47 protein-coding genes and 2 tRNA genes (2 of these 49 cut by a window edge) are annotated in these 57,671 nt (G+C 65.4%); 36 read left to right on the top strand and 13 right to left on the bottom strand.

Features of this window, described 5'->3' with window-relative positions:
- Both B5X90_RS12655 and B5X90_RS12650 read right to left on the bottom strand, forming a co-directional pair.
- On the bottom strand, positions 1-408 hold the start of the coding sequence (locus B5X90_RS12655; protein ID WP_079553575.1) for a PQQ-dependent sugar dehydrogenase. Its footprint begins 720 nt before the window's first position; the window shows 408 of its 1,128 coding nt (coding positions 1-408); it begins with the start codon at positions 406-408; its stop codon lies off the left edge, out of view.
- Positions 409-454: 46 nt separating this feature from the next.
- Positions 455-1,561, bottom strand: a complete 1,107-nt coding sequence (locus B5X90_RS12650; protein WP_079553529.1) for a sunset domain-containing protein — start codon at positions 1,559-1,561, stop codon at positions 455-457.
- A 183-nt stretch (positions 1,562-1,744) separates the two neighbouring features.
- Here B5X90_RS12650 and B5X90_RS12645 point away from each other — a divergent pair, with 183 nt between their 5' ends.
- From B5X90_RS12645 to B5X90_RS12570, 16 genes are all read left to right on the top strand, one after another.
- Positions 1,745-2,683 carry a LysR family transcriptional regulator gene (locus B5X90_RS12645; RefSeq protein ID WP_079553527.1) on the top strand — a complete coding sequence of 313 codons (939 nt, stop codon included), beginning with the start codon at positions 1,745-1,747 and terminating at the stop codon, positions 2,681-2,683.
- Positions 2,684-2,812: 129 nt separating this feature from the next.
- Positions 2,813-4,534 carry a dihydroxy-acid dehydratase gene (gene ilvD / locus B5X90_RS12640; RefSeq protein WP_079553525.1) on the top strand — a complete coding sequence of 574 codons (1,722 nt, stop codon included), beginning with the start codon at positions 2,813-2,815 and terminating at the stop codon, positions 4,532-4,534.
- A gap of 472 nt (positions 4,535-5,006) precedes the next feature.
- Positions 5,007-6,905, top strand: coding sequence for an acetolactate synthase large subunit (locus tag B5X90_RS12635; protein ID WP_079553523.1), 1,899 nt, complete (start codon positions 5,007-5,009; stop codon positions 6,903-6,905).
- Between the two features lie 2 nt (positions 6,906-6,907).
- Positions 6,908-7,420 carry an acetolactate synthase small subunit gene (ilvN, locus tag B5X90_RS12630; protein WP_018773531.1) on the top strand — a complete coding sequence of 171 codons (513 nt, stop codon included), beginning with the start codon at positions 6,908-6,910 and terminating at the stop codon, positions 7,418-7,420.
- Between the two features lie 107 nt (positions 7,421-7,527).
- Positions 7,528-8,553, top strand: coding sequence for a ketol-acid reductoisomerase (gene ilvC, locus B5X90_RS12625; RefSeq protein ID WP_026538933.1), 1,026 nt, complete (start codon positions 7,528-7,530; stop codon positions 8,551-8,553).
- A gap of 127 nt (positions 8,554-8,680) precedes the next feature.
- Positions 8,681-10,276, top strand: coding sequence for a phosphoglycerate dehydrogenase (gene serA, locus B5X90_RS12620; RefSeq protein ID WP_079553521.1), 1,596 nt, complete (start codon positions 8,681-8,683; stop codon positions 10,274-10,276).
- A gap of 205 nt (positions 10,277-10,481) precedes the next feature.
- On the top strand, positions 10,482-13,268 hold the full coding sequence (locus B5X90_RS12615) for an ABC transporter permease (protein WP_079553519.1): 2,787 nt from the start codon (positions 10,482-10,484) through the stop codon (positions 13,266-13,268).
- The gene (locus B5X90_RS12610) at positions 13,265-14,032 is read left to right on the top strand and encodes an ABC transporter ATP-binding protein (RefSeq protein ID WP_018773527.1); all 768 of its coding nucleotides are present in this window, start codon (positions 13,265-13,267) and stop codon (positions 14,030-14,032) included. Before B5X90_RS12615 ends, B5X90_RS12610 begins: the two co-directional genes overlap by 4 nt.
- A 9-nt stretch (positions 14,033-14,041) precedes the next feature.
- Positions 14,042-15,601, top strand: coding sequence for a methionine--tRNA ligase (gene metG / locus B5X90_RS12605; protein ID WP_079553516.1), 1,560 nt, complete (start codon positions 14,042-14,044; stop codon positions 15,599-15,601).
- A gap of 250 nt (positions 15,602-15,851) precedes the next feature.
- Positions 15,852-16,904, top strand: a complete 1,053-nt coding sequence (locus tag B5X90_RS12600) for a 3-isopropylmalate dehydrogenase (protein WP_079553513.1) — start codon at positions 15,852-15,854, stop codon at positions 16,902-16,904.
- A 150-nt stretch (positions 16,905-17,054) separates the two neighbouring features.
- The gene (locus tag B5X90_RS12595; RefSeq protein WP_018773524.1) at positions 17,055-18,167 is read left to right on the top strand and encodes a branched-chain amino acid aminotransferase; all 1,113 of its coding nucleotides are present in this window, start codon (positions 17,055-17,057) and stop codon (positions 18,165-18,167) included.
- A 139-nt stretch (positions 18,168-18,306) separates the two neighbouring features.
- Positions 18,307-18,678, top strand: coding sequence for a DUF1304 family protein (locus B5X90_RS12590; RefSeq protein WP_179129135.1), 372 nt, complete (start codon positions 18,307-18,309; stop codon positions 18,676-18,678).
- Between the two features lie 126 nt (positions 18,679-18,804).
- Positions 18,805-19,614 (top strand): MBL fold metallo-hydrolase, encoded by an 810-nt coding sequence (locus B5X90_RS12585; protein WP_079553509.1) that lies wholly within the window; start codon positions 18,805-18,807, stop codon positions 19,612-19,614.
- A 5-nt stretch (positions 19,615-19,619) separates the two neighbouring features.
- Positions 19,620-20,396: a fumarylacetoacetate hydrolase family protein gene (locus tag B5X90_RS12580; RefSeq protein ID WP_079553507.1), complete on the top strand. Its 777-nt coding sequence runs from the start codon at positions 19,620-19,622 to the stop codon at positions 20,394-20,396.
- Positions 20,397-20,513: 117 nt separating this feature from the next.
- Positions 20,514-22,031, top strand: coding sequence for a glutamate--tRNA ligase (gltX, locus tag B5X90_RS12575; RefSeq protein ID WP_079553505.1), 1,518 nt, complete (start codon positions 20,514-20,516; stop codon positions 22,029-22,031).
- A 1-nt stretch (position 22,032) separates the two neighbouring features.
- Entirely contained in the window at positions 22,033-22,758 is a 726-nt protein-coding gene (locus B5X90_RS12570; protein ID WP_079553503.1) for an HAD family hydrolase, read from the top strand.
- Positions 22,759-22,782: 24 nt separating this feature from the next.
- Here B5X90_RS12570 and B5X90_RS12565 read toward each other — a convergent pair whose 3' ends face one another.
- Positions 22,783-24,096 (bottom strand): hypothetical protein, encoded by a 1,314-nt coding sequence (locus B5X90_RS12565; protein WP_256860211.1) that lies wholly within the window; start codon positions 24,094-24,096, stop codon positions 22,783-22,785.
- A gap of 416 nt (positions 24,097-24,512) precedes the next feature.
- On the opposite strand from B5X90_RS12565, the gene B5X90_RS12560 reads away from it, so the two are divergent.
- The 4 genes from B5X90_RS12560 (at position 24,513) to B5X90_RS12545 (ending at position 28,406) form a co-directional block, all read left to right on the top strand.
- Positions 24,513-24,584: transfer RNA gene (locus B5X90_RS12560), tRNA-Gln, on the top strand.
- A gap of 129 nt (positions 24,585-24,713) precedes the next feature.
- A tRNA-Glu gene (locus B5X90_RS12555) sits at positions 24,714-24,786 on the top strand.
- 168 nt (positions 24,787-24,954) lie between these two features.
- Positions 24,955-26,727: a dynamin family protein gene (locus B5X90_RS12550; RefSeq protein ID WP_079553573.1), complete on the top strand. Its 1,773-nt coding sequence runs from the start codon at positions 24,955-24,957 to the stop codon at positions 26,725-26,727.
- The gene (locus tag B5X90_RS12545) at positions 26,724-28,406 is read left to right on the top strand and encodes a GTPase (RefSeq protein WP_079553500.1); all 1,683 of its coding nucleotides are present in this window, start codon (positions 26,724-26,726) and stop codon (positions 28,404-28,406) included. Before B5X90_RS12550 ends, B5X90_RS12545 begins: the two co-directional genes overlap by 4 nt.
- A gap of 45 nt (positions 28,407-28,451) precedes the next feature.
- Here the strand turns inward: B5X90_RS12545 and B5X90_RS12540 are convergent, their stop codons facing one another.
- Positions 28,452-28,988: a DUF1697 domain-containing protein gene (locus tag B5X90_RS12540; protein WP_079553571.1), complete on the bottom strand. Its 537-nt coding sequence runs from the start codon at positions 28,986-28,988 to the stop codon at positions 28,452-28,454.
- Between the two features lie 13 nt (positions 28,989-29,001).
- Positions 29,002-29,721, bottom strand: a complete 720-nt coding sequence (locus tag B5X90_RS12535; protein ID WP_026266447.1) for an IclR family transcriptional regulator — start codon at positions 29,719-29,721, stop codon at positions 29,002-29,004.
- 130 nt (positions 29,722-29,851) lie between these two features.
- Between B5X90_RS12535 and leuC the strand changes: the two genes are divergently transcribed.
- Together leuC and leuD are read left to right on the top strand one after the other, a co-directional pair.
- Positions 29,852-31,306, top strand: a complete 1,455-nt coding sequence (gene leuC, locus B5X90_RS12530) for a 3-isopropylmalate dehydratase large subunit (RefSeq protein WP_079553498.1) — start codon at positions 29,852-29,854, stop codon at positions 31,304-31,306.
- Between the two features lie 73 nt (positions 31,307-31,379).
- Positions 31,380-31,982 (top strand): 3-isopropylmalate dehydratase small subunit, encoded by a 603-nt coding sequence (gene leuD / locus B5X90_RS12525; RefSeq protein WP_026538920.1) that lies wholly within the window; start codon positions 31,380-31,382, stop codon positions 31,980-31,982.
- A 153-nt stretch (positions 31,983-32,135) separates the two neighbouring features.
- Here the strand turns inward: leuD and B5X90_RS21265 are convergent, their stop codons facing one another.
- Complete coding sequence (locus B5X90_RS21265; RefSeq protein ID WP_179129134.1) at positions 32,136-32,372, bottom strand: hypothetical protein; 237 nt, start codon at positions 32,370-32,372, stop codon at positions 32,136-32,138.
- Between the two features lie 248 nt (positions 32,373-32,620).
- Between B5X90_RS21265 and murA the strand changes: the two genes are divergently transcribed.
- The 4 genes from murA to B5X90_RS12500 are packed head-to-tail and all read left to right on the top strand — an operon-like array spanning position 32,621 to position 36,957.
- Positions 32,621-33,946, top strand: coding sequence for a UDP-N-acetylglucosamine 1-carboxyvinyltransferase (gene murA / locus B5X90_RS12515; protein ID WP_028278332.1), 1,326 nt, complete (start codon positions 32,621-32,623; stop codon positions 33,944-33,946).
- A gap of 10 nt (positions 33,947-33,956) precedes the next feature.
- Positions 33,957-34,763, top strand: coding sequence for a lysophospholipid acyltransferase family protein (locus tag B5X90_RS12510; RefSeq protein ID WP_079553496.1), 807 nt, complete (start codon positions 33,957-33,959; stop codon positions 34,761-34,763).
- The gene (locus tag B5X90_RS12505) at positions 34,760-35,812 is read left to right on the top strand and encodes an NAD(P)H-dependent glycerol-3-phosphate dehydrogenase (RefSeq protein ID WP_079553494.1); all 1,053 of its coding nucleotides are present in this window, start codon (positions 34,760-34,762) and stop codon (positions 35,810-35,812) included. Before B5X90_RS12510 ends, B5X90_RS12505 begins: the two co-directional genes overlap by 4 nt.
- Before the next feature lie 14 nt (positions 35,813-35,826).
- Entirely contained in the window at positions 35,827-36,957 is a 1,131-nt protein-coding gene (locus tag B5X90_RS12500) for a D-alanine--D-alanine ligase family protein (RefSeq protein ID WP_079553492.1), read from the top strand.
- Positions 36,958-37,004: 47 nt separating this feature from the next.
- On the opposite strand, the gene B5X90_RS12495 is transcribed toward B5X90_RS12500, so the two are convergent.
- A complete protein-coding gene (locus B5X90_RS12495; protein WP_079553489.1) occupies positions 37,005-37,505 on the bottom strand; it encodes a DUF3515 family protein in 501 nt (166 codons plus the stop codon).
- Positions 37,506-38,081: 576 nt separating this feature from the next.
- Here B5X90_RS12495 and B5X90_RS21010 point away from each other — a divergent pair.
- The 9 genes from B5X90_RS21010 to B5X90_RS12450 all read left to right on the top strand — a co-directional run bounded on the left by B5X90_RS21010 (position 38,082) and on the right by B5X90_RS12450 (position 49,817).
- A complete protein-coding gene (locus tag B5X90_RS21010) occupies positions 38,082-38,420 on the top strand; it encodes a hypothetical protein (RefSeq protein WP_143264739.1) in 339 nt (112 codons plus the stop codon).
- A gap of 2 nt (positions 38,421-38,422) precedes the next feature.
- Entirely contained in the window at positions 38,423-39,676 is a 1,254-nt protein-coding gene (locus tag B5X90_RS12485) for a glycosyltransferase family 4 protein (protein ID WP_079553484.1), read from the top strand.
- A complete protein-coding gene (locus tag B5X90_RS12480; protein ID WP_079553481.1) occupies positions 39,673-41,421 on the top strand; it encodes a glycosyltransferase family 4 protein in 1,749 nt (582 codons plus the stop codon). Before B5X90_RS12485 ends, B5X90_RS12480 begins: the two co-directional genes overlap by 4 nt.
- 32 nt (positions 41,422-41,453) lie before the next feature.
- Positions 41,454-42,308 (top strand): ABC transporter permease, encoded by an 855-nt coding sequence (locus tag B5X90_RS12475; protein WP_079553479.1) that lies wholly within the window; start codon positions 41,454-41,456, stop codon positions 42,306-42,308.
- On the top strand, positions 42,295-43,182 hold the full coding sequence (locus B5X90_RS12470; RefSeq protein ID WP_079553477.1) for an ABC transporter ATP-binding protein: 888 nt from the start codon (positions 42,295-42,297) through the stop codon (positions 43,180-43,182). Before B5X90_RS12475 ends, B5X90_RS12470 begins: the two co-directional genes overlap by 14 nt.
- Positions 43,182-45,089: a glycosyltransferase family protein gene (locus B5X90_RS12465; RefSeq protein ID WP_079553474.1), complete on the top strand. Its 1,908-nt coding sequence runs from the start codon at positions 43,182-43,184 to the stop codon at positions 45,087-45,089. Before B5X90_RS12470 ends, B5X90_RS12465 begins: the two co-directional genes overlap by 1 nt.
- Positions 45,070-46,350, top strand: coding sequence for a UDP-N-acetyl-D-mannosamine dehydrogenase (gene wecC / locus B5X90_RS12460; RefSeq protein WP_306292830.1), 1,281 nt, complete (start codon positions 45,070-45,072; stop codon positions 46,348-46,350). Before B5X90_RS12465 ends, wecC begins: the two co-directional genes overlap by 20 nt.
- Before the next feature lie 70 nt (positions 46,351-46,420).
- Positions 46,421-48,289 (top strand): glycosyltransferase, encoded by a 1,869-nt coding sequence (locus B5X90_RS12455; RefSeq protein WP_143264738.1) that lies wholly within the window; start codon positions 46,421-46,423, stop codon positions 48,287-48,289.
- A gap of 130 nt (positions 48,290-48,419) precedes the next feature.
- Positions 48,420-49,817, top strand: a complete 1,398-nt coding sequence (locus B5X90_RS12450) for a glycosyltransferase (RefSeq protein WP_179129133.1) — start codon at positions 48,420-48,422, stop codon at positions 49,815-49,817.
- A gap of 113 nt (positions 49,818-49,930) precedes the next feature.
- Here B5X90_RS12450 and B5X90_RS12445 read toward each other — a convergent pair whose 3' ends face one another.
- The 3 genes from B5X90_RS12445 to B5X90_RS21800 all read right to left on the bottom strand — a co-directional run bounded on the left by B5X90_RS12445 (position 49,931) and on the right by B5X90_RS21800 (position 53,547).
- On the bottom strand, positions 49,931-51,223 hold the full coding sequence (locus tag B5X90_RS12445) for an endonuclease/exonuclease/phosphatase family protein (RefSeq protein ID WP_179129132.1): 1,293 nt from the start codon (positions 51,221-51,223) through the stop codon (positions 49,931-49,933).
- 827 nt (positions 51,224-52,050) lie between these two features.
- Positions 52,051-52,332, bottom strand: a complete 282-nt coding sequence (locus tag B5X90_RS12440) for a hypothetical protein (RefSeq protein ID WP_143264737.1) — start codon at positions 52,330-52,332, stop codon at positions 52,051-52,053.
- A 279-nt stretch (positions 52,333-52,611) separates the two neighbouring features.
- Entirely contained in the window at positions 52,612-53,547 is a 936-nt protein-coding gene (locus B5X90_RS21800) for a CatB-related O-acetyltransferase (RefSeq protein ID WP_306292829.1), read from the bottom strand.
- A 311-nt stretch (positions 53,548-53,858) separates the two neighbouring features.
- On the opposite strand from B5X90_RS21800, the gene B5X90_RS12430 reads away from it, so the two are divergent.
- Positions 53,859-55,613: a glycosyltransferase family 61 protein gene (locus tag B5X90_RS12430; protein ID WP_179129131.1), complete on the top strand. Its 1,755-nt coding sequence runs from the start codon at positions 53,859-53,861 to the stop codon at positions 55,611-55,613.
- Positions 55,614-55,905: 292 nt separating this feature from the next.
- Here B5X90_RS12430 and B5X90_RS21260 read toward each other — a convergent pair whose 3' ends face one another.
- The 3 genes from B5X90_RS21260 to B5X90_RS12420 form a co-directional block, all read right to left on the bottom strand.
- Positions 55,906-56,187, bottom strand: coding sequence for a hypothetical protein (locus B5X90_RS21260; protein ID WP_179129125.1), 282 nt, complete (start codon positions 56,185-56,187; stop codon positions 55,906-55,908).
- Positions 56,132-56,665, bottom strand: a complete 534-nt coding sequence (locus B5X90_RS21855; protein ID WP_079553460.1) for a transposase — start codon at positions 56,663-56,665, stop codon at positions 56,132-56,134. The genes B5X90_RS21260 and B5X90_RS21855 overlap by 56 nt, the downstream gene beginning before the upstream one ends.
- A gap of 734 nt (positions 56,666-57,399) precedes the next feature.
- Positions 57,400-57,671 carry the end of a CDP-glycerol glycerophosphotransferase family protein gene (locus B5X90_RS12420; protein ID WP_079553458.1) on the bottom strand. It continues 3,517 nt past the right edge of the window, so only the last 272 of its 3,789 coding nucleotides appear in the window; its start codon lies beyond the right edge, outside the window; it ends in the stop codon at positions 57,400-57,402.

The following is a 57,671-nucleotide window of genomic DNA, read 5'->3' as shown; positions in this document are numbered from 1 at the left end:
GTAGGCGTAGAGGTAACCGTCCGACGCGAAGTTAGGGGAAAGGGCAAGGCCCAGGAGGCCGCCTTCGCCGCCGGGCACGACGCCGGGCACTTTGCCCACCGTACCGAGCTGCCCGTCTTTGATGGTCCTGAGCAGCGCCGTGTCGCGCTCGGAGATGACCGCGGTGCCGTCGGCCAAAAAGACCGCGGACCACGGCAGTTGCAGCCCATTGACCCGGCCCGCGACCGTAGGCTCGCCCGCTGCCCCGGCCGTACCCGCTGCGCCGGTGGCAGTGCGGTCTCCCGGCTGAACCACGGGGGAGGTTGAGCCGCCGGTACAGGCGCTCAGGAAAAACAGGGCAACGGCAAGTGCGACGCCCCGGGCCGCTGCCCTGCCAACGAAGCGCCTGCCGGTAAGACGGGGGAGTATCAAGGGACGTGGTGAGAAGGAATGGGTTGGCAGCCCGGACCGCCGGCTACTGCCGTGTCCGGCGCGGCGGCCGAAACCCGGCTGCTTCAGCGTGGGCAGGGGAGGCAAACCACACCTCAGCCCGGGTTTCTTCATACGCCGGGCTGGTCTCGTCGTGGTAGATCATCGAAGAGGCATTGCCCTTGACAGTGAAACCCGCAGGGCCGCTTCCGTCGGCCGCCGGAGCCGCTGACCCCTCGCCGTAGGGCTGCTCTGTGGCCAAATGGCCGGTGGGCTCGGCCGTTTGGCTGGCGGAGGCGTCGGCTCCCGCCGGCGACGCTGCCATCTGCGTCGCCTCTGTGTGAGCGGAACCCGCGGGCTGTGTCCCGGCGTCGGAGACTCCGGGCATCGCCGTGCCGGTACCGGCGCCAGTGCTGGTTGTAGTGGCCGTGCCGGTAACGGTGTCCTCGTCGTCGACCGGCTCCGCGGCTGCTGATTCCGCCCCGGGCAGAGTCGGTGCGTGGTGCTCAGTGTATTCGGGGTGGTGGACCGGCAGGCCCGCCGCGCCAGTCTCCGCAGCCGCGCCAAGCTCGGCGGCCGTCACAGCGTGCGCACCACGGGCCGGCTCGACGTGGGCTCCGGCGGTGTGCGTCTCAGCCGGCGGGGCGGTCTCGGACCACTGGGTCTCCCACTCGGCATTGCCGGGGGCGCCCGTTGCTTCCGGGGCGGCCTCGGCGCCCGGCTGGACGGTCGGGGCCGCGGTGGCCGCTGCGGCCCCGGTCGTCTGGGGGGCAGCCGTGGCCTCCCGGACAGGTGCGTCCGGCTCCGCCGCTGGCGCTGCATCGGGAGCGGCCATCGCTGCGGCGCCGGCGGCCCCCGCCACCCCTGTCGGTTCCGCGGGCCCGGTCCCTGCCGGGCCAGCCGGAGTGGCCGCCGCCGTCGAACTGTCCGCCGAACCGCTCGCCGCCGTCGGACTGGCCGCCGCCGCACCAGATACCGGCGTCGAACCGGCAGTTGTGTCAGAAGAAATGCCGGCAGTGCCGGTGCCGGTGCCGGTGCTGGTGCCTGCGACGGATGAGGAATCTGCGCCCGGGCGGCTCTTGTTGCGGTTCAGCAGCCGCCAGACCACAGCGACCACCACGATGATGACGACGAGCCAGACGATCCAGTCCATAGCAGAGCCTTTCAGTCCGTATTCAGCCCACGAGGCATGGTTGCCGATGCTTGACGTTACGTCCGGGCAAAGCCGGCTGTCCACCCTCCCGGCGGCCAAATGCCGGGCATTCCTGGAGCGGACCCCGGCCCGGTGAGCAACCCGAACCGGAACCAAACCCGGCCCGGCGTGTAGCCTCGCCTCATGGATTTCAAGCGACTGCAGATTCTGCGTGAACTCGCCGGCCGCGGGACCGTAGGCGCCACGGCCGAGGCCATGAAGGTCACGCCATCGGCAGTGTCGCAGCAGCTGAAGACCCTGCAGGAGGAACTGGGCGTCGTCCTGGTGGAGAAGTCCGGCCGGGGAGTGCGCCTTACCGAGGCGGGGCTGGCCATGGCCGGCGCCGCCGCCGACGTGTCGACGGCCATGGCCCGGGCGGAAGCAACCATCGACACGTACCGGCGCGGCTGGCAGACGCGGGTGGTGGCAGCCTTCTTTCCCAGCGCGGCGGAGATGTTCCTGCCGGGCATGCTGCACCGGGTCAAGGCCGTCGAGGGGCTGCGGTTCGAGGCGCATTTCGAGGACCCGGGCGTTGCCGGGTTCGCCGGGCTGACCGCGGACTACGACATCGTCCTGGCGCACAGTGTCGATGGTCCGGAAGTCTTCGGCGGCCAGGGCCTGACGGTGGTGCCGCTGCTGGACGAACCCCTGGACGTGGCCTTGCCGGCCGGGCACGCTTTGGCCGGCAAAGCCACACTGTGCGCCGAGGACGTCGTCGGCTTTCCGTGGATGGGAGTCCCGGAAGGTTTTCCCTTCGACACGGTGCTGCGCCAGATCGAGGTGCGGGCCGACTCGACGGCGGTCCGGGCCCAGCAGTTCCCGGACCTGCGCGTCTTGGAAGCACTGGTCAGCGCCGGGCATGGGCTGAGCCTGTTGCCGCGGTACACGGCGGTCAGCAACCAGGGCCGGGGGTTCGTCCTGCGCCCGCTCGAGGGCGTGAAGGCCAGCCGGAGCATCGTGGCGCTGGCCCGTCCGGACGTCGCGGCCCGGACCACCATCCAGCAGGTCCTGGCGATGCTCAAGGCCGAGGCCCAAGGTGTGGCCGAGGCCCCGGAACTGCGTGACGCGGCTCACCGGTCCTAGGTCAAATGGGGCCCCGGGTTCATGATGTGAGACGAGAGTCCACTATTTGATCGAAATATTCCCGGTTTTCCGCTTAACGCTCCGTTCTTGGGTCGTTGGCGCCTGTAGCAGAGCCCTAGACTTTGAGCCATGAGTCAGGACACCCACACAGCAGCAGACACCAAGCCGGACATCAAGCCCCGCAGCCGGGTCGTTACCGATGGAATCCACGCCGCCCCCGCGCGCGGCATGTTCCGCGCGGTCGGCATGGGCGACGACGACTTCGCCAAGCCGCAAATCGGCGTGGCGAGCTCGTGGAACGAGATCACCCCCTGCAACCTTTCGTTGAACCGGCTCGCCCAGGGCGCCAAGGAAGGCGTCCACGCCGGCGGCGGGTTCCCCATGCAGTTCGGCACCATCTCCGTCTCGGACGGCATCTCCATGGGCCACGAGGGCATGCACTTCTCCCTGGTGTCGCGCGAAGTCATCGCCGACTCCGTCGAGACGGTCATGCAGGCCGAGCGGATTGACGGCTCTGTGCTCCTGGCCGGCTGCGACAAGTCGCTGCCCGGCATGCTGATGGCTGCGGCCCGCCTGGACCTGGCAGCCGTGTTCCTCTACGCCGGCTCCATCATGCCCGGCTGGGTCAAGCTCGAGGACGGCTCCGAAAAGGAAGTCACCCTCATCGACGCGTTCGAGGCCGTCGGCGCGTGCGCCGCCGGCAAGATGAGCCGCGAGGACCTGGACCGCATCGAAAAGGCCATCTGCCCGGGTGAGGGCGCCTGCGGAGGCATGTACACCGCCAACACCATGGCCTGCATCGGCGAGGCCCTGGGCATGTCCCTGCCCGGCTCCGCCGCTCCGCCCTCCGCGGACCGCCGCCGCGACGCCTTTGCGCACAAGTCGGGCGAAGCCGTGGTCAACCTCCTGCGCCTGGGCATCACCGCCCGCGACATCATGACGCGCAAGGCGTTTGAGAACGCGATCGCCGTCACCATGGCCTTCGGCGGTTCCACCAACGCCGTGCTGCACCTGCTCGCGATCGCCCGCGAAGCCGAGGTGGAGCTGACGCTGGAAGACTTCAACCGGATTGGCGACAAGATCCCGCACCTGGGCGACCTCAAGCCCTTCGGCCGCTATGTGATGACCGACGTCGACAAGATCGGCGGCGTGCCGGTGATCATGAAGGCACTCCTCGACGCCGGCCTGCTGCACGGTGACTGCCTCACCGTCACCGGCAAGACCGTGGCCGAGAACCTCGCCGCCATCAACCCGCCGGACCTGGACGGCAAGATCCTGCGCGCACTGGACAACCCGATCCACAAGACCGGCGGCATCACCATCCTGCACGGCTCGATGGCCCCGGAAGGCGCCGTCGTCAAGAGCGCCGGCTTCGACGCCGACGTCTTCGAGGGCACGGCCCGCGTGTTCGAACGCGAACAGGGCGCGCTCGATGCCCTGGATAAGGGTGAGATCCACAAGGGCGACGTCGTCGTGATCCGCTACGAAGGCCCCAAGGGCGGCCCCGGCATGCGCGAGATGCTCGCCATCACCGGCGCCATTAAGGGCGCGGGCCTGGGCAAGGACGTCCTGCTGCTGACCGACGGACGGTTCTCCGGCGGAACCACCGGCCTGTGCATCGGCCACGTCGCGCCGGAAGCCGTCGACGGCGGCCCCATCGCGTTCGTCAAGGACGGTGACCGGATCCGCGTGGACATCGCGGCCCGCACCTTCGACCTCCTGGTCGACGGCGCCGAGCTCGAGGCCCGCAAGGTCGGCTGGGAGCCGCTCCCGACCAAGTTCACGAAGGGTGTGCTCGCCAAGTACGCCAAGCTCGTCCACAGCGCCTCCACGGGCGCGTACTGCGGCTGACCCTCCGGGCCTGGGTGACCAGGCTTAATAAGGGAAGCTCCGAGGGGCCCCGAACGCACGGCGTCCGCGCCGGGCGTTCGGGGTAGGAGATTCCCGCCTGCCGCCAAAGTGGGCGGCTCGCCGTTCGGCGTCGGTGGCAAGGGGAGGCCAAGAGGACCAGCTAGTGGACACCGTTGTCCAAATAGTGAGACACGGGCCGGGCTCGTTGACACCCGTCTCACTCAGAGGGAAAACTGAACGCATGATCGAGATCGTTACGGCCGGAGTCGCTGCAGTCGAGAGCACTGCGGGTGTTTCCGTCGTACTTACCAAGCGCGTGGCTCATTAGCCTTCACTGGTAACGAACCGTCACGCGCAACCCCTCGAAGAGCCCGCCGGCTGAGGGGTTTTTTTATTTCCCGCACCACCAGCCGCACCACCAGAACAACCCAGTAGTTCCACGATCACCGAAGATCCACAAAGGAAGAGTCCGATGAGCAAAGGATCGCCGATCAGCCCCTCGCTGATGGCCACCAAGTCCACTGGAGCCCACAAGGCTCCGGAACGCGTCGAACGTCCGGCTGACGCCGGCGTCGACTCTGCTGCCGTCTCTCCTGTCCTCGGACCGAACAACGTCGTACCCCCGACGGTCATGACCGGTTCGGAAGCAATTGTCCGCTCGCTCGAAGAACTCGGCGTCCAGGACATTTTCGGTTTGCCCGGTGGCGCGATCCTGCCCACCTACGACCCCTTGATGGCCTCCAAAATGAACCACGTTTTGGTCCGTCACGAACAGGGAGCCGGCCACGCCGCGCAAGGCTACGCCATGGTTACCGGACGGGTTGGCGTCTGCATCGCCACCTCGGGACCGGGTGCCACCAACCTCGTTACCGCCATCATGGACGCCCACATGGACTCCGTGCCGATAGTGGCCATTACCGGCCAGGTCTCCAGCGGGGTGATCGGCACCGACGCCTTCCAGGAAGCGGACATCGTCGGGATCACCATGCCGATCACGAAGCACTCCTTCCTGGTCACGGACCCCAACGACATCCCGCACGTGATGGCCGAGGCGTTCCACCTGGCGTCCACCGGACGCCCGGGCCCGGTCCTCGTGGACGTCGCCAAGGACGCCCAGCAGGGCCAGATGACGTTCTCCTGGCCGCCGAAGATCGATCTCCCGGGATACCGGCCGGTGGTGCGCGGCCACAGCAAGCAGGTCCGCGAGGCTGCCAGGCTCATTTCCGGTGCCAGCAAGCCCGTGCTCTACGTCGGCGGCGGAGTGGTCAAGGCCCACGCCTCGGCCGAGCTGCGTGAACTGGCCGAGCTGACCGGCGCCCCCGTGGTCACCACCCTGATGGCCCGGGGCGTGTTCCCGGACTCGCACCCGCAGCACGTGGGCATGCCGGGCATGCACGGCACGGTTTCCGCCGTGACAGCCCTGCAGCAGTCGGACCTGCTGATCACCCTGGGCGCCCGGTTCGATGACCGTGTGACCGGCATCCTGAAGTCCTTTGCCCCGAACGCCAAGGTCATCCACGCCGACATCGATCCGGCGGAAATCTCCAAGAACCGCACGGCCGACGTCCCGATCGTTGGCTCGGTCAAGGAGATCATCCCGGAACTGACCGAGGCCCTGCGCACGCAGTTCGAAGCCTTCGGTACCCCGGACCTGACCGCCTGGTGGGCGTTCCTTAACAACCTCAAGGAAACCTATCCGCTCGGCTGGACCGAACCCGAGGACGGCCTCAGCGCCCCGCAGCGCGTCATCGAACGCATCGGCGCCCTGACCGGACCCGAAGGCGTTTACGTCGCCGGCGTCGGACAGCACCAGATGTGGGCCTCGCAGTTCATCAAGTACGAACGCCCGCACGCCTGGCTCAACTCCGGCGGCGCCGGCACCATGGGCTACGCCGTACCGGCGGCCATGGGCGCCAAAGTGGGCGAACCGGACCGTGTGGTCTGGGCGATCGACGGCGACGGCTGCTTCCAGATGACCAACCAGGAACTGGCCACCTGCGCGATCAACAAGATCCCCATCAAGGTCGCCATCATCAATAACTCCTCCCTCGGCATGGTCCGGCAGTGGCAGACCCTCTTCTACGAGGGCCGCTACTCCAACACCGACCTGAACACGGGACACGACACGGTCCGCATCCCGGACTTCGTCAAGCTGGCGGACGCCTACGGCTGCGCTGCCTTCCGGTGCGAACGCGACGAGGACATCGACGCCACCATCCAGAAGGCACTGGAGATCAATGACCGCCCGGTGGTCATCGACTTCGTCGTGAGCCCCAACTCGATGGTGTGGCCGATGGTCCCCGCGGGGGTCAGCAACGACCAGATCCAGGTTGCCCGCAACATGACCCCGGAATGGGAAGAGGAGGACTGAACATGACCCGCCACACATTGTCCGTTCTGGTCGAAGACAAGCCCGGTGTGCTGACCCGCGTCGCCAGCCTCTTCGCCCGCCGGGCCTTCAACATCAATTCCCTGGCCGTTGGCCCCACCGAGGTCCCGGGCATGTCCCGGATGACCGTGGTGGTCGACGCCGATGGCGAGCTGATCGAACAGGTCACGAAGCAGCTGAACAAGCTGGTCAACGTGATCAAGATCGTCGAGCTCACCTCCGAATCTTCCGTACAGCGTGACCACATCCTGGTCAAGGTACGTGCGGATGCCGCAACACGCCTGCAGGTCACCCAGGCTGCAGACCTGTTCCGCGCTTCAGTGGTCGACGTCTCCACAGAGTCGGTGGTCATTGAGGCAACGGGCCACCCCGAGAAACTCACGGCACTCTTGTCAGTGCTGGAGCCATTCGGCATCCGCGAAATCGTGCAGTCCGGCACCTTGGCCGTTGGGCGGGGATCCCGCTCCATGAGTGACAGGGCCCTCCGCAGCGCCTAAGACCGGGTTAAAAACCGCGTAGGACAGCGCATATGCGGGGCCGCCCCGTTGTACCGCAGCACCACAGACAATATCTACGAAGAATCCACTCAAAAGGAGACACCCCAGTGACTGAAATGTTTTACGACGACGACGCCGACCTGTCGATCATCCAGGGCCGCACCGTCGCCGTCATCGGTTACGGCTCCCAGGGCCACGCCCACGCCCTTAGCCTGCGCGATTCCGGCGTTGACGTCCGCGTCGGCCTGAAGGAGGGCTCGAAGTCCCGCGCCAAGGCCGAGGCCGAGGGCCTTCGGGTCCTGAACGTCGCCGACGCCGTCGCCGAGGCCGACCTCATCATGGTCCTGACCCCGGACCAGGTCCAGCGCCACGTCTACGCCGAGGACATCGCCCCGAACCTGCAGCCGGGCGACGCCCTGTTCTTCGGCCACGGCTTCAACATCCGCTACGGCTACATCCAGCCCCCGGCCGACGTCGACGTCGCCCTCGTCGCCCCCAAGGGCCCGGGCCACATCGTGCGCCGCGAGTTCGAAGCCGGCCGCGGCGTGCCGGACCTGATCGCCGTCGAGCAGAACCCGTCCGGCAAGGCCAAGGAACTGGCCCTGTCCTATGCCAAGGCGATCGGCGGCACCCGTGCGGGCGTCATCGAGACCACCTTCACCGAAGAGACCGAAACCGACCTCTTCGGCGAGCAGGCTGTCCTCTGCGGCGGCGCCTCGCAGCTGATCCAGTACGGCTTCGAAACCCTCACCGAGGCCGGCTACAAGCCGGAGGTCGCCTACTTCGAGGTGCTGCACGAGCTCAAGCTGATCGTCGACCTCATGGTCGAGGGCGGGATCGCCAAGCAGCGCTGGAGCGTCTCGGACACCGCGGAATACGGCGACTACGTCTCCGGCCCCCGCGTCATTACCCCGCAGGTGAAGGAAAACATGAAGGCTGTCCTCGCGGATATCCAGGACGGCACCTTCGCCAAGCGCTTCATCGACGACCAGGACGCCGGCGCACCGGAGTTCAAGGCGCTGCGCAAGAAGGGTGAGGACCACCCGATCGAGGCCACCGGCCGCGAACTGCGCAAGCTGTTCTCCTGGATCAAGAACGAAGACGACTACACCGAAGGGTCAGTGGCCCGCTAGGCATTGCCCGGCAGGGGAGCCGGACACCACATCCTGGGGTCCGGCTTCCCTGCTGTCCAGCACCACCCGCACCACCCGATTCACCAAAATCCCCACCAGATACACAAGAGAGCTAAAGAGGTCACCGGTGACAAGCACCAAACCTGTCGTACTCCTCGCTGAGGAACTTTCGCCCGCCACAGTCGAGGCCCTCGGCCCGGACTTTGAAATCCGCCAGACTGACGGCTCCGACCGTTCCCAGCTGCTCTCCGCGATCGCCGATGTCGACGCGATCCTGGTCCGCTCCGCCACCCAGCTTGACGCCGAGGCCATCGCCGCCGCCAAGAACCTCAAGGTCATCGCCCGCGCCGGCGTCGGCCTGGACAACGTGGACATCAAGGCGGCCACCCAGGCCGGCGTCATGGTGGTCAACGCGCCGACCTCCAACATCGTCTCCGCCGCCGAACTGACCGTCGGACACATCCTGAGCCTCGCCCGCCACATCCCGCAGGCCAGTTCCGCCCTCAAGGACGGGGAGTGGAAGCGGTCCAAGTACACCGGCATCGAGCTCTTCGAGAAGAAGATCGGCATCATCGGCCTGGGCCGGATCGGCGCCCTTGTCGCGGCCCGCCTGAAGGGCTTCGATACCAAGATCCTCGCGTACGACCCCTACATCACCTCCGCCCGGGCCGCCCAGCTCGGCGTGCAGCTGGTGACGCTCGACGAGCTCCTGGCCCAGTCGGACTTCATCACCATCCACATGCCCAAGACCCCGGAAACCGTCGGCATGCTCGGCGCCGAGGCGTTCAAGAAGATGAAGAGCACGGCGTACGTCGTCAACGTCGCCCGCGGCGGCCTGGTGGACGAGGAAGCCCTCTACACCGCGCTGCAGGCCGGTGACATCGCCGGCGCCGGCGTCGACGTCTTCTCCAAGGAACCCAGCACCGACCTGCCGTTCTTCAAACTCGACAACGTCGTGGTGACCCCGCACCTGGGCGCCTCCACCGACGAGGCCCAGGAGAAGGCCGGCGTCTCCGTCGCCAAGTCCGTTCGCCTGGCCCTGGCCGGCGAACTGGTCCCCGACGCCGTCAATGTCGCCGGCGGTGTCATCGCCCCGGACGTCCGCCCCGGCATCCCGCTGATGGAGAAGCTGGGCCGCATCTTCACCGCGCTGACCCACGCCTCCCTCACCCAGTTCGACGTCGAGGTGGCTGGCGAGATCTCCTCGCTCGATGTCAAGGTCCTGGAACTCGCGGCGCTCAAGGGCATCTTCGCCGACGTCGTGACCGAGCAGGTCTCCTACGTCAACGCCCCCGTCATCGCCGAGCAGCGCGGCATCAACGTCCGCCTCATCACGACGCCGGACACCGAGTCGTACCGCAACGTCCTGACCCTGCGCGGCGCCCTCAGCGACGGCAGCCAGATCTCCGTCGCCGGAACCCTGACGGGCCCGAAGCAGATCCAGAAACTGGTCGGCGTCAACGGCTACGAGGTGGAAATCCCGATCAGCGAACACCTCGTGGTGGTTGCCTACTCGGACCGCCCCGGCGTGATCGGCACGATCGGCCACATCCTGGGCATGAACAACATCAACATCGCCGGCATGCAGGTGGCACGCCAGGCGGAAGGCGGCCAGGTGCTGGCCCTGCTGACCATCGACAGCTCCGTTCCCCAGCAGGTCCTTGACGCGATCAAGGCCGGGATCGGCGCTGACATGGTCCGCGAGGTTGACCTCGAGGACTGAATTCCTCCCCGCGTGGTCCCGGCGGCGGCATGACCGCCGCCGGCGGCCACGAGAGGCCGGCCGGTCTGCGTACAATGGCTAGGACCGAATTTCGGGTCTTGGCCGGCAGACCGGCCTTTACTTTTGCACGCCCGGCACGGGACGCCTTCACTTCCTCAGGAAATGAACTGCGGCGTGCGCACGCAATCCAGCTTTCAGGAGCCCAATGAACGCCGTCCAGAGGTTCATCAGAAGCAGAGTGCTTTTGCTGACCGCGTCCATTTTGATCGTGGCCATGTGCCTGTCCGTGCTCGTCCAGGGTCAGTCCCAGGCGGCGCTGAGCAGGACCGTGGATCAAAACTCCCGGGGGCTTTATGACGTCCTGGTGCAGGCCAAGGCGAAGGATAACGGCGGCCTGATGCAGCCGGACATCGCCACCGGCCAGGGCGGCATCAGCTTCGAGCAGCTGGATTCGATCCGCAAGCTCTCCGGCACCTCTGTGGCCGCTCCCATCAGCCTGGTCTCGCGCGTAACGCAGAACCTGGAGTCGCCGCGGCTGGACGCCACCGACTACCTGGGCTTCAACGCGGGCCTCGCGGGCACCTCCGGCGACCCGACCGCCACGGATCCGAGCAAGTGGCCGGCCGCGGAATCGGTCCTGAGCGACACGCCAAAGAAGTACCGCCTCACGGCCAGCGCCGTCAGCTCCGACGGCCACTCCGACCAGACCCTGTTCAAGACCACGGCCGAGGGCTCCCTCGGCAAGGCGAAGCTGGTCGAGGAACAGGTTGAGGGCGGTAAGAACGTCCGCATCCAGGGCCCGGCGGGCGAGACCGGCATCAAGTTCCCCACCCCGGCCGGCGGCTCCGAGCACAACCTCTTCAACCTTTCCGTTTCCCTGCCGATGGCTCCGCAGGTGACCGAGTCCGTCGTCGCCGTCGACCCCGTCTCCGAACGCGCGCTGCTTGGCACGGCCGGTGACTTCCTGTCCCCGCTGGAGAAGGCCCCGCCCGCGGACGCCCGCAACGCCGGCGCGATCGGCCGGCACTTCGAGAGCCTCTTCACCAACGGCATCAGCATGGACGAGCTCAAGGAAGGCCCGGACTTCCTCGGCGTCAAGCTCAAGTACTGGGCACCGCTGATGACCCAGTACCAGCAGGCCAAGCGCGACGGCCAGCTCACCGACGATTCGCAGGCCATCCCGCTGATCGTGCGCTCGGGCACCGCCCTGGACCTGAAGTACTCGGTCAAAATCGAGGAAATCGACGACTCCGGCAATGTCACCAAGGACGTCGGCACCGTAACCCGCTCCCTGGACAAGGACTACCTGCCGTTCGTTTCCAAGTCCCCGTTCGCCCTCGCCTGGCCCGGGTCCAAGGACCTCTCCCAGCTCATGGGCGATACCGGATCCTTCAGCCAGGGCCTCTACAACCCGGCCACCTGGACCACCAACTTCGCCGCCGCCCCGACCTACAAGGACGGCGAAACCGCCGCCAACGGCGCCGTTGACAAGAGCGCCACACCCGGTGACTGGGTCACCGTGAACCGGCTGCCGGACAAGGCCGCCAACGGCGAAGCCGTCGACCAGACCCAGCGCGAACCGGTGGACGAGCGCTCCTACCGCCAGAACCTCGAAACCGGCAAGAAGCTGGCCACGCCGCTGGCTATGGTCTACGGAACCTTCGACGCCGCGAACGTCAAGGAAGCTGCCGGCGACGTCAACAGGCTGCCCCTGGGCGGCTACGACCCCGCGCCGTTCACCCTGACCAAAGACGCGTCCGGCAAGGACGCCAACACCGAACTCAAGCCTTCACTGAGCGCCACGGGCCTGGTCAGCCAGTCCGCCGGCGCCATCACCGACTACTACGGCCTCGCCGCCGCCCGCGGCTACGATGCGAACGCCAACGTGATCGACGCCGTCCGGGTCCGCGCCAAGGTCCCGGGCAGCTGGAAGCAGGCGCAGCCCGAGGTGGAGAAGCTCGCCAACGAGATCCGCGACATGGGCCTGCAGGCCACCGTCGTGGCCGGTTCGGCCCGCGAAGACGCCAGCATCGCCGTTCCCGGCTACTCCAAGGACGACGCCGGCAAGGAATCGCCGCTGGGCACCGTGCAGCAGTCGTGGGTCCGCCAGGACGCCGCGGATGCCGTGTCCGGCTCGCTGACCGCCACGAACCTGACCCTGCTGTTCCTGACCCTCTGCGGTGCCGCCCTCCTGACCGGCGCCTCCACCGTCAGCTACATCCGCAAACGGCGCAGCGAGGCCGGTACCCTTCGCGCCATGGGCTGGACCCAGCGCAAGATCCGTTCCTGGGTGCTGGCCGAATTCGGCGTCGGCGCCGCGCTGCTGGCCGTCGTCGGTATCGTCCTGAGCCTGATCAGCTGGAGCACCGCCACCGCGGTGGTCTCGGCCTCGGTCCTGGTGCTGTACGCCGGTGCCGCGTTCGTCGCGGCGCAGCAGCTGCGCCACCGCGACGTCGTGGACCAGGAACCGCAACACGATGAACGGCTCATCGCAGTCGATTCCCCGCTGACCTTCGCCAACCGGCAGCTGAGCACCAACAAGTTCAACACCATCTCGCTGGCCGTTGCCGTCGGTGTCTTCGCCGCGGCCGTCGGCGGGCTCGTCGCCCTGCTGATCGACATTCCACGGGCCGCCGGCGCCAGCGCCCTCAGCGGGCTGGCCGCGGCCAGCATCGCCCTGCCCAGCATCATCCTGGGCGTGTCCGGCGTCGCCGTCGGGCTGCTGCTGACCATGGTCACCGGCCGCTTCGAGCTGCAGGCCAAGCGCCAGTACCTCGGCACGCTGCGGGCCATGGGCTGGAACCCGGACATGCTGGGTCAGGTCCGCTTCTTTGAAAACGCCATGGTGGGAACCGTCGCGCTGCCGCTGGGTGTTGTGGGCGCCCTCGGTATCGGCCTCCTCCTGGCCCCCTATGCCGCGCTGTGGGCCGCAATTGCCGGTCTTGTAGCTGTACTTTGCTGGATTCCGATTGCAACGAAAGTGGTCCAATGACTAACGAGCTGAACCTTGACCGGGAGGCACACGACCGGATGACCGCCAGCACCCGTCGCGGTGCGCACAAGACCCGCGCCAACACGATCGTGAAGGCCACGGACCACGCCACCCCGCTGGAACTGAGCAACATCACCATCCACTACGGCGGCGGCAAGGGCGGTGCCGAGGCCGTCAACGTCGTGGACGACTTCAACATGACCCTGCACGCCGGCGAGATGCACTGCGTCGCGGGCCGCTCCGGCTCGGGCAAGACCAGCATCCTGACCGTCGGCGCGGGGCTGACCCTGCCGACGTCGGGCCGGGTGTTCTGGGAAGGCGACTCGCTCGAGACCATGGGCGACGACGAGATCGCCGACCGCCGCCGGGCCCTGATCGGCTACGTCGACCAGGGCGGTGCGCTGATCGATGGGATGAGCGCGCTCGAGAACGTCCTGCTGCCGGCCGTGCCGGACGGCGAGGTCGAGAAGCGCCGCGACATGGCCAAGGACCTCCTGGACCTCGTGGGCCTGGGCCGGCGCATGCGCCACCGCCCGGCGCAGCTTTCCGGCGGTGAACGCCAGCGCGTCGCGATCGCCCGGGCGCTCATCCTCGGCACCCGCGTCCTGGTGGTCGACGAGCCCACGGCCAGCCTGGACCGTGCCGCGGCCAACCGCATCATCAGCATCCTCAAGGACACCACTTCGGACGGCATTGCCGTGCTGGTGGCTTCACATGACCACGAACTGGTCCGCCAGAGCGATACCCTCACAGAACTGATCTAGATTTAGACCGTGACTTCAACTGACAAGACCCCGTTCTACATCACCACGGCCATCACGTACCCCAACGGGGTACCGCACATCGGTCATGCGTACGAGTACATCGCCACCGATGCGATGGCCCGGTTCAAGCGCCTGGACGGGTACGACGTCTTCTTCCTGACCGGCACTGACGAGCACGGCATGAAGATCGCCCAGACCGCCGAGAAGGAAGGGCTGGCGCCCAAGGAACTGGTGGACCGGAACGCCGAGATCTACAAGGCGGCGCACGCGGCCCTGGGGGTCTCCTACGACCGTTTCATCCGCACCACGGACGCTGACCACTACGCGGCGTCGCAGGCCATCTGGAAGAAGATGGAAGCCAACGGGGACATCTACCTGTCCAAGTACGAAGGCTGGTACTCGGTCCGCGACGAGGCGTTCTACGTCGAGGACGAGACCGTGGTCAAGGACGACGGGATCCGCTACTCGCGCGAATCCGACACCGAGGTCACCTGGACGGCCGAGGAGAGCTACTTCTTCCGGCTCTCCGCCTATCAGGACAAACTGCTGGCGCTCTACGAGGCCCACCCGGAATTCGGCGCCCCGCAGTCCCGGTTCAACGAGGTCATCAGCTTCGTCCGGCGCGGCCTGGAGGACCTGTCCATCAGCCGCACCACGTTTGACTGGGGCGTTCCCGTGCCCGGCAACGACAAGCACGTCATGTACGTGTGGGTCGATGCGCTGACCAACTACCTCACCGGGGTCGGCTACCCGGACGTCGACTCGGACTCCTTCAGGAAGTTCTGGCCGGCCGACGTCCACGTCATCGGCAAGGACATTTCCCGCTTCCACGCCATCTACTGGCCGGCGTTCCTCATGAGCGCCGGACTGGAGCTGCCGAAGCGGATCATGATCCACGGCTTCCTGCAGAACAACGGCGTCAAGATGTCCAAGTCGCTGGGCAACGTGGTGGCCCCCGCGGACTTCGTGGCCCAGTACGGCCTGGACCAGGTCCGCTACTTCTTCCTGCGCGAGGTCCCCTTCGGCGCGGACGGCAACTACAACCACGAGGCAATCGTCGGCCGGATGAACTCCGACCTCGCCAACAACTTCGGCAACCTGGCCCAGCGGTCGCTGTCGATGGTGGCCAAGAACTGCGAGGGCCGCGTGCCCATGCCCGGCGCATTTTCCGCCGAGGACACCGCGATTCTGGCCCAGGCCAACGGACTGCTGGACGCAGCCCGGGCCGCCTTCGAGAAGCAGGAGTTCAGCCGCGCGCTGGAGGCCATCTGGGCTGTCCTGGGGGACACCAACGCCTACTTCGCCGAGCAGGCCCCTTGGGTGCTGCGCAAGACCGACGTCGAACGCATGAACACGGTGCTGTACGTGACGCTCGAGGTGCTGCGGATCGTCGCGATCCTGGCCCAGCCGGTCATGCCGGTGGCGACGGCGGCGATCCTGCACACGCTCGGCCAGCCCGAGGGCGGGGCGCGCCAGTTCTCGGCCCTGGGCACACCGATCGCGGCCGGCACGGAACTGCCGGCCCCGGCCCCGGTGTTCCCGAAGTACGAGGAACCCGCCGAGGCCTGAGCCTGCACACCTCCGGACGCTCCCGCAGATCCTGCGGCGTTTCGGGTGACGCTCCCGCAGATCCTGCGGTGTTTCGGGTGACGCTCCCGCACCTCCGCCCTGGAGGAGCGGGAGCGTTTCGCTTTTTCCTGCCGAACGTGAGAGAACGTTGCGTCTTTTCCTGCCGGACGTGAGGGAGCGTTGCGACGGGGGGTGGCCGAATAGTGAGACGACTTGACCAGAATGTGGATCACTTGGCTACCCTGAAAATATGAGCGCATCCACGATTGATCTGGCAGTCATCCCGGGCGACGGCATCGGCCCGGAGGTCACCGCCGAAGCACTGAAGGTCCTTGAAAAGGCCGCGGCCGCGGAAGGGATCGTGCTCCAGCAGACCCACTACAAGCTGGGTGCGGAGCACTGGCTCGCGACGGGGGAGACCCTGCCCGCAGCCACCCTCGCCGACCTCCGAACCCGCGACGCCATCTTGTTCGGCGCCGTCGGCGCGGCCCCCGGCGACACCCGGATTCCCTCCGGCATCATCGAGCGCGAGCTCCTGCTGAAGCTGCGCTTCAGCCTGGACCACTTCGTCAACCTGCGGCCGTCCCGCCTGTACGCCGGCGTCGGCAGCCCCCTCGCGAACCCCGGCGAGATCGACTTCATCGTGGTCCGCGAAGGCACCGAGGGCCCTTACGTGGGCAACGGCGGCACGCTGCGCGCCGGCACCCCCTACGAGGTGGCCACCGAGGTGTCCCTGAATACCGCCCACGGCGTGGAGCGTGTGGTCCGCGACGCGTTCCGCCGGGCCAACGACCGCCCCCGCAAGAAGCTCACCCTGGTGCACAAGCACAACGTCCTGGTCTTCGCCGGCCAGCTCTGGAAGCGCACGGTCGAGGCCGTGGCCCAGGAGTTCCCCGACGTCACGCACGACTACCTCCACGTCGACGCCGCTACGATTTTCATGGTCACCGATCCGGCCCGCTTCGACGTGATTGTCACCGACAACCTGTTCGGCGACATCATCACCGACCTCGCTGCGGCCGTGACCGGCGGGATCGGCCTCGCCGCCTCCGGCAACCTCAACATGGACCGCACCGCGCCGTCCATGTTCGAACCGGTCCACGGGTCCGCCCCGGACATCGCCGGCCAGCAGAAGGCCGACCCCACCGCGGCCATCCTCTCCGCGGCGCTCCTGCTGGACCACCTCGGCTTCGCCGGCGCCGCCCGGAAGATCGAGGCCGCCGTCACGGCCGACGTCGAAGCCCGCGACGGCGCCGTCCGCACCACCAGCGCGATCGGCGACGCCATCGCGGCCGCGTTGTAGGCCCGGGCTGCATTTCCTGCACTGCAGGCGCCGCAATCACCGCAAAACCGTGCTGCCAACGGGCGTAAGCTTGTTTCGAATCACCAATATGCTGCCGTGGTCCGAGGGTGAACCACGTTCCCACACCAGGCAGCCGATCGTGGAGGAACCATGACTCAGACTGCCCATGGCGTCGAATTCACCCAGCACCTGTCGGAGACCCCGAAGTCTGCTGAAGAGCGTGCCGCCATCCTGGCAAACCCGGGATTCGGCGACTATTTCACCGACCACACCGCGATTGTGGACTACAGCGTCGACGCCGCCGGCAACGGCGGCTGGCACGACGCGCGGGTTGAGCCCTACGGCCCGATTTCCCTGGACCCGTCCGCCGCCGTGCTGCACTACGGCCAGGAGATCTTCGAGGGCCTCAAGGCCTACCGCCACGCCGACGGCTCGGTCTGGACGTTCCGGCCCGAGGCCAACGCCGCCCGGCTGAACAAGTCCGCCCGGCGCCTGGCCCTGCCCGAACTCCCGGAAGAATACTTCCTCGGCGCCATCCGCGAGCTCGTCGCGGCAGACAAGGACTGGGTCCCTGCCGGCGACGGCGAAGCCCTGTACCTGCGGCCCTTCATGATCGCCACCGAGGCGTTCCTGGGCGTGCGGGCAGCGCGCGAGGTCTCCTTCCGCGTGATCGCCTCCCCGGCCGGGAACTACTTCGGCGGCGAACTCAAGCCCGTCTCCATCTGGATCTCGCGCGAATACGCCCGCGCCGGCCGCGGCGGAACAGGCGCCGCCAAGTGTGGCGGCAACTACGCTGCCTCGCTGATCGCCCAGCAGGAGGCTGAGGCCAACGGCTGCAAGCAGGTCCTCTTCCTGGACCAGTTCAACGACAACGCCGTCGAGGAACTCGGCGGCATGAACGTCTTCTTCGTCATGAAGGACGGCTCGCTCGTCACCCCCGCGCTTTCCGGCACCATCCTCGAGGGGATCACCCGGATGTCCGTGATCCAGGTGGCCCGGGACATGGGCCGGGAAGTCACCGAACGCAAGATCACCCTGGATGAGTGGCGCGACGGTGTTGCCTCCGGAGACATTGCCGAGGTCTTCGCCTGCGGCACCGCCGCGGTCATCACCCCGATCGGCGTGCTCAAGGACGCCACCGAGTTCATCGGCTCCGAGGACGCCAAGGCGGGGGAGACCACCCTGGCGATCCGCGCCCAGCTGCTCGGGATCCAGACCGGCACGGTGGAGGACACCCACGGCTGGCTGACCCGGCTGGCGTAGTAACAAAATGTAACGCACGGCAGTAACGCACGACGGCGGCCCCCACCTTCCGGTGGCGGGCCGCCGTCGTGTGTTGGCCGACCCCTACCAGGGCTTCGGGGAGCTTTTCACGTGTTCGCGGCGGATGGAGAATGGGCCTATGACGGGCCTGATCCAAGTTCTGGGTGTGGTCTTTGGCGTCTTATTGACCACTGTCGGCATCGTGGAGTCCTTTCTCATGCGCTCCCAGCGCCGGGAACGCCTGTTCCTGATCGATTCGGAGGCGGAGAGAGCCCGGCTGTGGACCTTCAACCTCGGCTTCTACAACGTCATCTGGGGGATCGGAGCCGTCGCGGGCGCCCTCATGCTTGCAGGACCCGACGCCATGGCCGGTCAAGCGGTTCTGCTGATCACCTGCGTGGGCCACATGGGCCTGAGCCTCGTCATGTTTTTTTCCGAACGGCGCCTCTGGAGACTCGCCGTCGCAGAGGGCTTCCTGCCGCTCACCATCACCATCCTGCTGCTGACTTGAGCTTGCTGGGCTTGCTGGCAGGGCAGCCCGGCGGACCGCCGGTGAGAGCCGCCGTCGGCGTCTGTGGTCGGCATCTGTGGTCCGGGCTGGAGCCAACGGCGCCCGATTCAATGCAAGGATGGGTCCGTGATCTCCGAGACATCCCGCGGCATTGTCCGCAGCAGTGAGCTGACCCGGTTCCGCCTTGCCCCGAATCCGGGCCCCATGAGCCTGGACGGAACCAACTCCTATCTCATTGCCGCCCCGGGGGCGGCGGCCACGGTCGCCGTCGACCCCGGGCCCCTCGACGAGCCGCACCTGCAGGCGCTGGCCGGCGAGGGACCGGTCGAACTCATCCTGATCACGCACCGGCACGCGGACCACACCGCGGCCGCCGAAAGGTTTTCGGCCTTGACGGGCGCACCGGTCCGGGCCGCGGACCCCGCCCACTGCCATGGCGCACCCCCGCTGCGGGACGGCGAAACCATCCGGGCAGCCGGAACTGACATCCGGGTCCTGGCGACGCCGGGCCACACCTCGGATTCGGTGTGCTTCCACCTGCCGCAGGACGGTCAGCAGGGCTCCGTCCTGACCGGGGACACGATTCTGGGCACCGGAACCACGGTGCTGGACTACCCCGACGGCACCCTCCGGGACTACCTCGACTCGCTGGACCGGCTCGAACGCCTCGGGCCCGCCACGGTGCTGCCGGCCCACGGCCCGGTGCTGCCGGCCCTGGACGCCGTCGCCCGCGCCTATCGGGACCACCGGCGGGGCCGGCTCGAACAAGTCCGGGCAGCCCTCGCGGCACTGGGCGCGTACGCCGGCGCCGGCGCCGATGTCCGGGCCGTCACGGACGCCGTGTACGCCGACGTCGCCCCCTCCGTCCGCCGCGCCGCGGAGCTCTCCGTCGCCGCGCAGCTGGACTACCTGCGCACTGAGAGGACGGTAGGGTAGGAACCATGCGTATCGCCCGGTTTGTAGTCGATTCTGATCCCCTCTACGGCATCGTGGAAGGTGAGCCCGGCAGTGAGGAAGTCACTGTCATCAAGGGCGACCCCTTCTTCCACGGCGTGGAACGAACCCCCCTGAAGCACAAGCTGGAGGACGTCCGGCTGCTGGCGCCGATCATTCCGCGCAGCAAGGTGATCGGGGTTGGCCGCAACTTCGCGGAGCACGCCCGGGAACTCGGCAACGAGGTCCCGGCGCAGCCCCTGCTGTTCCTCAAGCCCAACACCTCCGTGATCGGGCCCAACGATCCCATTGTCCTGCCGGAGTTCTCCGAGGACGTCTCCTTCGAGGCCGAGCTGTGCGTCGTCATTGGCCGGATCTGCAAGGACGTGCCCGAGGACCGGGTGGATGACGTGATCTTCGGCTACACCTGCGGCAACGACCTCACTGCCCGCGACGTCCAGAAGACGGACCTGCAGTGGGCCCGGGCCAAGGGCTTCGACACCTCGGCCCCGCTCGGGCCGTGGATCGAGACCGAGCTCGACACCGAGGATCTGCAGATCCAGGGCCGGCTCAATGGCGAACTGCGCCAGGACGGCAGCACGAACCAGATGATCCGCGGCGTCCGGGAGCTCGTCTCCATCGTCTCGCAGGCCTTCACCCTGCTGCCCGGCGACGTCATCATGACCGGCACCCCGGCCGGCGTCGGCGCCGTGCAGGCAGGCGACCGCTATGAGGTCGAGATCGAGGGCATCGGACGGCTCTCCAACCCGGTGGTCCGCCGCTAAGCGTTTTCGCCCCTTTTTCGGACGGCCGCACCGTGGATCCACGGTGCGGCCGTCCGAAATCGCACGCGGAAATCCGGGCGGGCGGCGGTTGTAGAGGTTGGTAATGTTGGTACCACTATGACTACTGCTCCCAGCTCCGCCCTTGCTGCCTCCACCGGTGAAGTCACCGCTGACACCCCGGTCCGTGTCCGGTTCTGCCCGTCACCCACGGGCACCCCGCACGTCGGCCTGATCCGCACCGCCCTGTTCAACTGGGCCCACGCCCGGCACACGAAGGGCACCTTTGTGTTCCGGATCGAGGACACGGATGCGGCCCGCGACTCGGAGGAGAGCTACCAGCAGCTGCTCGAGGCCCTGAAATGGCTCGGCATCACCTGGGAAGAGGGCGTGGAAGTTGGCGGCCCGCACGAGCCATACCGCCAGTCGCAGCGCCTGGACCTCTACAAGGACGTCGTGGCCAAGCTGATCGACGCCGGCTACGCCTACGAGTGCTACTCCTCGCCGGAAGAAGTTGAAGCCCGCCACCGCGCCGCCGGCCGCGACCCCAAGCTCGGCTACGACAACTTCGACCGCGAACTCTCCGACGAACAGCTCGCCGCGTTCAAGGCCGAGGGCCGCCACCCAGTGCTGCGCGTCCGGATGCCCGACGAGGACGTCACGTTCACGGACATGGTCCGCGGCGAGATCACCTTCAAGGCCGGCAGCATCCCGGACTACGTCATTGTCCGGGCCGACGGCTCCCCGCTGTACACCCTGGTCAACCCCGTGGACGACGCCCTCATGGGCATCACCCACGTGCTCCGCGGCGAGGACCTGCTCTCCTCCACGCCCCGCCAGGTGGTGCTGATCCGCGCCCTCATGGACATCGGCGTCGCCAGCTACATGCCGGTCTTTGGCCACCTGCCGTACGTCATGGGCGAGGGCAACAAGAAGCTCTCCAAGCGCGACCCCCAGTCCAACCTGTTCCTGCTCCGGGACCGCGGCTTCATCCCCGAGGGCCTGCTGAACTACCTGTCCCTGCTCGGCTGGAGCCTCTCCGCCGACGAGGACATCTTCACCGTGGACCAGCTGATCGAGAACTTCGACGTCAACGACGTGCTGGCCAACCCGGCCCGCTTCGACATCAAGAAGGCCGAAGCCATCAACGGCACCCACATCCGCATGCTCGGCGCCGAGGACTTCCGCGGCCGCCTGGTGCCCTACCTGCAGGCCGCCGGCTTCGTCGGGGAGAGCCTCACGGACCGCGAGGAGGAGATCCTGGCCGAGGCCGCGCCGCTGATCCAGGAGCGCATCTCGCTGCTGGGCGAGGCCCCCGAAATGATCGCGTTCCTGTTCAAGGCCGACGACGCCATCGACGTCGCCGACGACGCCCGCAAGGGCCTGCCGGAGAACCTCACCGAGGTGCTCGACGCCGCCCTGGCCGCCCTGGAGCCCGTTGCCGACTGGACGGCCGAGAACATCCAGGCCGCCCTGAAGGAAGCCCTCGTGGAAGGCCTCGGCGTCAAGCCGCGCCTGGCGTTCGGCCCGGTCCGCACTGCTGTCTCGGGCCGGCGGATCTCCCCGCCGCTGTTCGAGTCCATGGTCATCCTGGGCAAGGATTCCTCCCTGGCCCGCCTGCGCGCCTTCCGCGGCTGACATGCTGGCGGCAGGCCTTGGCGGCGGCGCTGTCCAGGGGGTTCTGTTCGACATTGACGACACCCTGGTGGACCTTGAATTCGCCATGACGGCAGCCCTCCGCGACGTCAGCGAGCATCTCCTGCCCGGCCTGGACGAGGCCGGGTGGGAGAGGTTCGGGCGGATCTTCACCCGCGAGACCACTCATTTCTATGACCGCTACCTGGCCGGCGAGATCACGTTCAATGAACAGCGCTTGCTCCGCGGCCGGGCGGCGCTGGGGTACTTCGGCGTCGAACTTGCCGACGGCGAACAGGCCCACCACTGGGTGAGTTCCTACGCGAGCCGCCAGCACGGCTACATCCGGGCGTTCGACGACGTCGGGCCCCTGCTGGACGCCCTGGACGCCGCCGGCATTCCCTACGGCGCCGTGAGCAACAATGTCCACGACTACCAGCGCGTGAAGCTGGACGCGGCCGGGCTCGAACGGATTACCGTTCTGGTCGGCACCGACACCGTCGGCGCCGCAAAGCCGGACCCGGCGATCTACCTCGAAGGTGTCCGCCGGATCGGCACCGGCCCCGGCCAAACGCTGTACGTCGGTGACAACCGGCTGCTCGACGCTGAAGGTTCGACGGCGGCCGGCCTCCTCGGCGTCTGGCTGAACCGCAGCGGGGAACCGGCCCCGGGCTTCCTGGGCCGCGAGGTCGGCTCCCTGCTGGACCTGCTGGCGCAGCCTCCGCTGTAACCGGCGCTGCAACCGGCACGGACGTTACCGTGGACCGGCCTGCCTCTTCCGCAGCGCCGGGAAGGCGCCAACGGCGCCAAGGGCCAGCACTGCGACGAGCCCTAGCGCCGTGGCCGCGTCGGACTGCCGGAGCAAGCTGGTGGGCGACACCGCGGCTGCTCCGGAATACAGCGTGCCGGTGCCATCGGCAATCCGGGCGTTGCCGTCCGCGAGCTTGTCCGCTCCCGTGGCCAGCTGCGAGGAGCCGGACGCCAGCTTAGTGCTGCCGGCCGAGAGTTCCGAGGCCCCGGAAGCCAGGGCCTGGGAGCCGCCCAGCAGGCCGGGGTTGGCGGGATCGGCCGGATTGCCCTTGATCCCGGCGTTCAGGGCCACGGTTCCGTCGGCCAGGCGCGAGCTGCCCTCGGTCATCCGGGCGGCGGCCTTGAGCAGGCCCGGGTGCTCGGGATCGCCGGGGACGCCGTCCATCCCGATCCGGATCCTGGACGTGCCGTCGGCCAGAAGCGGGGTGCCCAGCACCACGCCCGGGCTGCCGGGGTCCTGGCTGTTAAGCTTCCCGGCCAGCGTCGCGAATCCGGCCTTGAGCTTGCCCGTTCCTGCGTTCAGCTGGCCCGCGCCGTCCTGCAGCCGCTGGGCGCCTGCCTGCAGCTGGCTGGCGCCGGCGTCGAGTTTGTGCGCGCCCGCGGTGATCCTGGCGATCTTGTCCTTCACCACCGAAAGCGGAACGAGCCCCCTGACCGGGTCATTCGCCGCCGCCTCCAGCAGTTCCAGCGCCTGGGCCAGGGCCGCGGTCCCGGTTCCGGCCTCCGGATTGCCGTTGGCGCCGCGGTAGCCCTTGAGCTGGTCCGTGCCGCCTGCCAGCGCGGCGGTGCCGCCAGCCAGCCGGGCAGCGCCGCCGTCGAGACGGGCGGCCCCGTCGGCGAGGTTGTTCTCTGCGTTGCCCGCCGGCGTCGGCGTCAGCGCGGCCGAAAGCTGCACGGCCCCCGCCGCGAGCTTCTGTGCACCGTCGTCGACTTTGTAGACGCCGGGGGCCAGCTTGCTGGTGACATCGGCTTCGATCTTGACGGCACCTTCGGCCAACTTGCCGGCACCGGCCTGGAGCTGGTCCGCCCCGGGGGCCAGCTTGGTGCTGATGCCCGAGGATATCTTTTGCGCCCCCGCGGAAAGCTTTCCGGCCCCGGCATCGGCCAGGCTGGCGCCGTTGGCGAGTTTCCCGGCGCCGTCGTCCAGCTGACCGGCTCCGGCGGACGCCTGGGCGGCCCCGTCCTTGAGCCTGGCCGAACCGTCCGTGATGCGGCCCGTGACGAGGGTATAGAACCCCAGCAGGGCAATGAGCAGCAACGCCAGGGTGGCGATGGAGATTGCTGCGCACGGGTCCGGGTCTTGCTGATAGCGGCACGACTCTGTGGCACATGATTCCTCTCGACGTTCGCGCCGGCAGCGGCTCTGCTGACGGCCACCCCAGCAGCTGTGACGCAGCTAACACCGGAAAATGAGCGCAAAGCTGCCCTCAGCGGAGTGGGGGAGGGGTGGTTACTCGTTGGTAACTTATCGAGCGTAAACGTGTTTCCGCCGCATTGGCAAGCGCTGGCGCGGGTATGGCCTCCAGAGACGCCGCGCGCGGCCCGCCCTGGCGCCCCGATCCCGCCGCCGTCCGCCCGATTTGTGGAAGTGAAAACTCTCGGGTAAAGTAATTACTCGTGCTGAGGCGCCGGGAGCGAGGGTTTAGGCCCAAACATCCGGAGCGAAAGTGCCCTTGGGATATGGTGTAATTGGCAACACTACGGTTTCTGGTACCGTCATTCTAGGTTCGAGTCCTGGTATCCCAGCTCTGAAGTTCCGCGGGTTTCCGCTGAAATTCGGAAGTTTTGAATCGGCTGGCCCGATTTGAAACGGCGGCCAAATGTATGAAACAATCATTTGGCTTGAATGGCAGAAATGCTGTTCAGGAAGTACGCGGCCCCATCGTATAGCGGCCTAGTACGCTGCCCTCTCACGGCGGTAACGCGGGTTCGAATCCCGCTGGGGTCACAATGAAACGGTCCCGGGCATCAGCCCGGGGCCGTTTTTCGTTCCCGGGAACGGCTGGGCTTCCAGGCGGCCTCATCCGCCGGCGTAGTGCCGGGCGCGCCGACTCCCGCGATGCGTTGCACATGGCGCTTTGGTTCCGCGCAGGAGTGCCCCCGCAAGAACCACGTTCTGAACTGGCATGATGATGCAGTGAGCTCCCATGAAACCGGCCCCGGGGCCGCAACCGGCGTGGCCCTCCTGGAGGCAGTGCGGCAGGACCTCGGGGCCCTCCGGCTGCCGCTCGCCCTGCCCGGGACCGACCAAACGCGCCTGGACCTTCGAAGGGCCGTGGCTCAACTCGATGACTACGTCCTGCCCCGGTTCCGCAGCCTCGATGCGCCCCTGCTGGCCGTGGTGGGCGGTTCCACCGGGGCCGGAAAATCCACCCTGGTCAACGCGCTGGTGGGCCACCCCGTCACGCGGGCCGGTGCGATCCGCCCCACCACCCGCCAGCCCATCCTGCTGCACCATCCCGCCGACGCCGCCTGGTTTGAGGGGCAGCGGGTGCTGCCGGCCCTGGGCCGCATCCGGGGTGCCGTCGTGGATGGCCGGGCGCCGGCCCCGGCTGATGCGGCGTTGGATTCCGGCCCGGTGACCTCCCTGGTCCTGATCTCCGACTCCGCGGTCCCGCCCGGAATCGCCCTGCTCGACGCGCCCGACGTCGACTCCATTTCCGAGAACAACCGGCAGCTGGCCGGGCAATTGCTTGCCGCCGCAGACCTCTGGGTGTTTGTCACCACAGCCAACCGGTATGCCGACGCAGTGCCCTGGCGGCTGCTCCTGGATGCTGCCTCCCGCGACATCATGGTGGCAGTGGTCCTGGACCGGGTGCCGCCAGCGGCGGAATCGGAAGTTAGCGAGGACCTGCAGGCCATGCTCAGCCGGGAAGGGCTGGGGGCCGCCCAACTGTTCGTGGTGCCGGAGCTGCCGCTGGATGCCGCAGGGATGCTTCCGGCAGAGGCCGCCGGGCCGCTGCGCCTTTGGCTCGGAAAGCTGGCGGGGGACGCCGCAGGACGGGCCCGAATCGCCCGGCGCACCCTCAACGGCACCCTCCTCGCCCTCGCCCACCGCGTGGACGCGGCGGAGCAGGCGCTGTCCGAACAGCAGCACGCAGCCGAGGTTCTCGCAGCCGACGCCCGCAGCGCCTATGACGACGCCGTGGCCAGGATCCTTGAGGCCACCCGCGACGGCGCACTCCTCCGCGGCGAAGTGCTGGCGCGCTGGCAGGACTTCGTCGGGACCGGGGAGTTCTTCCGCGCCATGGAACAGAACATCGGACGCTTCCGTGACCGTGCGGGTGCTTTCTTCCGGGGCGAACCGGCGCCTGCGGTCAGGGTGGAAACCGCGATCGAAACGGGACTGCAGGCGGTCATTCTCGATCAAGCCGCCAAAGCCGCCGAGCAGACCGACCAGCGGTGGCGTTCAGACCCGGCCGGCCGGCAGGTGTTGGGCACCGACGATCTTTCCGGCGCCTCCGAGGGTTTCGCGGACGCTGTGGCGGCCGAAATCCGCGCTTGGCAGGGGAGCCTGATGGAACTCATCCGCACCGAAGGCCAGGGCAAGCGCACCCAGGCCCGCTGGTTGTCCTTCGGCATCAACGGCCTCGGCGCTGCCCTGATGATTGTGGTGTTCTCCATGACCGCGGGCCTGACCGGGCTTGAGATCGGAGTTGCCGGCGGCACCGCCGTCGTGGGTCAGCGCCTGCTGGAGGCAGTATTCGGGGAGGACGCCGTCCGCCGCCTCGCCCGGACCGCGCGCGAAGACCTGCACCTGCGGTGCCAGGGCCTGCTGGCGGCGGAGTGCCAGCGGTTCCTGACCCGGCTGGAGGTCGACGGCGGCGTGCCGCCCTCAGCCATTGCCGGCCATGCGGCGGCACTGCGCCGGCTGGCGGCCACGTCATGAGCCGTCATGCCGCCACCCGCGAGACGTCCCAGCTCGATCGCCGGCTGGAAGCGCTCAACAGCGCCACGGAGCTCGCAGCCGGAGTCCTCCCGGAGGAGACCCTGGCCAGTGTCCTGCAGGTGCTCGACCGTGCGAGTTCGCGGCGGTTGCTGTCCGGAGACCACACGGTGGTCGGGTTTTTTGGAGCCACGGGCAGCGGCAAGTCATCGCTCTTCAATGCCGTAAACGGCGAGGAGATCGCGACGGCGGCCGTGCGCCGGCCGACCACCACCGAGCCGCTGGCGGGCATTTGGGGCGTCCAAGGAAGCGATGCGCTGCTGGACTGGCTGGAGGTCCGAAAACGCCACGCTGCCGCGCCGATCAAAGGGTTCGCCGACGACGACACCGGGCTGATCCTTCTGGACCTGCCGGACTTCGACTCGACCAGGGCCGCCAACCGGGAGATTGTGCAGCGGATGGTGGGCCTGGTGGACGTCCTCGTCTGGGTCCTCGATCCGCAGAAATACGCCGACGCCGCCGTGCACAACGATTTCCTGGCCCCGCTGTCATCGCACGGGGCCGTCACGATCGTGGTGCTCAACCAGGTCGACAGGCTCCCGGAGCACGAGGTCCGGCCGGTCCTGGAATCCCTCACAGCTATCCTGGCGCGGGACGGGCTGGGAAAAGTTCAGGTCCTCGGGGCTTCCGCCGTGCTGGGGACGGGGGTGGACAAGGTGCGGGCCGCGATCCGGCAGGTGGCCATGCAGCGGAGGGCAATGTCACAGCGACTTGCCGCAGATGTCTCGCAGGCCGCTACCCGGCTGGCCGAGGCGTCCGGCCTGCCCTCGGGTGGCGCGGCCGCCGGTGGCGGGGCGGCCGAGGGTGCGACGGCCGCGGGTGGCGGGGCGGCCGCGGGTGCGACGGCCGCGGCCAAGGCCCGGCTGGCGGGGGAGTTGGCTGTGGCCGCCAACGTGCCGCTGGTGGTCGACGCCGTCGCCCGGTCCTACCGCCTGGAGGCAACCAGGCGCACGGGCTGGCCGGTGACCCGCTGGCTGGCCAGGTTCCGGCCGGATCCGCTGCGGCGTCTGAACTTGCGACGCGAGGGCGCCAAGCCTGCGCTGAACCGGACCTCGCTGCCTCCTGCGGGGGCGCCGGAACAGGCGCGGACCGATGCCGCCGTCCGGGAATTCGCCGATGCGGCGTCCGCCGGTGCCCCTGGCCCGTGGCGGGCGGCCATCCGCGGCGCCGCCCGGGAAGGAAGCGACCGGCTGCCGGATGCCCTGGACCAGGCAATTGCCTCCACAGAGTTGTCCGCTGGCAAGAAGTCCTGGTGGTGGGGCGGGTTCAATGTGGTTCAGTCGCTCGCCTTGGTGACGGCCCTGGCCGGGTTCGCGTGGCTGGGATTCCTGGCTGCGCTCGGCTACCTGCAACTTCCAGTTCCAGAGGTCCCGCGGGTCCAGGGCTGGCCGGTGCCTACGGTGATGATCGCCGGGGGAGTGCTGCTGGGCATCGTCCTGGCGATCGGGGCGCGGTTCATCTCCGGAGCCGCGGCAGCGTCACGCAGCGCCGTGGCCCGGAAGCGGCTGACAGCCGCCGTGGCGGCCGTCGCGGGGGAACTCGTCGTGGCGCCCGTGGAACGTGAGGTCGGCCGGCTGGCGAAGTTCACCGCCTCGCTGAAGGCCGCCGCGGGTCGGCAGTGAGCCGTCCGTGCGGGACCGCAGCCTTTTGGAAAGCTTGCGGCCTGCCTAAATCCCGGCCACGGCGTCGCGGACCTTGATCATGGTGCGGAGGTTGCGTGTGGTGGTGGCAGCCTTGTACTTCGCCTTCGAAGAGAGCTTGCTGAAAGGGCTGTCCAGCGTGCCACCGGCGGGGGCGAGCCAGGCCAGGGCTTCGGGGCCCAGCCGGGTAAGCTCGGCCCCGTCCAAGGCCCTGCCTGCCTCGAGCAGCTCCGAGAGCACCTCTTCATCAGAGGCGAGCGTCAGGTAGGTATGGGTGGACGCGTCGTCGGCCGGGTAGGGGCACGCGTCGACCAGCGCTGCCACACGGCCCGCGGTCAGCACCACCACCCAGGCATCGTAGCCGAAGGTTTCCCGCAGGCACGCCTCGAATTCCTTTTTGACGCCGGCCGGATCCAGCTCGCTGGCCAGCACGACGTTGCCGCTGGCCAACAGGGTCACGACACCCGAAAACGGCCGGGACTTCAGGGCGTTCTTGAGATCGGCCATCTTGATATTGATGCCGCCCACGTTGATGCCCCGCAGGAACACCGCATAGCTGTTCATGGGCACAGCATACTTAGTCGTTGGTCTTGCGCAGGGCTTCCGTCAGGACACGGCCGGCGTTGCAGACAACTTCGGCGTGCAGCCGCCCCGGCTGGCGGGTCAGGCGCTCGATCGGGCCGGAGATGGACACTGCGGCGATCACGCGGCCGGACGGCCCGCGGACGGGGGCCGAAACGGAGGCGACACCGGGCTCGCGTTCGCCGAGGCTCTGGCCCCAGCCCCGGCGTCGTACTCCCGCCAGGACGGTGGGGGTGAAGCGGGCGGACTGGAGGCCTTCCAGGAGGCGGTCGTGGTCCTCCCACGCCAGCAGCACCTGGGCGGCGGAACCGGCCTTCATGGACAGCTGGGTGCCGACGGGGATGGTATCGCGCAGCCCGATCGGGCGTTCGGCGGAGGCCACGCAGACGCGCCAGTCACCCTGGCGGCGGAAGATCTGGGCGCTTTCGCCGGTGGCGTCGCGCAGCTGCATGAGCACGGGGCCGGCGGAGGCAATGAGGCGGTCCTCGCCGGCGGCGGAGGCCAGTTCCACCAGACGGCTCCCGAGCACGAAGCGGCCCTGGATATCGCGGCTCACGAGCCTGTGGTGCACCAGCGCGAGAGCCAGCCGGTGCACGGTGGGCCGGGCCAGTCCCGTGGCCGCCACCAGCTGCGCCAGGGTGGTGGGGCCGGCCTCAAGTGCGTCAAGCACATGGGCCGCTTTATCGATGACACCGACTCCACTAGAATTGTCCATGTAATGATATTGACGTCTCATTATCTGAGATGCAAGTCAACGCGCTGGCGTATTACTTGGCTGTGCTGGTTCAGTGGAAGAGATAGTCCATCGGAACGCACAATACTTACCGCAGTGAAGGGAGCAGGCCGTGGCAAAGACACTGGCCGAGAAAGTCTGGGACGCGCACGTTGTGCGCAAGGGGGACGGCGAAGGAGCCAACGCCCAGCCGGATCTCCTCTTTATTGACCTCCACCTGGTGCACGAGGTGACGTCGCCGCAGGCCTTTGAAGGTCTGCGGCTCGCCGGCCGCAAGCTGCGCCGGCCGGACCTCACCATCGCCACCGAGGACCACAACACTCCCACGCTGGATATCGACAAGCCCATTGCCGATCTCACCAGCCGGACCCAGATCCAGACCCTGCGCAACAACTGCCAGGAGTTCGGCGTCCGCCTGCACTCCCTCGGCGACGCCGAGCAGGGAATCGTGCACGTGGTGGGCCCCCAGCTGGGCCTCACGCAGCCCGGCATGACAGTGGTCTGCGGCGACTCCCACACCTCAACCCACGGCGCCTTCGGAGCGCTCGCCATGGGCATCGGCACCTCCGAGGTGGAGCACGTCATGGCCACCCAGACGCTGTCCCTGAAGCCGTTCAAGACCATGGCGATCAACGTTGAGGGCACGCTGCGCCCCGGCGTGAGCGCCAAGGACATCATCCTGGCCGTCATCGCCAAGATCGGCACCGGCGGCGGGCAGGGCTACGTGCTGGAATACCGCGGCTCCGCCATCCGGGCGCTGTCCATGGAAGCCCGGATGACCATCTGCAACATGTCCATCGAGGCCGGCGCCCGTGCCGGGCTGGTGGCTCCTGACCAGACCACGTATGACTACATGAACGGCCGCCCGCATGCGCCCGAGGGCGCCGACTGGGATGCCGCCGTCGAGTACTGGAACACGCTGCACACCGACGACGACGCAGCGTTCGACGTCGAGGTGGACCTCGACGCCGACACCCTGGAACCGTTCGTGACGTGGGGAACCAACCCGGGCCAGGGCGTGTCGCTGTCCGCAAAGGTGCCCTCGCCCGAGGACTTCGGCGATGAGAACGCCAAGGCCGCCGCCGAACGCGCCCTGCAGTACATGGGGCTCCAGGCGGGCACCCCGATGAAGGACATCCGGGTGGACACGGTGTTCCTGGGCTCCTGCACGAACTCCCGGATGGAGGACCTCCGGGCCGCCGCCGACATCATCCGCGGCCGGACCAAGGACCCGGCCGTGCGCATGCTGGTGGTGCCCGGCTCCGCCCGCGTCCGGCTCGAGGCTGAAGCCGAGGGCCTGGACAAGGTCTTCAAGGATTTCGGCGCCGAGTGGCGCTTCGCCGGCTGCTCCATGTGCCTAGGCATGAACCCGGACCAGCTGGAGGTGGGGGAGCGCTGCGCCTCCACATCCAACCGCAACTTCGAGGGGCGCCAGGGCAAGGGCGGCCGCACCCACCTCGTCTCGCCCGTGGTCGCTGCGGCGACGGCGGTCCGAGGCACCCTGAGTTCGCCGTCGGATCTGGACCCTGCTCCGGAGTCCGCGGCGGTCCGAGTCGACGCCGCGTAGCCTCCGCCTTCCCGCCCAAATCCGAAGCCTCGCTCCACACCGCCTCGATCCATACAGTCCCGAAGGATCCGCCATGGAAAAGTTCACCACTCACACCGGAATCGGTGTCCCGCTGCGCCAGAGCAACGTCGACACGGACCAGATCATCCCCGCCGTGTACCTCAAGCGCATCACGCGCACCGGCTTTGAGGACGCGCTCTTCGCCGCGTGGCGCAAGGACCCGTCCTTCATCCTGAACCAGGCGCCGTTCAACGCAGGTTCCGTACTGGTGGCAGGCCCCGATTTCGGCACCGGCTCCTCCCGCGAGCACGCCGTCTGGGCGCTGAAGGACTTCGGCTTCAAGACGGTCCTGTCCTCCCGCTTTGCTGACATCTTCCGGGGCAACTCCGGCAAGCAGGGCCTGCTCGCCGCCGAGGTCGCCCAGGATGACATCGAGCTCATCTGGAAAGAACTCGAAAACGCCCCGGGCACCGAGGTGACGGTGGACCTCGTGTCCAAGACCGTGCAGTGCGGCAACATTGTGGCGCCGTTCGAGATTGACGACTACACGCGGTGGCGCCTCCTCGAGGGCCTGGACGACATCGGGCTGACGCTGAAGCACGAATCCGACATCACCGCGTATGAGGCCACCCGGCCTTCCTTCAAGCCCAAGACGCTGCCCGCCCGGTTGTCGTAAGGCTCCAGAGGCTCCCGGCCCGAGGGTCGGGGCCCGAGGGCCGCGGCTCTGTGATGCGTCCGGCAATGACGTGCCGCCGTCGAGTTTTCCGACTCGACGTCGGCACGCGTGTTTGTGCGTCACTCCTGTTTTGTATGGCAGCACTCATCGCGCTCAGGCCGCCGCGGCAGCGACGCGTTTGCGGTTCTCGAGGACCTTCGCCCGAACCCGGATCAGGTGAAGTTGGCGGGAGCCCGGCTGGGAGAGTGGCTGGTCTATAGCTGTTGGCCGAAGTTCTTCCAGCGGCCAGTCCTCCGCACCCGCGCCGTCCCGGTGGGCACCGTCGAATTCGGCGGACGCTTCCAGCCAGGAGGTGTGATAAATGACGTCCGGAGCGATAAGGCGAGGCATCACACGATCGTATTCGAAGGGTTCTCCATTTCTCGGGAGTCGGTCTGGTCCTCGGTGCACCGGGCAAACCCTCCTCGCCCACCCGACGCAACGTCCGCAGGCCCGAAAGCGCCGCCGCATCCGTGCCGAAAGGGCCAACACGAGGCCGCTGGAACCGCTCCGTATTTCAGATCGGTAACGGATGCTCCTATGCTTAGCTGGAGCCTTTGTAAGGATTTGGGGGCGAGTAGTCGTGAGGAAACCGGTATATGAGTAGTGTTCTGACAATCCGCGGAGGCGTCCCGCTAACTGGCCGCGTCACCGTTCGCGGGGCCAAGAATCTTGTCCCCAAGGCCATGGTTGCCGCCCTTTTGGGCAATGAGCCATCGGTGTTGCGCAACGTGCCTGAAATCAAGGACGTCGAGGTTGTCACGAGCCTGCTCCAGCTCCACGGCGTCAGGGTGGACAAGGATCCCGTGACCGGCGATCTGACGCTCGACCCGAAGGGCGCCAAGACGGCTTCCAGCACGGCCATCGACGCCCACGCCGGCGATTCGCGCATCCCGATCCTGCTGTGCGGGCCGCTGATCCACGCGATCGGCGAGGCCTTCATCCCGGACCTGGGTGGCTGCAAGATCGGCGACCGTCCGATCGACTACCACCTCAACGTCCTGCGCCAGTTCGGCGCCGTCGTGGAAAAGCGCCCCGGCGGCATCCACATCTCCGCACCCAACGGGCTCAAGGGCGCCAAGATTGCGCTGCCCTACCCGTCCGTGGGCGCCACCGAGCAGGTCCTGCTGAGCGCCACGCGCGCCGAGGGCATCACCGAACTCTCCGGGGCTGCCACCGAGCCCGAAATTGTGGACCTCATCGCGGTGCTGCAGAAGATGGGCGCCATCATCAGCGTCCAGACTGACCGCACCATCCGCATCGAAGGCGTCAGGGACCTCGGCGGCTACAACCACCGCGCCCTCTCGGACCGCAACGAGTCCGCCTCCTGGGCGTCCGCGGCCTTGGTCACCCGCGGTGACATCTTTGTCGAAGGCGCCACCCAGCGCGACATGATGACCTTCCTGAACACGTACCGCAAGGTCGGCGGCGGCATGGACATCGGCGACGACGGCATCCGCTTCTACCACCGCGGCGGCAAGCTCAACCCCCTGGTCCTCGAAACAGACGTGCACCCCGGATTCATGACGGACTGGCAGCAGCCGCTCATCGTCGCCCTGACCCAGGCCGAGGGCGTTTCGATTGTCCACGAGACCGTGTACGAGAACCGGTTCGGCTTTACCGATGCACTGATCCGCATGGGTGCCAACATCCAGGTCCACCGCGAGTGCCTCGGCAGCGTGCCGTGCCGCTTCGGCCAGCGCAACTTCCTGCACTCCGCCGTCATCTCCGGTCCGGCGCAGCTCAAGGGCACCGATATCGACGTCCCGGACCTGCGCGGCGGCTTCAGCCACCTCATTGCCGCCCTGGCCGCCACCGGCACTTCCCGCGTCACGGGAATCGACATCATCAACCGCGGCTACGAGCGCTTTACCGAGAAGCTCGCGGGCCTAGGCGCCGATTTCGACATCACCTCGGCCAAGTAGCGGGGGACCCGTGAAGGAATCGGCCAAGAGCCACGTCACGTTCGTGACAGTCGCCGGGATCATCCGGCCCGTGATGAACCTCCTCATGGGAAAGAAGTGGGAAGGCCTCGAAAAGCTCCCCGCCGGGGGCTTCATCGCCGCGCCCAACCACTGCACGGAGATCGACCCACTGGTGGTGGGACACATGCTCTACAACCAGAAACGGATGCCGCATTTCCTCGCCAAGGCCGGCCTCTTCAAGGTGCCGGTACTGGGCGCTGTCCTGCGGTCCACCAAGCAGATCCCGGTGGAGCGTTCGACGACGGGGGCGAACCGTTCGCTGCAACTCGCCAAAGAGATCGTGAGCGAGGGCGGGGCGATCATCATCTACCCGGAGGGGACCCTGACCCGGGACCCGGCACTCTGGCCGATGAAGGGGCACACCGGTGCCGCCCGGATGGCACTGGAGAGCGGCATTCCCGTGGTGCCCATCGCCCACTGGGGTGCCCAAGAGGTCTTCCCGCGGTACGCGAAACGTTTCTACATTTTCCCCCGCAAGACCTCCCGCCTGGTGGTCGGGGATCCCGTGGACCTGAGCGCCTTTGAGGGCCACGCATTGGACAAGGCGACGCTCGACGCAGCCACGAATGCCATCATGGACGCCATCACCGGCCTCCTGGCAGGACTGCGTGGAGAACAACCGCCCGCGCAACGATGGAACCCGGCGGCGCACAACCAGTCCACACAGGGCCGCTTCGTCGAGCGGGGCGGCGCCGAAGGTAAAGCCATCCAAGAGGGTGGCGCATCGAACGAGAACATTGGGGACAGCACCGGATGACGGTTAACTTTGAACGAGCAGCATCCGCCACCACCGTGGCCGTTCTGGGGGCAGGTTCCTGGGGTACAACCTTCGCCAAGGTTGTTGCCGACGCCGCCACGGCCTCCGGGGTCGAACGAAACATCCGCCTCTGGGGCCGGCGCCCCGAAATCGTGGACCAGATCAACACCCTGCACCGCAATGAGCAGTACCTGAACGGCATCACGCTGCCGTCCAGCATCACTGCATCGAAGGACGTTTCCGAGGTCCTCTCCGGCGCGGAGCTGGTCATCCTGGCCGTGCCGGCACAAACCCTGCGGCCGCAACTGCAGGCCTGGAAAGAACATCTGGCGCCCGGCGCCGTCGTGGTGTCCCTCATGAAGGGCCTCGAGCTCCACACCGATGCCCGCATGAGCGAGGTCATCAGTGAGGAGCTGGACCTGCCTGCCGACCGGGTCGCCGTGGTCTCCGGCCCCAACCTGGCCATGGAGATCGCACGGGAGGAGCCAACAGCATCGGTGGTGGCCTGCACGGACCCGATCACTGCAGGCTGGATCGCCCGCAGCTGCACCGCCCCCTATTTCCGCCCCTACACCACAAGCGACGTGATCGGCGTCGAAATCGGCGGCATCGTCAAGAACGTGATCGCCTTGGCCGTGGGAATCTGCGAAGGAAAGAAGATGGGGGACAACACCAAAGCTTCCGTCATCACGCGCGGCTTGGCCGAAACCTCACGGCTGACCCTCGCCCTGGGCGGCGAAGCCCGGACCATGGCGGGGCTCGCGGGCCTGGGCGATCTCGTCGCGACGTGCTCCTCCCCGCTGTCCCGAAACCACACGGCCGGCAGGCTGCTCGGCAAGGGGCTGACCCTCGAGCAGGTCACTGCCGAAATGAAGCAGACGGCTGAAGGCATTAAGTCCAGCCAGGCTGTCAACGAACTCGCCGGAAAGCTCGGCGTCGACATGCCGATCACGGCCGCCGTCGTCGCGGTCCTTGCCGGAAAACTGTCCGTCGATGAACTGGGTCCGCTGCTGCTGTCCCGGGACCTGAAAGCCGAAGGCGACCACTGAGAGTGTCAGGGAACATGACCACAAACGACCGTCCGGTCCAGTCCAAACCCCGCGTGGCGGTGCTGTTCGGCGGCCGCTCCAGCGAGCACGCCGTCAGCTGCGTGACAGCCGCCGGCGTCCTGGGAGCCATCGACAAGGACAAGTACGACGTCATCCCGATCGGGATCGCCAAGACCGGCCAGTGGGTTTTGGCGTCCGGCGGAACCGACGAGTGGTCGCTCTCCGCCTCGTCGCTGCCCGAGGTGGCCCCCTCGGCGCAGACCGTGACGCTGGCCGAGATCGGCGGCGAGCACCAGCTGATTGTCGCTGCCCCGAACACCGTCCCACAGGAGCTCGGCGCCGTCGACGTCGTCTTCCCGCTGCTGCACGGGCCCTTCGGCGAAGACGGCACCATCCAGGGCCTCCTGGAACTGTCCGACACCCGCTACGTGGGCGCGGGGGTGCTTGCGTCCGCCGTCGGCATGGACAAGCACTTCATGAAGGTGGTCTTTGAATCGGCCGGACTCCATGTGGGACCCTACATCGCCGTGACCGACCGGCAGTGGCGCACCGATCCCGAGACCGTCCGCAAGCGCGTGGACCAGCTCGGCTTCCCGGTCTTCGTCAAGCCGGCCCGGGCAGGGTCTTCCATGGGCATCTCCAAGGTGGACTCCCTCGAAGGCCTCGACGCCGCCATAGAGATCGCCCGCGAGCACGACCCCAAGCTGGTCATCGAGGCCGGCATCACGGGCCGCGAGATCGAATGTGCCGTGCTGGAGGGCCGGGGGACCGATGCTCCCCGGACGTCGATGCCGGGCGAGATCTCCGTTGCGGGCGGCGGCCATGAATTCTATGACTTCAATGCCAAATATGTGGACGACGCCGCTGCCCTCAGCTGCCCGGCAGACCTCCCCGAAGAAGCGATCACCCGTGTCCGGGAACTGGCCGCGGTCGCCTTTGACGCCGTCGGCGGCGAGGGACTGAGCCGGGTTGACTTCTTCTACACTGCTGACGGCGAACTGATCATCAACGAGATCAATACCATGCCCGGGTTTACGCCCAAGAGCATGTACCCGCAGATGTGGAAGGCCTCAGGACTGGGCTATGCCGACCTGATTGACGAGCTGATCCACCTGGCCCTGCACCGCAAGACCGGCCTGCGCTAGAAACGGGCGGGCGCGGACGCGCCTGCCCGTTTCTGGCCTGCCCGGGCCTACTTGCTGGTGGGGAGGTTCTGCAGGTCCTCTTGGCCCACGCATTTCCGGGTTGCCGGGATCTTCAGCGCGGCGGCCGAGAGGTCCGCCAGCACGGTGGCCGAACTGATCTTGTCCGGATCCATCAGGATCTCCGTGGCCGGTTCGCGGCCGAACGTGGTCAGCGTCCACACGGGATCGCCTTCCTTGATGACCCAGTCGACGTCGTTGACGCTGACGCAGCGGTCCGTCGTGGGGCCGGGAACGTTGACGCCGCAGCGCAGAATCACTTGGGACGGATCGCCCCAGGCCGCAGTGGCCTGGGCATTGGTCTTCCGCAGCTTGGCATCGCCGATCGCGTCCGGCAGGGCCAGCATCATCGGCGCGCACGCCGCGTTCGCGGCATCCTTGGCCGGCGTGACGTCGACAACCGGGGAACACGAGGTCAAGGCCAGGCCGGCTGCGGCGGCCGCCACAGTAAAAGCCAGGCGCGCGGAAACCAGACGGCTGAAAGGGAGCATTAATCCAGCTTATCCCGGTCCGCGCGGCGCTATGGTCACGGCCCGGACTGCCCTATATCATGGCCCGGTGGCACTGAGGTGAACAGCTTGTCTTGCCGTCAAGTAGACTGGGGGGACCGTGCACCGCTGGGGTTTTGCCGACAACGACGTTAGTGATGGCCACGACCGCACAAACTTGATTCAATCTCGCACCTGGGGGAGGGCCTGTCGATGACGTCGCGCAGCCAAAAACTGAAGTCAGCACGCGTCGGGCTGGGAGCACTGCTCCTGGCCCTCTCCATCGCGGGAACGGCCGTTGCGGCCCACGCTGATGATCTTGGTCTTCCTGTCCCGCCAGTAGTATCGCCGGCCGAGCCGCCTCCTGCTCCGGCTCCCGATCCTGTTCCTGAACCCGTTCCCGCGCCGGAGCAGCCTGCGGACCCCGCTCCCGAGCCGGCGTCGCCCGCCCCTGAGGTTCCCGCGGCACCCGCACCGGCGCCCGCACCTCCGTTTCCCGCTGCACCCGCACCGGCCCCCGCGCCCGCTCCTGCCCCCGTAACCGTGCCCACCCCGGCAAATCAGGCTCCCGTGCCCACCGTGACGGTCCCCCCGGCACTGGCACCGGCCCTCGCGCCGCCCGCTGCCGAGCCCGCGCCGGTGGAAGAGGCCACCGCCGAAGCGTCGGCAACACCGACGCCCACACCTTCGCCTACATCAGCGCCGTCGACGGCCCCTGCGGTGATCGCCACCCCCAGCGAGCCCCCCGTCATGGTGAAGTCTGAAGTCAAGGCCGCCGTTGCGGTAGCTACCGGCAGCCCACTGGGGATCCAGCTGATCACAGTCCTGATCCTGCTCGGCGCGGGTTTGGCCTACTTCCGTTTCCTCGGCGGGAAGACCATGGTCCGTCCCCGCCAGGGCGGGAAAGTAACACCCTAGACATGCGCCACGACTTCGTTGACCGCACACCACCAGGGACGCAGGCCGAGAGCCTTCGGATAACCCTGCTGACCCACTCCTACTGGCCGGAACAGAGCCCTCCCCAGCGCCGCTGGACCGCCATGATCAAAGAGTTTTCGGCATCCGGGTGGGACGTCGACGTCGTGACACCCGTGGCGCACTATCCTTTCGGTCGGCGGGCGCTGCCCCGCAAGATGGCCGGGAGGCCTTTCCAGCCGCAAAAAGGGCAGTTTACCGAGAAGATACTCCGCGTCCCCTATCTCCGCCACGGCAACTCCCGGGCGGCCCGTTTGCTGGACCAGTGCTTTTCCGCGGCACTGTCGATTCCGGCCGGTTTCATGGTCCGCAAGCCCGACGTCGTCATTGTCACGGCGCCTGGGCTGCCCTCCCTGGCGGCCGGCTACATTCTGGCCAAGGCCCGCGGCGTGCCCCTGATCGTGGAAATGCGGGATGCGTGGCCGGACCTGGCCCGCGACGCCCGGCTGGTCCAGGGCAGCGTGAAAGGCGTCGTTGAGCGCGTCGTGGATTTCGTCCAGCACCGCGCCGACCTCGTGGTCACCGTCACCGAGGGATTCGCCGCGACGCTTCGGGCGCGCGGCATCCGCAACGTAGCAACCGTCAGCAACGGCGTACACCTGGACTCCATCCCCGTCATGGGACCGCCGGAACTCGACCGCGACGTTTTCGAAGCTTTGTACCTGGGGAACCACGGCGAAAGCCAGCGGCTGGACGTGGCCATCAGGGCAAGCGCCCTCGTCGGCGACTCCATGCACCTGCACCTGGTCGGCCACGGGACGCAGCGGCCGGCGCTGGAGAAGCTGGCGCGGGAGCTGAAGGCCCCGGTCACGTTTCACGCACCCCTGACCGGCGACGCCATGCTGGAGCGCTACGCGTCGGCCGACACCTGCCTGGTGTCCCTTCGGGACGACTGGAAGTCCTTCGACACCACCGTTCCATCCAAGACCTACGAAGTACTGGCCATCGGCCGCCACATCACCGCTGTGGTGCGCGGCGAAGCGGCCCGCATTGTCATGGACGCGGAAGCCGGTGACATTGTTGCCAGCTCTCCGGAAGCTGTGGCGGATCTGTGGCGCGAGCTCGCTGCCGACCGAAGCAGACTGGTCCGCAACGGCGACAGCCGTCAATGGGTTAAATCCAACGCAGAATATGGACACCTCGCCAGCCGCTACATGCACCTCATCTCCGAGCTTCTGGCGGACGTTCCCAGCAAATGATCCAGCTCCTCAAGAATGCGCGGCTCGCCGCGAGCGTCATCGGCCAACACCTGGTTGATGACCCGGTTCTCCTGTACCTGCAAGCGGCCCGCCGTCTGCCCGCCGTCGTGCGCCCTTTCGGCCGGGTTGTGACCGCCGTCTTTCCGAGGAACTCGGTGGCGGTTCCCGTCATCCTCGCCGCGCTCAGCAACGGAAGCGAAGCCGATGCCAAGCGCCGCCTCGAACTGGCCGCCGATGGCCCCACTCAGGGGGAACCAGCCCGGCGCCTTGCGGACATTGCCCTGTCCGCCGGCCTGCTGGAGATATCGGACGACTTACTGGCCAAGGCTGGAAATGCTCGCGGCCTGAAGTCTGCGCGGGCCCGCCGATTGTGGCATGACGGGGACCTCAGCGGAGCCGTCAAGGCCCTCGACGGCTCCGGCGCTGCAGGACGGCGGCAGCAGGCACGCCTCGCCGGTGAGGCGGCGGTCTACGCCGGCGCGGCCCCGGCGCTCCGTCGGCAGGATTTCGAACCGGTTCCCGGCCGGGTCCTGCATTTGCTCACCAATTCACTGCCCCACACCGCCAGCGGCTATGCCCAGAGATCCCACTCCATCATGGTGGCCCAGCGGGAAGCGGGTTGGGGCGTCCTGGCGGTCACGCGGCTCGGGTACCCCGTGCAGGTCGGCAAATTCCTGGCGCGGGCCACCGACGTGGTGGATGGGGTCCGTTACCGGCGCCTCCTTCCGTCGCGGCTGGCCCCCACTATGGACGCGCGTCTGCAGCAACAGGCCGAGGAACTGCTGCGGGTGGCCCTGCAATTCCGGCCCAGTGTCCTGCACACCACCACACACTTCGTCAATGGGATGGTGGTCCGGGCTGTGGCCGAGGCCCTGGGCATCCCGTGGGTGTACGAGGTCCGCGGCCAGCTGGCAGACACATGGGCCGCCACGCGGGGACCTGCGGCACGGAACAGCGAAAAGTACACGCAATTCCAGGCCCGGGAAACCGAAGTCATGCGCGACGCCGATTTAGTGGTGACGCTGGGCCAAGCCATGAAAGCAAATATTGTGGCCGCGGGCATTCCGGGCGAGAAGATCGTCATCGCTCCCAACGCCGTGGGCGGGGCATTCCTCGACCAGCCCGGGGGTGCCGCCGATGCGCGCCGCGAACTCGGCCTGCCTGAAGACGGACTCTACATCGGCACGGTCAGCAGCCTGGTTGCGTATGAAGGCCTGGATGACCTGATCCGCGCGTTCGCGCTCCTGGCGCCGGAATTTCCGCAGCTGCGCCTGCTGATTGTTGGAGACGGCGTGGCCGGTCCCGCCCTGCGGGAGCAGGTCCGGGGCCTCGGCCTGGCCGAGCGGGCGATCTTCACGGGCAGGGTGCCCCGGGATCAGACCCCGCTCTATCATCAGGCCCTGGACCTGTTCGTGGTGCCGCGCAAGGACCTTGACGTGACCCGTGCCGTGACCCCGCTCAAGCCGGTCGAGGCGCTGGCGAGTGCACGGCCGGTTGTTGGAAGCGACCTGCCCGCACTTCGGGAGATAATAGACGACGGCGGCAACGGGCTTCTGGTCCCTGCCGCGTCACCGGTCGAGCTTGCGCGCACGATCTCGGCGCTGTTGCTCGACGCGAGCCGACGGGCGTCGATGGGGCGCGCGGGCCGGGCCGCAGTTCTGGCCGAGAGGACCTGGGCGGCCAACGCCGAGGCGCTGGCCGCGCGTTACGCTGGGCTGCACCATGAACATGAGGAGATCGAGTAGTGTCCGCAGATAGTGCAATAGACCCGGAGCCGATGGCTGTACAGCCCCTCTCCGTGGACATGCGGCGGCTGACCCGTGTCGGTTCGCGGCCCAACTTCCTGGACTATCTTGTTCAGCTCTGGGACTTCCGGCAGTTCATTTTTTACGATGCCCGCGCCCGGGTGCAAAGCGGAACGCGCCGAGATCGACTGGGCAGCGCATGGCTGCTCCTGAACCCCATCTTCAACGGCCTGACCTACTTTCTGATTTTCGGGTTGTTGCTGAAGACCAGCCGCGGTGTTGAGAACTACGTGGGCTACCTGGTGGTGGGAATCTTCGTGTTCCAGTTCAGTGCCGGTGCCATAACCTCCGGCGCACGCTCGATCCGGAGCAACAAGTCGATTGTTCAGGCATTTAACTTCCCGCGCGCCGCGCTCCCCATCGGCGCCAACGTGCGCGAACTGCTCTCGGCTGTGCCCCTCATGCTCGCCATGCTCCTGATCGTGGTGGTGCTGCCTCCAGCCGAGAACATCACCTGGCTGTGGGTACTGGTGGTACCGGCCATACTCCTGCAGTCGCTGTTCAACCTCGGAGTGGGGCTCATCCTTGCCCGGGTTATCTCCCGCGTTCACGACGTCACGCACCTGCTGCCCTTTGCGCTGCGGGCGTGGATGTACGGATCCGCGATCTTCTACACCTATGAGCGTTTTATCACGCATCCCGAAATGCTTGCCGCCATCAAGCTCAATCCCTTGTTCAACGTCATTGACATAATCCGGGATTGCGTCCTCTATGCCCGGGTTCCCCAGTGGCAGTCGTGGGCAATCCTTGCGGCCTGGGCCCTGGGAGCGCTGGCTGTCGGGCTTGTCTACTTCTGGAAGGGGGAGGAATCCTATGGACGCGGGTGAGAAGGAAATCTTCATCGAGGGACATCCATGCGTGGTCGTGGACAGCGTGCGGATGCGCTACCGCGTCGCCTCAAGCGCTGCTTCGGTCACTGACGCCGACACCGCCAAGCCCCGGTTCCTGCGCCGCGCCGTCAACAAGCCGCACATGGTGACCGTACAAGCCCTGAACGAGCTCTCCCTGGTGGTGGAGCGCGGCGAATCCGTCGGCATCATTGGCCGCAACGGGTCCGGAAAAAGCACCCTGATGAAGATCATCAGCGGCCAGTCCAAGCCGACGTCCGGGGCCGTGTATGCCTCCAGCACGCCGATCATGCTCGGCGTCAACGCAGCCTTGGTCCAAGACCTGTCCGGGGACCAGAATGTCATCCTGGGGTGCCTTGCCATGGGCATGAGCCGGGCCGAAGTGGACGAAAAGTTCAACAGTATTGTCGAACTGTCCGGACTCGAGAAGTCCATTCACTTGCCCATGAAGTCTTATTCCTCGGGCATGGCGTCTCGCCTCCGGTTTGCCATCGCCGCCAGCGTCGACCCCGAGATTCTCCTGGTGGACGAGGCGCTCAACACCGGTGATGCCCAGTTTGGTGACCGCAGCAAGTTGCGGATGGACGAACTCCGCGAGCAGGCAGGCTGCGTCTTCCTGGTCAGCCACAGCCTGGACACGATCAAGGCAATGTGCACACGGGTGATCTGGCTCGACAAGGGCGATCTGATCATGGACGATGAGCCGGAAATCGCCATCAAGGCCTATCAGGACTTCACCCGGCACCTGTCCAAAGGCAACAACATCTCAGCCGCCAAGATCCTCGACGACGCCAAGGCGAATCTTGTGGCAACCGAGGTCCGTGGGCGGTCCTCACGCCGGAGCCGAGGCTGATGCCGGGTCTCCGGGAAGTCCGGAAAGGCCTGTGGCATCTGCGCAGGGGCGGTTTGGCGCAGTACAAGACCTGGCGGTCCCGCGAGCGGACCGAACAGGGCTTCGCCGCGCCCCGCAACGTGCAGGGCGTGGAAGCGGCCTGGACGGGGCGGGGGCGCAGACGCCGGCTCTCGCTGATTCCGGCCGCCCTTCCACAGCACCAACCGTCCCGGCCGGACGTCCGGGCCGCGGTGATCCTGGACGACTTTTCCGCCCTGGCCTTCGGCTATGAGTGGACCACCAGCGCCGTGCACCCCCACACCTGGCGCAGCGACCTCGCAGCCGACGCCGTCGACCTCCTCTTCGTCGAGTCGGCCTGGGCGGGAAACGGCGGCCTGTGGCGTGGAAAGCTGACCGGTCCCAACGGGCCCAGCAGCGAATTCCGCGAGCTCGTCCAGTGGTGCCGGGACCAGGGGATTCCCACCGTTTTCTGGAACAAGGAGGACCCGCCGCACTATGACGACTTCCTGCCCGCTGCCCGGCTGTTTGACCACGTCTTCACCTCCGACTCCGGCCGCATAGCCCAATACGCCGAGGATCTCGGGCATGACCGCGTTGCCGTGCTCCCGTTCGCCGCCCAGCCGGCCATCCACAACCCCGTGCGGCCCGGACACGGCCGGCACCAGCGGGACGTTGCCTTTGCCGGGATGTACTTTGCCCACAAATATCCCGAACGCCGTGCCCAGATGGACCTCCTGCTCGGCGGGGCGCTGGACGCGTCCACCCGGATGAAGACCGGGCTGGAAATCTTCTCCCGCCAGCTCGGCGGCAACGCCGAATACCAGTTCCCTGCGCCCCTGGACTCGCGCGTGGTCGGTTCGCTGACGTACCCGCAGACGCTATCCGCCTACAAGGCCTACAAGGTCTTCCTCAACGTCAATTCGGTTGTGGACTCGCCCAGCATGTGCGCCCGGCGCATCTTTGAAATCTCGGCTTCCGGGACACCGGTGATCACCGCGCCCAGTCAGGCCATGGGGCAGTTTTTCACCCCCGCGGCCGTGCCCGTGGCCGCCACCCGCAAGGAAGCGGAGCACCTCACCCGGGCGCTGGTTTCCAACCCGGAGCTGAACGACCGCACGGCCCACCTGGCCCAACGCACCATCTGGGCGCACCACACCTACGCCCATCGGGCTGCCACTGTCCTGCACCATGCCGTGCCAGGAATCGCCGCTGGCGCGCCGCGGCCGTCCCTGTCCGTTCTGTTGCCGACCATCCGGCCCCAGAACCTGGAAAACGTCTTCCGGACCCTGGCCGGCCAGCGCGGCGTGGAGCCGGAGCTGGTGCTGCTCACCCACGGCTTCCAGCTCTCCGCCGAACGCCTGGCGGAGCTGTCGGAAAAGTCCGGGCTCTGCAACGTCGTGCTTCTCGAGGCACCGCGGGACGTGTCACTGGGGGAGTGCCTGAACATGTGCGTCGCCGCGGCCAGCGGGCAGGTCCTCACCAAGATGGACGACGACGACCACTACGGCCCGCACTATCTGAGTGACCAGCTGCATGCCCTGTCCTACTCCGGCGCCGACGTTGTGGGGAAACAGGCCCACTACATGCATCTTGAGACGACGAACGCCGCGATCCTGCGGTTCGCGGCCCGGGAACACCGGTTCACCGACTTCGTGATGGGGCCGACCATCATGGCCCACAAGGAAGTTTTCACGGACCACCCCTTCCTTCATGTCAGCATCGGCGAGGACACAGGATTTCTCCGTGCCGCCCATGCCGCCGGTAGGATCATTTACTCGGCGGACCGCTTCAACTACTTCCAGGTCCGCACCGGTGACGGACACACCTGGCAGGTGGAGGACGCAGAGCTGCTCGCGTCCGGAGACTTGAAATTCTATGGAAAGTTAAATGAACATGTTGACATCTAAGGCTGCCGAGACCGAGGCACCCATCAGGACAGTCGCCGTCGTCGGACTTGGTTACATCGGGCTGCCGACGGCGGCCATCCTCGCCACCAACGGTCTCGAGGTGATCGGCGTCGACGTCAATTCCAGCACCGTGACCGCCATCAACAACGGCGACGTGCCCTTCGTGGAACCTGACCTGGGCGTCCACGTCGCGGGCGCGGTGAGCCAGGGGAGGCTCCGGGCCCAGCTCGAAACGCCCGCCGCGGATGCCTACATCGTGGCCGTGCCGACCCCGTTCAAGGCGGACAAGTCGGCCGACATGTCCTACATTGCTGCCGCTGCCCGCGCCATCGCCCCGCAGCTGAGCGGCGGGGAACTGGTGATCCTCGAGTCGACGTCACCTCCCGGCAGCACGCGCCGGCTCGCCGAGCTGATCCTGGGGCTCCGCCCGGACCTCAGCCTGGACGGCCACGACGGGAAGCCGAAGCTTTTGGTGGCGCACTGCCCTGAAAGGGTGCTGCCGGGCCGGATCATGATCGAGCTGGTGACCAACGACCGGGTGGTCGGCGGTCTTACATCTGAGGCTGCGGAAGCCGCCGCCGCCCTGTACGCAGTGTTCTGCCAGGGCGAAATCCATCTCACGGACGCCGCAACGGCGGAGATGTCCAAGCTCGTCGAGAACGCCTACCGCGACGTCAACATTGCCTTCGCGAACGAGTTGTCCGTCATCAGCGACAACCTGGACATCGATGTGTGGGAACTCATCCGCTTGGCCAATCACCATCCCCGGGTCAACATCCTCCAGCCCGGCCCCGGCGTCGGCGGCCATTGCATCGCCGTGGACCCCTGGTTCATCGTGGCGGCCGACCCCGATAATTCGACGCTTATCCGGACCGCCCGCGAGGTCAACGACGGCAAGCCCGGCTACGTTGTGGAACAGGTCCGGAAGGCGGTCGGCGACGATAGCCGTCCGACCATTGCCTGCCTGGGCCTGGCCTTCAAAGCGAATATCGACGACGTCCGGGAATCTCCGGCCGTGGAGATCGTCCGGCGTGTGGCTGTGCAGCATCCGGATGCCGAGATTCTGGTGGCTGCACCGCACAAGGATCACCTGCCGCAGGAACTCGCCGTGATTGAGAACATCCGGCTGGTGGAAACGGACAAAGCCATTGAGGCTGCCCAGGTAGTGGTGCTGCTGGTGGACCACGACAAATTCCGCGACATCGAGCCCAGCAGCCTCGAGGGCAAGCGGCTCATCGATACCCGCGGTTTCTGGCGCTGACGGAACAGGCGAAACTGACACTCGATGTTTAGGTAGAGGTTTCGCGTGCAATAAAGAAAATGGGGACAAATTGAATTCTGATCCAACTGCCAGGCTGCTTCCCGCCGGCAGGCATTTCGCGGTGACGTGGAGCCTGCCGTCGGAATTTGCGGGACGAACGAACGCCATGTTGCATCGTTCGCGATCCTTCGCGTCCGAGGGTGGGGCTCCTGTCGACGTCCTGACTTTCGACGACTTCCGGGACTATTCTGCTCTCCGCGGGGTGTTGACAGAAAGGGGTTTCCTGTCGGAGGGCACGCGCATCCTGAATCTCTGGGAAGACCTCCCGGCCATGGCTGAATTCATCAGCTCCCAGCCGGCGCTTGACTCGGAATCCGAAGAGAGCCCATTTGCTTCGTACTCTCCTTTGTCCACCCAGCCTTCCGCGAAGCTCGTCGAGTTGGAGGGCCCTCATAAGCGTCTGGCCCGCTACGCAGACGATGGGAAGACACTGTTGCAGGTCGATCATTATCGCTCGGACGGCTCGCTCCTCTTGTCGGATCGGCACGATGCGAAGCTGCTGGGGGTACACGGGGGCCGGTCGCTAACACTTTGTGACGCTGCGGGCCTTCCGATTCAGGAGTGGGGATCGGCCTGGGGTTTGTATCGATCGTGGCTCGACTACGTGCTGGCGGGGGAGCAAGCGTACTTTGTGGTTGACAACAAGAACACGGCGCGCTTCATGGCGAGTTACCAGCGTGAACACGCCGTGGTGCTCTATCAGGTCCATGAGAACCACTTGGAAGACCCTTCCGCAGGCTTCGCCTCGGAGCTTACCGCGTCCGCTGAGGAAGTGTTCCCTCGTTTGGAAGGATTCGACGGTGTTGTATTCCTCACCGAGCAACAGGCTGTTGACGTGCGCCGGAGGTATGCACAGGCCGGCAACTGGTATGTGATCCCGAACGGACGGTCCCTTGCCGCTGCACCCGAGGCTGACAGCGCGCGCAGCGAACGAACTGGAATGCACGCCGCAACCCTCAGCCACCGGAAACGCGTTGACCATTCTGTCAGGGCCATCCACTTGGCGAACACCACGTTATCGGCCCCTGTCGGGTTAAAGATCTTCGGCGATGGGTCCCAGCGGTCCCAGTTGGAAGGACTGATCACCGATCTCAGCGAAACCGGAAATGTTCAGCTGATGGGCCACGTCACGAACGCCCAGTCCCATTTCAAAGACGCGTCCTTTTCGCTGCTGACCAGCACTTCCGAGGCATTTGGCCTGGTAATTGTGGAGAGCATGGCCGCCGGGTGCATCCCCATCGTTTATGACCTGCCATACGGACCCGCCTCTATCATCACCCATGGCGTCAATGGCTTTCTGGTGGAGTATGGCAACGTGGAGGAGCTTGCACGCTGCATAGCCGAGTTCGTCGACATGCCTCCGTTGGAAGTCCAGAAGATGCGCCAGGCTGCGCGAACCAGGGCTGACGACTTCTCCGATGCGAATGTCGTGCGGCAGTGGGTGGAGGCCATGAATCATGCAGCTGAGGGCAAGCGGACCAAAGGGATCGACCACACGGTAGAGATAGAAGACTCAGCGTGTTTGTACAGCGCGGGTGGCGGCCTGGAGGTGCGCGCCACCTTAAGGCTGCACCTGCAGCAGCCGATTTGGCAGGAACGCGTTCCGGCCTTCTATTGCAGGCTCCGTCTCCGGCCTGGTGAAGCATTCTTCCGCGTTGCATCGACAGGCTTTAGCAAAGATGCAGCGGGCAGGTATGCCGTCAGATTCCCGTTCGAGTCGGACGTTCTTAATGCCATGGGCGGCAGCACGGCCGACGTCTTTCTTGAGACGAGAATCGGCGAGACTACGACCGTGACACGGATGCCGTTGGCGGAAGTCAAAGCAGCTCCCCGTGTGTATGCAACAGTGCACGGCAACATGAGCATCAGCTTCGCCTGAGCTCATAATTGAAAACCACAGATACGAGTCACAAATGTCTTCAAAAATTAACCAGCTGCATTCGCCGATAGAACTACCGTCGGGGTATCACTGTGCCGTCACATGGGGGATACCCGCGGACTTTGGCGGGATGACCAGCGCCCTTCTGCGACGCTCGAGGGCCTTTGTCCGTGAAGCCGGAGTGCCGGTCGACGTCCTCACCTTCGAGTACGACAACGGACTCGACGACTTGCGCTGCGAGATGCAGGTTGCGGGCGAACTGGTTCCGGGCATGCGTCTGCGAAACCTCTGGGAAGAACTGGCAGCCCTGCCAGACCAGGACGTTGCGGCGGCTCGCGGGGACAAGAACCTTGTGGGCACTTTCGCTCCAATCTCTGACCCGGAGCCACATACTGCGGAAATTTCCCAGGGATCCCTCGGACGGAGAATACGCCTCGATGCCGCGGCGGAAAAAACGCTTCAAATTGACTATTTCCGTGCGGACGGGAGTCTTTTCGTCTCGGATCAGCGCGACATCAACGACCGGGGTGTGGAGGGCGGCCGGCTTATTACCCTTTGTGACCGCAACGGGGAGCCTGTAGCAGGCTGGAACAAGATGTGGCCTCTGTACCTTTTCTGGCTGGACATGGTTGTGGGCACCCAGGAGACGTTCATGATCGTGGACAGTAAGACGACCGCAAATTTCATCACGCGTTTCCGCCGCGACAACGTGGTGACCCTGCACCTTATCCACAATTCGCACATGGCATCCGGCCAGGTACCCCCGAACGGCGAGTTGAGCTCCGTACGCCGTTATGTCTTTGAGCGATTGGACAGCTATGACGGGATCGTGCTGCTGACTGAGCGTCAGAAGGATGATGTGGATGCGGCGTTCGGTCCCGGCAACACGTTCGTGGTGCCCAACAGCACCGAACTACCGGAACGACTGCCGTCTTGGGCCGGACGCTCCCAGGACCACGGGGTGATGCTTGCGGGCCTAACGCACCGTAAGCGCATAGACCACGCCATACGAGGAATTGGGAAGGCAAATGCCCTAGCCGGAGCGCCGTTTGACCTGACCATCTATGGCCAAGGACCGGTCCGGAAACAGCTGGAGACACTCATCTCCAAGCTTGGCTTGAACCAGAGTGTCCACCTTGGCGGCTTTGACAGCGAGCCGCGGAAGCGGCTCTCTCAGGCTTCGTTCATGCTTCTGACCAGCCGCATGGAAGGCCTCCCGCTGGTGCTCCTGGAAGCGATGAGCGTTGGCTGCATTCCGATCGCGTACGACATGCCCTACGGACCGGCCGACATCATTGTTGATGGTGTCAATGGATATTTGGTCGAGGCTGGTGATATCGATGGGCTTGCCGAGCGGATCGTCCGGCAGGGATCACTTTCGAGCGTAGAAATGGAAGCCATGCGGCAGGCCGCCAGGGAGACCGCTGAGCGCTTTGATGACCGGTCCGTGACACTCCAATGGGGCCGTGTGATGTCGGAGGCCGTTGACCGCAAACTGCACCAGATGGCGGGATCGCTCTCCTCGTAACGTCAAGAGCAAAAGGCAGAGGACCCGTGGTCCTGTTAATCTGGCCTGGATGTAGGTGAAATCCAGCCGAACAGAACTACGGGTCCTCAATTTAAGTGCGCGGGAGCTGTCTCCTAGGGGAGCTGCACTGTCGCTTTGACCATGTTGTGGTCAGAGGGAATGGTACCGATGAAGTTCCCACTCGAATCGACATTGACCACGGTGCGCCACTCGACCACGCGCATCTTGGACGTGAAGATATAGTCCAGGTAGGTGCCGTTGCCCCATGAGTTGCGCGCGTTAGCCAGACGGTTGAAAGCGTTGAAGCTGTCGTAGTTCGCCCCAACCGTCTTCTCAGCTGTCGCCGTTCCACTGGGCAGATCGGAGGCATACGTGTTGCCGAGCGGATCAATGTATCCGGCTGCAGTCAGGACGTCGTAAGGGGCATTTGTCGGTGCTGTCCACTTGTGCGAGTTCAAGTCACCGGTCAAGAGCACGGGAAAGTTGCTGGGATTCCGTTTCTTGACTTCCGCTGTGATGGCTTGTGTCTGCCTCGTACGCAGGTCCTGGAGGTCAGTTCCGCCGCCGGGTTCCAGATGCGTGTCGCCGACAAAGAATTTCTTGTTTGTCGACTTTTGGGTGAAGATGCCCCAGGCCAAGTAGCGGGGGTTGTCGGTTGCCCGGATTACCGGAAGTGCCAGGGAACCCTGGCTGACCAGGGACACCTTGGAGGCATTGTAGAAAAGCTTCGTGCCTTGCGAGGCGCCCTTATCGGCGTACACGCAGCCAGTGGGTGTTGTGTCTTTCACGCAGTTATTGCGCTTGTTGTTGGCCAGCTGGTAGTTGGCGCCGGCCGCCTGGAGCCGTTCCTGGAGATCCTCAAATTGGGAGACCCCGCCTGGCCTGGGGTCATCCTTGAGCCACCCCTGGGAAGCCTCCTGTACACCCATCACATCTGGCAACTGCGCCTTGATATTAGCGACGACGGCGGCCCGGCGACCGGACCACGTCAGTTCATTGGCGGCTCCCGCGAAGCAGTTGGCACACTTCACGTTGTAGCTTGCAACCGTTAGTGGATTGACCACGGGGGCTATCACAAGTGCAGCCTTTGTTTTGGCGGTTATGGCGGCTGAATACGAGCTTAGATTCGTAGTGCCGTCCGCAGAGATGACCCTGACCCGAAAGTAATAGGTGGTGTTGCTTTTAAGTCCGCGCATCTCGGTGGAAGTGGTCGTGTACCGGTTGTAGGTCGACTCCGAAAAGTCGGCTTTGGCGGAGTACTGGACACGATATCTCGGCGCACCGCTAACAGGATTCCAAGAAAGGAACACCGATGTGCTTGTTTGAGCGGGCGACTTGAGCCCAGACGGGGCCGGAGTGGCGGCGATTGCACCGGGGGCGCCGAAAGGAAGGAGGAGTATTGCCATGATCAGAATAGAGAGCGGACGAAGACGAAAAGTTGAGCCGCGACTGTTTGTTGGCATGCGAGACCTTATCAATGGGACGTTGGCACCAGAAAGGCACGAGACGGTGCGAGTAAATGCTGCGTTTAGGCGATGCAAGGTGCTGTGGGACACCATAGTCTGGCACGCGCTAATCCATCAGCACAACGCGCAAGGCCATACTGTGATTTAGCCCTCAATTCCTCACACCCTGCTCTTGGATGATAAGTGCTCTTTGGTCACTTGCGTGCCATATTGCGGAAAAACTGCGATTCACCTGCGGTTGGCCAGAGGCGGGGGGAGCCCCGATGCCGGTAAGCCACCTAGGAGGGCTAGTGCTTTAGTCCAAGGGACCCGCCCGACTATTATCCGTGCGGCGATGGGGTCAGGGTTTAATGGGATCGTCATGGCAGCGGGGAATTGATTCCGTGTCGTATATAAGAAAGGGCCCGTGGCTCTGCTCGGATGAGAGTGTCTAAGCCTTCAACCAGGACAGAACCACGGGCCTCGGCCGAGCCTGCCGACACGGCGGCTGACGTTGCCGCCAGCATGTTCAACCTGCCCGACTACTGGGGAATGCCCGTCAGCCTTGTGCCGGGGCCGGCGCCAGTTTGTTGCAGAAACTCAATAGACTCCGGGGTACAAAGTTGTTGAAGCGGTTATCAGTTCCGGCCGTGCTGATTCCGAAACCGCCGCCACGTTCGCGGTGGCCTGGTGAATAGTCCGGGCCGGGTTGACCGAAGTCTGCGTGGTCACCTGCCGGAAGTGGATGGCTCCGCCCGTGCATTTGCATCGATGAACATTGGTTCCGGTCATTGAGGTATTTCCGCAACCAGGGATCCGGGTCGTAGATCCGGCATGAGCCGTGGATTGCCACGATCGTTGACCTGGATAGCGGCCAGGTCCCGGGGATCGTGGGCGGTCGAGACCACCAGGGCGTCGCGGACATGCTGCAGGCCGTCTGCGAGGTCAAAGACCAACTCGGTGTGCTGCTGCGCCCCAACTCCCTCGCCGGCGCGGCCGCCGCGAAAGAAGAACCCCGGGCTCTGGTCGAGGATGCCGGGCGGCCGAGGACAGACGAGCCTTTGCCGCACAGGGTGCCGGTGGCGCAAGGAGATCGTGCTCCCAGTCGTCGCCGCGACCAAAGCTCGAAGCGAACAACACCTATGAAGCGCATCAAAACGTACCGCACGTGGTACCGATACGCGGCCAAGTACAAATCAATTTTCCAGATGACACTCGCCCGGAAATCTCGTTCCGATGAACTAAGAGGGGCGCCTGAATCACCCGCAGTCACTGCAACGCCCGCAAAGTCATGGTGTTGCACGACCGCTAAATTCCGCCGGAATGAGCGCCGAATTAGTTTGGCTTGATCACGAACAGTCGACGGACCGCTGCCTCAAGTTATCGAGGTGCGACTGTGCCGCCGATATGAAATCTTCAATGTTTGGGCCAAACATGAGGGGAAGGTGAGCGTCAATGTGTTCGTCGGTCCAGTTCCACCATGCGATCTTGAGTAGTTTTTCGATGGTCTCTGGCGGAAAGCGAAATTTGATGACTTTCCCTGGGTTCCCACCCACGATTGCGTATGGCGGCACATCTTTTGTGACGACGGTGTGGGCAGCGATGACGGCGCCGTGTCCGATTGTAACGCCGGACGTGATGAATGCTGAGGCACCAACCCATACGTCGCTGCCGATGGTGACCGCGCCCCGTGAATCATGATCTTTCATGCCTGCCGCCGACGGCCACCATTTGCTAAGCACCGAGAACGGATACGAAGAGACCGTGTCGATTCGGTGATTCCCTAACGCTATTTCTACTCCGGCCGCAATCGAGCAGAATCTTCCGATTGAGAGGTGGGCTGCGCTGCTTTCAAATATGACGGGGCGGCCGTAAGTGTGGTCTCCGATATCCCAGTCAAATTTGGCTATGTGATCCGCCATTGTCGTTTGCGTAAGTTGCGCCCATCGGCCTCGGTCCTCCCAACTGACGGAAGAAACCGTGAACGTAATACTCGAATTAATTAGAGACTTTCCTTCAAAGACGACAGCTACATCCGATGCCGAGGTGCGATCCAGTCGACTCGTGACACGGCCATTCGTATCGAGAAAGAGAAGCGCATCTCCTTGCGCACGCCAGCTGTTTTCGTACCGGTGACTGTAACCCAATATGCGTCCGTCCGGCAGAAATCTCAGAGCAGGGCTAAGTACCCGCTCATTGGTTCGAAATGCCCAAATCCCTTGGGTAAGCTCCGTCTCCACAAGGCTTGGGGCAGGCAGTGAGTCATCAACTGTTGTACTAGGCATCTGAGAATCCTACAGCGGCACGGTTCGCGGTTGTTCTGTGGAGGCGGTTCCATTCGTGACCTCTACGCGAGGGCCATTGCCTGATCCTATTGGAGGCCCGACAGGGGTTGTTGACGGCTCAAGATTGATTGGACACTGTGGAGCGAGGGCTCGCTGGTCTGTGGATACCGGCCCCTTGGTCCTTCTGGTAGCCTTGAGGGCGCCAAGCTGCGTGCGGGGTCTTGGATCTTCCCTCCATGTCGGAGCTGCGCTACGCAAATAGCTGATAGATCTGGGGGCCGATGGCTCGATCGACACATGAAAGAGGAGCAATGACGATTGATGCGATCGGGCTCAAACACGGAATCGACCAGTCTTCTCTAGTGCATAATTACCTGCATTCCTACGAACGTGAGTTGCGTGTCCTAGAGTGCTCCGTCAGCACGGTTGCCATTATTTCCGGTTCCAACACTGCGGCTGTTGCCAAAACTTTCTCCGAGTCCCTGCCGAACGCGAAGATCGTTGTACTCCAGGTCGGTAGCGCTGCAGTTGATATTGACGCGGCCCAGTGGCCGCAAATAACGGTTCACAAGGCTCGAAATCTCGCCGAAATGCACCTGCAGCTCGCTAAGCTACCAGACCTTCAGCTTCTCGTTGAGGATGGCACAAATCGAAAATCGGAAAAACTTGCGATTTTTCGCGAATTATTTCTATACGTCGATGACGGCGGCCTTTACGTCGCGGAAGACCTACATGCCAGTCACTTGCCAAAGTATGTTGATAGTGACGGCGAAAATGTCTGGCAGTTCATTAGTCGGCTTCTTGATCTAAAGGCCGAACCAGTTCAACCTGGCACCAAAACCACATCCGATGACCGGGAGCTGGCGGCTGCTATCGACCGGGTAATCAACTACGGTAAGATCGCTTTTGTCACCAAACGTGGTAACCATCTTTTGAAGATTCGAGATCATCAAGCCACTGAGATACTCGAGGGGCGATTCGGATCCAATTGGGGGCATTTGATCAGCTTACGAAAGGCTGGGACATTCAGATCGAAAGCTACGGTTTCAACAAATCGTCATGATTTGGATTATAGATTCAAGAAAGACATCGCCTTCCCCGCTCATCATTTGAGGGAATACAGTAACGCTGTATGTTCGCCGGGCCAGGTGGCACTTCTGAACGACGTGGTTCTTCCCGATAGCTTCCGTCACTTGCTGGGCCGGCGGCTGACGAATAAATTTTTGACTGATTCCAGTCCCTTTCACGCACGCATGTCACCGGCTCCGGATGAATCCCCTGATTTTCTTGCCGGCAACTATTTTTACTTGGATACTGAATATCCGAATGTTTATGGTCATATTCCTACAGAGGTAATTTCCCGTCTTTGGGGTTGGAACGAGAGTAAAGTTCTATATCCCAATCTCAAAGCGTTGGTGTCTCCAAAGCTGGGAGAACGGGACATCCCTACTTATGAAATCAAGATATTGAATGCTTTCGGTATCTCGGACGCCGACATAGTGCGCATTAGTCACCCAACTCGCGTCGAGCGACTGCTGGCTGCAACTCCTATGTTCTCGAACCCAAAGTACGTCGTTCCGGAAATCGACAGCGTGTGGAGCACCATCAGCAAGAACCTTCGCTCCAATATCTCGTCAGGCATCGATAAAGTCTTTTTGTCACGGCAAACCGGCCTAGCTCGTAACTGTCGAAACAGTACTGCCGTGGAAGCCATGTTCCGTCAGCATGGATTTACGATACTTCGTCCAGAAGCCCTGCCACTCGGAGATCAGATCGAATTATTTTCAGGGGCTTCCGTAGTGGCGGGATATGGCGGAAGTGCACTCCTGAATGGTGTTTTCTCGGACCACCCGTCCACGAGAATCGTGATAGCTCCGGATACCTACAACACTGCCAACGAATACCTGATTTCTTCGATTACCGGCGATGATTTCCATTACTTCTGGTGCAAAGCCGATGTTCCGCATCCCCCGGATAGGTGGACGTGGGAGGCCTTTGAGTCCCCCTACGAATTCGATTTTGATCGGGATGGCGATCAGCTAGACAAATTGCTGGCGTCACTTTAGGAACACTCGTTTCCGGCATTAGTCCCACACACGCCGGGGAGGTGCAACTCCTTCCACCAAATCCTGTTCCCGGTTAGCACGGGATGCAGCCTAACGGGTGCGGGCCGGACGATTGCGCGTCCGCGATCGTTCCGGTCGACAGGGAAGTCAGCTGTCTGGACCCGATCCTGGACATTTGGGGCTGTTCAGGGACTTGTGACTCGAACTGGCCCCGACCCCGCTGGTGGCGATAGAGAGTGTTAGCACCGTGCGACGCTTCCTCGGCCGCCGGAACCCTGAGCACTCCCATTCTTCAAGGTTCGTGGGGAACGGGCTTCCTGGATGAGGGTAATGCCGCCGTCCGGACGGCACTGGTCAAGAGAAGAATCGCCTTGTAGTTCCCTGCGTTCCGGTAGCCGCTGGCGGTGCCCTTGATGTGCTTGAATCCGGTGATATTCGCCTCGACCTTTCCGATAAGGGCTCCGGTGAAGATGAGGACCTCAATCTCCCTCCACCGCCCGCACGCGGTGCGGTAGAGCTTATTGGTCCCCGGCCGTCCAGCAGACTCGACGAGAACCCTGAGGTCGACTTTCACCGCGGCGGCGTCGGCCAGGGAGTTGGTGTGCAGCAGGGCTCGCAGCTTTTACTTGACCTTCCACACTGCCCTGCAGTTTGCCGGTCGGGTCATCTTCGGCGAAGACCTCGGCCAGTCGATGGGCGGAGTGTTCCGAGAGCTTGTCGCCGGCGCGCAGGAGTAGGATCCGGTAGGCCCAGACTCTACCTGTGCCACGCCCGCGGCGCCCCTTGAGCTGTTGTGAGAGGTCCTGTCCGGTTTCGGTCACCGCCAGATTGGCCATCGAGACCAGATGAAAGTGATCAACAGGGACACACGTCCGGGGCAGCCACATCCCCAACGCCGTCCGGAACGCCGCCGAGGGTTCGATGGCTACGACCTGAACACCCAGCCGCCAAACAAGCGGACTGGCGAAGGGCTCGTCCCCGACGCCCAGGAGGCCATGGCGGTCGTTGGACCCGTGACCTGTCCAGTGTCCCAGATCAACGATTGTGGTCATACACGGCTGATGTTGGATCCGCGACCAGGATCCCTGGTCGCGGATATACCTCAAGGAGACCGGAACCGAAGTTCATCGATGCCCAGCATCCACGGGCGGAGCCCATCCACTTCAGGCAGGTAAGGACGTAGGCTTCGGTCAGCCCGGCCCGGACCATCCACCAGGCCACCCCGAACGTGACGGCGGTTTCGGAACCGGTTAGGCCGGAACCGATGACCGCTTCAACAAACTGGACCCGGAACCGGCCCGTCGGCCCGGGCGAGCCGCGGCACTCGGACGGTCGATTCAGAGAACGAGAGCCGGGGATAGGCCACTTCATCGCCGTTCCAGCGAGACTCGGCCCCATCTGGAAAGCGCCGGCGACCGTGATGTCTCGGAATTGCTGGATGCGTCGATGCTTCCGCCGCCTCGCCGACACAACAAGGGCTCCCCGGCGGCGGGTCAGTCTCGACAACGACCTGGCGGCGGCCACTGGTCATAGGGCTGAGGAAATGACCTAGTAGTCGGGCAGATCCAACATGCTAGCGGCAACGTTAGCCCCAGTTCCGGTAGGCTCGGCCGCGGCTCGTCCTCCTGGTTGAATGCTTAGACACGCTCATCGCAACAGGGCCACAGGCCGCTCCTTGTCTACGCCACGGGAATTGGCCTAAGCAAACGATTTCCGTGGCGCTGCTGTTTCGACGATCTAGTATCACTCATTGCTCCGAAGACCAGATCTTTAACCTGTTCACGAACTAGTTTGCGGCAAACACGGATCTAAAACCTTCGATTGCCCGCCGCTGGTAGTCCACTACGTCGAACCGGGTGGGTTTTATCTGCCCTTCAATGAAGAGACGAAGGCCGTGGCGGATTCCATCCAGGGAATTTTCGACGAGAAGGCCCGCTCCGGAGGCCAAGACGCTGCGGGGCCCAGATATGTCCGTGGCAATGACGATCTTCCCCAAAATGAGGGCCTCAAGTAGCACAAGGCCTTGGCCTTCGTGGAGAGACGGCAGGATAAATCCAT

The organism is Arthrobacter sp. 49Tsu3.1M3 (genome assembly GCF_900168135.1).
Taxonomy (GTDB): domain Bacteria; phylum Actinomycetota; class Actinomycetes; order Actinomycetales; family Micrococcaceae; genus Arthrobacter.
Note: the sequence above shows the minus strand (reverse complement) of the source record. Positions and strands in the feature narration are given on the sequence as shown.

Coding starts and splice junctions, on each gene's coding strand:
- B5X90_RS12445 (WP_179129132.1), bottom strand. CDS start 51,223: ATGGCAATACTCCTCCTTCCTTTCGGCGCCCCCGGTGCAATCGCCGCC.
- B5X90_RS12500 (WP_079553492.1), top strand. CDS start 35,827: ATGACCACAAACGACCGTCCGGTCCAGTCCAAACCCCGCGTGGCGGTG.
- murA (WP_028278332.1), top strand. CDS start 32,621: ATGAGTAGTGTTCTGACAATCCGCGGAGGCGTCCCGCTAACTGGCCGC.
- B5X90_RS21800 (WP_306292829.1), bottom strand. CDS start 53,547: ATGCCTAGTACAACAGTTGATGACTCACTGCCTGCCCCAAGCCTTGTG.
- B5X90_RS12465 (WP_079553474.1), top strand. CDS start 43,182: ATGCCGGGTCTCCGGGAAGTCCGGAAAGGCCTGTGGCATCTGCGCAGG.
- B5X90_RS12570 (WP_079553503.1), top strand. CDS start 22,033: ATGCTGGCGGCAGGCCTTGGCGGCGGCGCTGTCCAGGGGGTTCTGTTC.
- ilvN (WP_018773531.1), top strand. CDS start 6,908: ATGACCCGCCACACATTGTCCGTTCTGGTCGAAGACAAGCCCGGTGTG.
- B5X90_RS12475 (WP_079553479.1), top strand. CDS start 41,454: ATGGCTGTACAGCCCCTCTCCGTGGACATGCGGCGGCTGACCCGTGTC.
- B5X90_RS12485 (WP_079553484.1), top strand. CDS start 38,423: ATGCGCCACGACTTCGTTGACCGCACACCACCAGGGACGCAGGCCGAG.
- B5X90_RS12595 (WP_018773524.1), top strand. CDS start 17,055: ATGACTCAGACTGCCCATGGCGTCGAATTCACCCAGCACCTGTCGGAG.
- B5X90_RS12470 (WP_079553477.1), top strand. CDS start 42,295: ATGGACGCGGGTGAGAAGGAAATCTTCATCGAGGGACATCCATGCGTG.
- B5X90_RS12450 (WP_179129133.1), top strand. CDS start 48,420: ATGACCAGCGCCCTTCTGCGACGCTCGAGGGCCTTTGTCCGTGAAGCC.
- B5X90_RS12495 (WP_079553489.1), bottom strand. CDS start 37,505: ATGCTCCCTTTCAGCCGTCTGGTTTCCGCGCGCCTGGCTTTTACTGTG.
- leuD (WP_026538920.1), top strand. CDS start 31,380: ATGGAAAAGTTCACCACTCACACCGGAATCGGTGTCCCGCTGCGCCAG.
- ilvD (WP_079553525.1), top strand. CDS start 2,813: ATGAGTCAGGACACCCACACAGCAGCAGACACCAAGCCGGACATCAAG.
- B5X90_RS12540 (WP_079553571.1), bottom strand. CDS start 28,988: ATGAACAGCTATGCGGTGTTCCTGCGGGGCATCAACGTGGGCGGCATC.
- B5X90_RS12535 (WP_026266447.1), bottom strand. CDS start 29,721: ATGGACAATTCTAGTGGAGTCGGTGTCATCGATAAAGCGGCCCATGTG.
- B5X90_RS12635 (WP_079553523.1), top strand. CDS start 5,007: ATGAGCAAAGGATCGCCGATCAGCCCCTCGCTGATGGCCACCAAGTCC.
- wecC (WP_306292830.1), top strand. CDS start 45,070: ATGAACATGTTGACATCTAAGGCTGCCGAGACCGAGGCACCCATCAGG.
- B5X90_RS12610 (WP_018773527.1), top strand. CDS start 13,265: ATGACTAACGAGCTGAACCTTGACCGGGAGGCACACGACCGGATGACC.
- B5X90_RS12590 (WP_179129135.1), top strand. CDS start 18,307: ATGACGGGCCTGATCCAAGTTCTGGGTGTGGTCTTTGGCGTCTTATTG.
- B5X90_RS12600 (WP_079553513.1), top strand. CDS start 15,852: ATGAGCGCATCCACGATTGATCTGGCAGTCATCCCGGGCGACGGCATC.
- B5X90_RS12430 (WP_179129131.1), top strand. CDS start 53,859: ATGACGATTGATGCGATCGGGCTCAAACACGGAATCGACCAGTCTTCT.
- B5X90_RS12545 (WP_079553500.1), top strand. CDS start 26,724: ATGAGCCGTCATGCCGCCACCCGCGAGACGTCCCAGCTCGATCGCCGG.
- B5X90_RS21855 (WP_079553460.1), bottom strand. CDS start 56,665: ATGACCACAATCGTTGATCTGGGACACTGGACAGGTCACGGGTCCAAC.
- B5X90_RS12580 (WP_079553507.1), top strand. CDS start 19,620: ATGCGTATCGCCCGGTTTGTAGTCGATTCTGATCCCCTCTACGGCATC.
- B5X90_RS21265 (WP_179129134.1), bottom strand. CDS start 32,372: ATGCCTCGCCTTATCGCTCCGGACGTCATTTATCACACCTCCTGGCTG.
- B5X90_RS12645 (WP_079553527.1), top strand. CDS start 1,745: ATGGATTTCAAGCGACTGCAGATTCTGCGTGAACTCGCCGGCCGCGGG.
- B5X90_RS12480 (WP_079553481.1), top strand. CDS start 39,673: ATGATCCAGCTCCTCAAGAATGCGCGGCTCGCCGCGAGCGTCATCGGC.
- gltX (WP_079553505.1), top strand. CDS start 20,514: ATGACTACTGCTCCCAGCTCCGCCCTTGCTGCCTCCACCGGTGAAGTC.
- B5X90_RS12650 (WP_079553529.1), bottom strand. CDS start 1,561: ATGGACTGGATCGTCTGGCTCGTCGTCATCATCGTGGTGGTCGCTGTG.
- B5X90_RS12615 (WP_079553519.1), top strand. CDS start 10,482: ATGAACGCCGTCCAGAGGTTCATCAGAAGCAGAGTGCTTTTGCTGACC.
- B5X90_RS12505 (WP_079553494.1), top strand. CDS start 34,760: ATGACGGTTAACTTTGAACGAGCAGCATCCGCCACCACCGTGGCCGTT.